Raw genomic sequence first — 44,964 nt, 5'->3', positions numbered from 1 at the left:
GTTGATAGGCCGGATCTGGAAGCACGGTAACGTGTGGAGGTGACCGGTACTAATAGGCCGAGGGCTTGTCCTCAGTTGCTCGCGTCCACTGTGTTGGTTCTGAAACCACGAACAGCCCCACGTTGTCACAGGCGTGGTGTGGCGTTCACAGTTTCATAGTGTTTCGGTGGTTATAGCGTGAGGGAAACGCCCGGTTACATTCCGAACCCGGAAGCTAAGCCTTACAGCGCCGATGGTACTGCAGGGGGGACCCTGTGGGAGAGTAGGACGCCGCCGAACTCCTTTTAGAGCTCTGGCTCTTGGGCATGCAGCCCAAGAGCCAGAGCTTTTTTGCGTTGAGGTAAGGTCAGGGGGCATCGTTGGCTCGTTTCCCACTGGAGGCCCCCGGGTGGAGGTTCAGGAGACCCGTGTTCAGACGGACCGGGTGCTCACCATCCCGAACATCCTCAGCATGGCGCGTCTCGTCGGCGTACCTTTGTTCCTGTGGTTGATCCTCAGGCCTGAGTTCGGAGGCCCGCAGAGTGACGGCTGGGCTCTCCTGGTGCTGGCCCTGAGCGGGATCAGCGACTACCTGGACGGCAAGCTCGCCCGGCGCTGGAACCAGATCAGCAGCCTCGGCCGGCTGCTCGACCCGGCTGCGGACCGGCTCTACATTCTCTCGACGCTGGTCGGGCTTACCTGGCGCGAGATTCTGCCTCTCTGGTTGACCGCTGCACTTCTCGCGCGGGAACTGGTCCTGCTGGTGATGGTGGGCATCCTCCGTCGGCACGGCTATCCGCCGCCCCAGGTGAACTTCCTCGGGAAGGCGGCCACGTTCAACCTTATGTACGCGTTCCCGCTTCTGCTGCTCAGTGACGGAACTGGATGGCTGGCGTCACTCGCTGCGATTTTCGGATGGGCGTTCGCGGGATGGGGTACAACGCTCTATTGGTGGGCAGGAGTCCTCTACGTGGTACAGGTCCGCCGTCTGGTTCGTGCGGACTCCATGGCCGACTGAGCTCGCCGATTGGGCATACAGCAGTGGCTCGATGGCCCGCTGCGGAAAAGTGCGGGACAATCGGGACGGGTGAAGTCGGCTAGACCGTCGTCTCTCAAGGAGGACGCTTCCGACATGAAGGCCGTCGTGATGGCCGGAGGCGAAGGCACACGCCTTCGTCCCATGACCTCGAGCATGCCCAAGCCGCTCCTGCCGGTGGCCAACCGGCCGATCATGGAGCACGTTCTGCGGCTGCTCAAAAGGCATGGGCTCACCGAGACCGTCGTCACCGTTCAGTTCCTGGCCTCATTGGTCAAGAACTACTTCGGTGACGGTGAAGAGCTCGGGATGGAGCTCAGCTATGCCAATGAGGAGAAGCCACTCGGTACCGCGGGAAGCGTCAAGAACGCAGAGGAGGCGTTGAAGGACGACGCCTTCGTCGTCATCTCCGGCGATGCCCTGACCGACTTCGACCTCACCGAGCTGATCAACTTCCACAAGGAAAAGGGCGCGCTGGTCACCGTGTGCCTGACGCGGGTGCCCAACCCGCTGGAATTCGGCATCACGATCGTCGACGAGGAGGGCAAGGTCGAGCGCTTCCTCGAGAAGCCGACCTGGGGCCAGGTCTTCTCGGACACCGTGAACACCGGCATCTACGTGATGGAGCCCGAGGTCTTCAACTACGTCGAGGCCGATGTGCCCGTCGACTGGTCCGGCGACGTCTTCCCGCAGCTGATGAAGGAAGGCAAGCCGATCTACGGCTATGTCGCCGAGGGCTACTGGGAGGACGTCGGCACGCACGAGAGCTACGTCAAGGCCCAGGCCGACGTCCTCGAAGGCAAGGTCGACGTCGAGCTCGACGGGTTCGAGATCTCCCCGGGCGTGTGGGTCGCCGAGGGCGCCGAGGTGCACCCCGACGCCGTCCTGCGCGGGCCCCTCTACATCGGGGACTACGCCAAGGTCGAGGCCGGCGCCGAGATCCGCGAGCACTCCGTCATCGGATCCAATGTCGTGGTGAAGAGCGGTGCCTTCCTGCACAAGGCCGTTGTGCACGACAACGTGTACGTCGGACAGCACAGCAATCTGCGCGGGTGCGTCGTAGGAAAGAACACCGACATCATGCGGGCTGCCCGGATCGAGGACGGGGCCGTCATCGGTGACGAATGCCTGATCGGTGAAGAATCGATCGTGCAGGGCAATGTGCGGGTCTACCCGTTCAAGACCATCGAAGCCGGCGCGTTCGTCAACACGTCGGTGATCTGGGAATCACGCGGGCAGGCCCATCTGTTCGGCGCCCGTGGCGTGTCCGGGATCCTCAACGTCGAGATCACGCCCGAGCTGGCCGTGCGTCTCGCCGGCGCCTACGCCACGACGCTCAAGAAGGGCTCCACCGTCACCACGGCCCGCGACCACTCCCGTGGTGCCCGCGCGCTGAAGCGGGCGGTCATCTCCGCACTGCAGGCCAGCGCCATCGACGTACGGGACCTGGAGAACGTGCCGCTGCCCGTGGCGCGGCAGCAGACCGCTCGGGGGAGTGCCGGCGGAATCATGATCAGAACGTCGCCTGGCGTGCCGGACTCCGTGGACATCATGTTCTTCGACGGGCAGGGCGCCGATCTGTCGCAGGGCAGTCAGCGCAAGCTCGACCGGGTGTTCGCGCGGCAGGAGTACCGGCGGGCGTTCCCGGGCGAGATCGGTGACCTGCATTTCCCGGCCAGCGTCTTCGACTCGTACACCGGGTCGCTGCTGCGGAACGTGGACACGACCGGGATCTCCGAGTCGGGCCTGAAGGTCGTCGTGGACGCCTCCAACGGCAGTGCCGGGCTCGTGCTGCCGAGCCTGCTCGGGAAGCTCGGGGTGGACTCGCTGACGATCAACCCCGGTCTGGACGAGTCCAGGCCGACGGAGACGGAAGACATGCGGCGCCGTGGGCTCGTGCGGCTCGGGGAGATAGTGGCGTCCTCGCGGGCCGCGTTCGGTGTGCGGTTCGACCCCGTCGGTGAGCGGCTGTCCTTGGTGGACGAGAAGGGCCGGATCATCGAGGACGACCGGGCGCTGCTCGTGATGCTCGACCTGGTGGCCGCGGAGCGGCGCAGCGGGCGGGTGGCTCTGCCGGTGACGACGACGCGGATCGCCGAGCAGGTGGCGGCGTATCACGGGACGCAGGTCGAGTGGACGACGACCTCGCCCGACGACCTCACCCGGGTCGGGCGCGACGAGTCGACCATTTTCGGCGGGGACGGCAAGGGCGGGTTCATCGTCCCGGAGTTCAGCAGCGTCTTCGACGGTACGGCGGCCTTCGTGCGGTTGATCGGGCTCGTGGCCCGGACGCAGCTCACGCTGAGCCAGATCGACGCGCGGATTCCGCGGGCGCACGTCCTGAAGCGGGATCTGGCGACCCCGTGGGCCGTGAAGGGGCTGGTGATGCGGCGGGTCGTCGAGGCGGCCGGAGACCGCTTCGTGGACACCACCGACGGTGTCCGGGTGGTGGAGACGGACGGGCGCTGGGTCATGGTCCTGCCCGACCCGGCGGAGGCCGTCACCCACCTGTGGGCCGAAGGCCCCGACGACGCCTCCGCGCAGGCCCTGCTGGACGAGTGGGCGTCGGTCGTGGACAGCGCCGGGCGCTGAAACACGTACCACACGCGCGTGCCGGACAAGTGTCCCCAAGGGGGCCTGTCCGGCACGCCGGTGGGGCCGTTCGGAGGTACTGGTCGCGACATGCGACGATGTGCGGCATGCCGCAGCAGCCCCCCGTTCGGAGCACACCCGCGCGTGCGACGCGCCCGGACGCGTCCATGTCGCTGCTCACCAACGTCATGGACCACAGTCTCGACGACGGGTACGCCGAAGCCGCTGCCCGCAAGCAGGTCGAGGGCGCCGGCGGCATGCCCAGAACGCTGCGGGCGAAGCTCGGCCTAGCCGCCGGTCTGGTGCTCGCGGCCCTCGTGGTCACCGTGGGCGCGGCGCAGGCGCGGATCGCCGCTCCGGTCGTCGCCAAGGAGCGCGAGGAGCTGATCGACCGCATCGACCGCGAGACCGAGGCGGCGGACGGGCTCGAGGGCACCGTCGACAAGCTGCGCGACGACGTGAGCGCCCGGCAGCGCGAGGCGCTCAGGGACAGCGGTGGCGGTGACCAAGGTGAGCTGGTGGGCATCCTGGCGGGCGCCGTCGAGGTGCACGGCCCCGGGATCAAGCTGGTCGTGGACGACGCCAAGGAAGCATCCACGGGCGGTGAGGGCGATGCCCGCGAGACGTCCGGGTTCTCCGACACGGGGCGGGTGCGGGACCGCGACATGCAACGCGTCGTGAACGGACTGTGGGCTTCCGGCGCCGAGGCCGTCTCGATCAACGGGCAGCGGCTGACGGCGCTGTCGGCGATCAGGGCCGCGGGCGACGCGATACTGGTCGACAACAAGCCGCTGGTGCCGCCGTACACGGTGCTCGCGGTGGGGGACGGGAAGAACCTCGGCACCCGGTTCCAGGACAGTGCCGACGGGCTGTATCTGCACGCCCTGCAGGAGAACTTCGGCATCCGGACCGCCCTCTCCGCGGAGGACGACGTCCGGCTGCCCGCCGCACCGAGTGTGATCGTACGTACAGCACAGCCGAGAACTGAGAAGGGCACATCGTGATCGCCGTACTGGGCCTCGTCGTGGGAGTCGTGGCCGGACTGTTGGTCCGGCCCGAGGTTCCGGCGGTCGTCGAGCCTTATCTGCCGATCGCCGTCGTGGCGGCGCTGGACGCCGTGTTCGGCGGGCTGCGGGCCATGCTCGACGGCATCTTCGACGACAAGGTCTTCGTGGTGTCGTTCCTGTCGAACGTGGTCGTGGCAGCCCTGATCGTGTTCCTGGGTGACAAGTTGGGCGTCGGCGCGCAGCTGTCCACCGGTGTCGTGGTCGTCCTCGGTATCCGCATCTTCTCCAACGCCGCGGCGATCCGCCGGCACGTGTTCCGGGCGTGAGACCGATGAGCGACAAGGACGAGACGCAGCGGGGCGAGACGACTCGGAGCGAGAGCCGTCAGAACGGCACGCAGTGGGACGATACGCCGACGACCAGGCTGCGCAACGAGTTGCCCGCGGAGATTCCCGCGGCGGCTCAGCGTGAGGAAGCGCCCGGTGAGGCGGCCGAGCCCGCGCTGACAGGTCGGCAGCGGCTGGTCAAGGGGCTGTGGCCGCCGCGTGTGACACGGGCCCAACTCATCGTCGCCGTGCTGCTGTTCGGCCTCGGCTTCGGCCTGGCGGTCCAGGTCGCCTCCAACAGCGACAGCGGTAACGCCCTGCGCGGCGCGCGCCAGGAGGATCTCGTACGCATCCTCGATGAACTCGACGACCGCAGTCAGCGTCTTGAGGACGAGAAGCAAGGGCTCGAGAAGCAGCGGCAGGAGCTGGAGAACAGCTCCGACCAGGCCGAGGAGGCCCGCAAGCAGACCGTCGAGAGGGAGAAGCAACTCGGCATTCTGGCGGGCACGGTGGCAGCTCAGGGGCCCGGCATCACGATGACGATCGAGGACACGAAGGGGACGGTCGAGGCGGACATGCTGCTCGACGCGATCCAGGAGCTGCGCGCGGCGGGGGCGGAGGCGATCCAGGTCAACGGTGTGCGGGTGGTCGCCGGGACGTATCTGACGGATTCCGGCAAGAGCGTGAGTGTCGACGGGAACAAGATCAACGCGCCCTATCGTTTCAAGGTCATCGGCAAGCCGCAGGACCTCGAACCGGCGCTCAACATCCCTGGAGGCGTGGTGCAGACTCTCGAGAAGGAGCAGGCCACCGTGACCGTGGAGCGATCGACCAAGATCGTCGTGGACGCCTTGCGAGCGGCGGAGCAGCCTGACTACGCTCGGTCGTCCTCCCAGTGAACCGGGGGTGCATGCAGGCCTTCCGGCAGGGGCATGAGGTTGCGGGGGGTCGACGCACCGATCGGGTGGTGCGTGGTGGAAACTGTCTGGTGGATACGGACGTTGTGAAGGTGTCCGGGTCGGCCGGTTTATTCAGTCAGGGTTCGTCCTGCCCCACGGGCGGGTCTGTTTCGGTCAAGGGGAATCGCCCGTGAAGTTGTTTGCGAAGTTGTTCGGCAAGAGCGCGCGAGAGGGCAGCGACAACGCCACTGCCCGTCATCGCGCACAGCCCGATGCGGAGGGCCAGCGGCCGCTGTTCCGGGACCAGGTGGCTGGTCCGGGTGGTGACATTTCCGGAGGTCAGGGCGGGGCGTCGGTTGACCCTGCCCAGTCCGGCGGCATAGGTTTCGGACAACCGTCAACCTCAAGTACGGGTGGAGGGTTTTCCCCTATGTCGGCCCTGGTGTGTACGAGGTGCGGTAACCGCAATGCGGAGAACAGCCGCTTCTGCTCCAACTGCGGCGCGCCGCTGAGGCCCGGCCTGACGCCCGAGCGCGCGTCGGAGACGACCTCCACCATCTCCATCTCCGGTCTGGAGGCCTACGACTCGGAGGCCACCGGGCAGACCCAGCTGCCGGCGCTCTCTCCCGAGGCGCAGGCCGCGGTGGAGGCGTTGCCGCTCGGCTCCGCGCTGCTGGTCGTGCGCCGAGGTCCCAACTCGGGCAGCCGCTTCCTGCTGGACGGTGACCTGACGACGGCCGGACGTCATCCGCAGAGCGACATCTTCCTGGACGACGTGACGGTCTCGCGCCGACACGTGGAGTTCCGGCGCCGCCCGGACGGTTCGTTCACGGTGGCCGACGTCGGCAGCCTGAACGGCACGTACGTCAACCGGGAGCGCATCGACGAGGTCGCGCTGTCCAACGGTGACGAGGTGCAGATCGGCAAGTACCGGCTGGTCTTCTACGCGAGCCAGCGAGGCTACTGACCTCCCCCGGACTCGTCCGGGGGTACCCCCAGGGAAGGTCCATGCTGCGAACACCGAGGGGCGGTGCCGGACACGGCACCGCCGCCGCGGACGGTGGTCCGATGAGCATCGGCACGGTGCTGAACGTGCTGCGCGACGAGTTCCCCGACGTCACGATCTCCAAGATCCGCTTCCTGGAGTCGGAGGGGCTGGTCGAGCCGCAGCGCACCCCGTCGGGGTACCGCAAGTTCAGCGCCGAGGACGTCGAGCGCCTCGCCCACGTCCTCAGGATGCAGCGGGACCACTATCTTCCGCTGAAGGTGATCCGGGAGCACCTGGACGCCATGGAGCGTGGCGAGGCCGTGCCGCTGCCGACGGTGGGCCGGCAGCGGGACGGGGAGACCGTCGCCGAGCCGTCCGACGCGCCCACGGTCGCCCGTATCGGGCGGGCCGAGCTGCTGGCGGCCGCGGAGATCGAGGAGCGGGAGCTCGAGGAGTGGGAGTCCTACGGGCTCGTCGTACCGCTGGAGGACGGGGTCTACGACGCCGAGGCGGCCACGGTGGCCTCGCTCATCGCCGAGCTGGGGCGCTTCGGTATCGAGCCCCGGCACCTGCGGGTGATGAAGGCCGCCGCCGACCGTGAGGCGGGGCTGGTGGACCAGGTGGTCGCCCCGCTCAAGCGGCACCGCAATCCCCAGACCAGGGCGCACGCCCAGGCCCGTACGAAGGAGCTGGCCGACCTCACGGTCCGGCTGCACGCGGCCCTCGTACAGACCGCGCTCGGGGTGCGGCTGCCCTGAGCGGGAGGCCGGATCGGTCACCCGTTCCCGGCCCGACTACCCAAACGTCCCGAGCACCGCCTAGGGTTGCTGTGTGAACGAGCTCGATGTCGTAGGTGTCCGGGTCGAGATGCCCTCCAACCAACCGATCGTGCTGCTGCGTGAAGTGGGAGGCGACCGCTACCTCCCCATCTGGATCGGACCGGGGGAGGCGACGGCCATCGCCTTCGCCCAGCAGGGCATGGCTCCCGCGCGGCCGCTGACCCACGACCTGTTCAAGGACGTGCTGGAGGCTGTCGGTCAGGAGCTCACGGAAGTGCGCATCACGGACCTGCGTGAGGGCGTCTTCTACGCCGAGCTGGTCTTCGCCAGTGGTGTCGAGGTGAGCGCCCGCCCGTCCGACGCCATAGCGCTGGCGCTGCGCACCGGGACGCCGATCTACGGCAGTGACACGGTGCTCGACGACGCGGGCATCGCCATCCCGGACGAGCAGGAGGACGAGGTGGAGAAGTTCCGCGAGTTCCTCGACCAGATCTCGCCGGAGGACTTCGGCACCAGCAACCAGTAGCCGGGACGAGGGCGGGAGGCGGGGTGGCCGTGTGGAAGGAGGCGCCCCGTCCCCGGCAATTGCCGACGGCCCGTGAGAGCGTCCTACGGCTTCCGCTGAGCGCATTCGGCTAGCCTTTCCCCGCGGTGGGGTGCGGGAAACCACTCTTAGGGTGATTATCACTCGGCGTGCCGAGTGTGGCGATCGTTGACGCACCCCTGGTGACTGCCTACCGTCGAGAAGGCAGGTCAAGGACGGAGGTCGGCGTGAGAAGCAGCGGCGACGGTACGGCTGGGGGTGCCCCCGGACTCGATGTCGGGGGGAGCGGTCCGTACCCGCTTCACAGCAGCGCGGCCGATCACGCTCCGCAGCGACCGACGGCCGTGCCGAGCAGCGGAGGGGCGACGTCCATGGCGTCCGAGCAGATCGGCTACCGCGGTCCGACGGCCTGTGCGGCCGCCGGCATCACCTACCGGCAACTGGACTACTGGGCGCGCACCGGGCTCGTCGAGCCGAGTGTGCGGCCCGCGTACGGCTCCGGCACGCAGCGCTTGTACAGCTTCCGGGACGTCGTTGTCCTGAAGATCGTCAAGAGGTTCCTCGACACCGGCGTGTCGTTGCAGAACATCCGTACCGCCGTGCATCACCTGCGGGAGCGTGGGTTTCGCGACCTGGAACGCATGACGCTGATGAGCGACGGTGCCACGGTCTACGAGTGCACGTCGCCGGACGAGGTGCACGCGCTGCTCCAGGGCGGCCAGGGGATCTTCGGGATCGCCGTGGGCGTGGTGTGGCGGGACGTCGAGAGCGCGCTGTCGCAGCTGCACGGCGAGCGGGTCGACACCGGTGAGACCCTCGTCGGGCACAACCCGGCGGACGAGCTGGCGCGACGGCGCAACCGGGCGGTCTAGGCCGGACGGGCTCGCGGCCCTCATCTCCGGCGCCGGGAGGGCTCCGGCGGCGCCATTGTCAGTGGTGTGGTGCAGCATCGGAGATGTGAGAAACGCGCCCACGATCCTGCATCTCGACATGGATGCCTTCTTCGCGCAGGCGGAGCAGGCGTCCAAGCCGAGTCTGCGCGGGAAGGCGGTCGTCGTGGGCGGCCTGGGGCCGCGCGGGGTGGTGGCGACGGCCTCGTACGAGGCACGGGTCTTCGGGGTGCATTCGGCGATGCCCATGGCCCAGGCGCGTCGGCTGGCGCCGAACGCCGCGTATCTCGTGCCGCGGGGCGGGTTCTACCGGTCGATCAGCGATCAGGTCATGGGGCTGCTGCGGGCGCTGTCCCCGCTGGTGGAGCCGCTGAGTCTGGACGAGGCGTTCGTGGACCTGGAGGCCGGGGGAGCGGCCTGGGACGGTGCGTCGGCGCGGCTGGCCGGGGAGCGGCTGAGGGCGGACATCCGGGCCGTCACGGGGCTCACGGGGTCGGTGGGGCTGGCCGCCTCCAAGATGCTGGCGAAGATCGCCTCGGAGCAGGCCAAGCCGGACGGCCTGGTGCTGATCGAGCCGGGCACCGAGCGGGCTCTGCTCGGGCCCATGTCGGTGCGGACGCTGCCGGGGGTGGGACCGGCGACCGGCGATCACCTGAGGCGGGCGGGGATCACCACGGTCGACGAGATCGTCGAGGCGGGTGAGGACGAGCTCGTACGGCTGCTGGGCAAGGCCCACGGGCACGGGTTGTACGCCATGGCGCTGGCGCGCGACGAGCGGCCCGTGGTGGCGGAGCGGGAGGCCAAGTCGGTGTCGGTGGAGGACACGTACGACGTGGACATCCACGACCGGATGAGGGTGGAGCTGGAGGTGCAGCGGTTGGCGGACCGGTGCGTGCGCAGGTTGCGGGGTGCCGGTCTGTCGGGGCGGACGATCGTGTTGAAGGTGCGGCGGTACGACTTCTCCACCCTGACCCGGTCCGAGACCCTGCGGGGGCCCACGGACGATCCGGCGGTGGTGCGGGAGGCGGCGGCGCGGCTGCTGGACGCGGTGGACACGACGGGCGGGGTGCGGCTGCTCGGCGTCGGCGTCAGCGGTCTGGCCGACTTCACGCAGGAGGACCTGTTCGCGCAGGCCGCGGAGGAGCAGGGGGAGGCGCCCGCGGAGGAGGTGCCGGACGAGCCCGCTCACGAGGAGACGGCGGTGCCGGTGGAGCACCGGTGGCGTCCCGGGCAGGATGTGCGGCACGCCGAGCTGGGACACGGGTGGGTGCAGGGCAGTGGCCTGGGGCGGGTCACCGTGCGGTTCGAGACGCCCTATTCGGGGGTGGGGCGGGTGCGGACGTTCCGGATCGACGACCCGGAGCTGGAGCCGGCGGATCCGCTGCCGCTGGTCCGGCGAAGACCGGAGGAGGCCGCGGCGGCGGACGCGGCGGACGCGGCGGCCCCCGCGGACGCGGCGGCTCCGATGGACCCGACCATGTCGGCGGGCACGGCGGGCTCGGCGGACACGAGGGCCCCGGTGGACCCGACCATGACGGCGGACTCGGCGGATGCGGTGGTGGGGCGACCGGGGAGTGGCCGGTGAAGGGGGTATCCCTGCCGGGGGTCCGCTGAGTGGCCGGGGGATCGGCGGGGAGCGGCGTCCGGGCGCGATCCGGGCGTGGTCCGGGCCGGGTCAGGTCTCGTCCAGGACGTCGGAGTCGGCCGGTTTCCCGAAGTCGTGGTCCGGCAGCGGGGCCGGGACGCCCACGTCGAGGCCGTAGTGGTGGTAGAGCTGGAGTTCCTGTTCGGGGGAGAGGTGGCGGCCCACGCCGAAGTCCGGGGCGTCCTTGATGAGGGCGCGGTCGAAGGGGACGCGCAGGGTGCCGTCGACGAGTTCGCTGGGCTCCAGGGGGACGAAGGCGTCCCGGGAGAACAGGCCCGTCCGTATGGCCGCCCATTCCGGCACGCCGGTCGCGTCGTCGAGGTAGACCTCGTCGATCGTGCCTATCTTGACGCCGTTGCGGTCGAACGCCTTGCGGCCGATCAGGTTGCGCGGATCGATATCGGTCTGCACGGGCCCTCCAACTGGTCGCAATCATCCGTAGGCACTACAAAAGAGCACATCGGGGAAGGCGGCCACTCGAAAGCAGGCGCCGTTGACCTCGCTGGTAGTCTGGCAATGGCTGCTGACCCCGTGCGGGAGAGTCCTCCGGAGACCACCGGAGGCGCCGAAGGAGCAAATCCTCCCCGGAATCTCTCAGGCCCACGTACCGCACGGACGAGGTCACTCTGGAAAGCAGGGCGGGTGTCGACGGCTTCCGCTCTCACCGACGGTGAAAGCCGGGCGCCCACGGGCGGCCGGTGAAGCTCTCAGGTTGAGATGACAGAGGGGGAGGCCGTCCGGGTACCCGTGCCGTGGTGCCCCTCGAAGGTCGCGTCAGACCAGGAGGCCTCCGCAATGACCGCCCATCGCATTCCGCTCTCCGATCTCGAACAGGGAATCCCCTTCGAGCAGCGCCACATCGGGCCCGACCAGGAGGCGCGGGCCAAGATGCTCGCGCACGTCGGGTACGGCTCGCTGGACGAGCTCACCGCCGCCGCCGTCCCCGATGTGATCAAGAACGCCGACGCGCTGGACCTGCCGCAGGCGCGGTCCGAGGCCGAGGTGCTGGCCGAGCTGCGGGCGCTGGCCGAGCGCAACCAGGTCCTCGACTCCATGATCGGGCTCGGTTACTACGGCACCTTCACGCCGCCCGTCATCCTGCGCAACGTGATGGAGAACCCGGCCTGGTACACGGCCTACACGCCGTACCAGCCGGAGATCTCGCAGGGGCGGCTCGAGGCACTGCTGAACTTCCAGACCATGGTCGCCGACCTCACGGGGCTGCCGACCTCGGGTGCCTCGCTGCTGGACGAGGGCACGGCCGCCGCCGAGGCGATGTCGCTTTCGCGGCGCATGGGCAAGAACAAGAAGGGCCTGTTCCTGGTCGACGCGGACGCGTTGCCGCAGACCATCGCGGTGATCGAGACCCGCGCCGAGCCGACCGGCGTCGAGGTCGTCGTCGCCGACCTCAGCGAGGGCATCCCGGCCGAGATCGCCGCGCGGGAGATCAACGGCGTACTGATCCAGTACCCGGGCGCCTCCGGGGCCGTACGCGACATCAAGCCGGTCATCGAGCAGGCCCACGAGCTGGGCGCGCTCGTCACCGTCGCCGCCGATCTGCTCGCGCTGACCCTGCTGACCTCGCCCGGTGAGCTCGGGGCGGACATCGCGGTGGGGACGACGCAGCGGCTCGGTGTACCGATGGGCTTCGGCGGGCCGCACGCCGGCTACATGGCCGTCCGCGAGAAGTTCGCGCGCAGCCTGCCCGGGCGGCTCGTGGGCGTGTCCGTCGACGCGGACGGGAACAAGGCGTACCGGCTGGCGCTGCAGACGCGTGAACAGCACATCCGCCGGGAGAAGGCCACCAGCAACATCTGTACCGCGCAGGTGCTGCTCGCCGTCATGGCCGGGATGTACGCCGTCTACCACGGCCCGGAGGGGCTGAAGGGGATCGCGCGGCGGACGCACCGCTACGCGTCGATCCTCGCCGCGGGGCTCGCGGCCGGTGATGTCGAGGTCGTGCACGGGTCCTACTTCGACACGCTGACCGTGCGGGTGCCCGGCAAGGCCGCCGAGGTCGCCGCCGCCGCGCGCCGGAACGGCGTCAACCTGCACCTCGTCGACGCCGACCAGCTGTCGGTCGCCTGCGACGAGACCACCGGGCGGGCCCAGGTGGAGGCCGTCTGGGCCGCCTTCGGGGTCGACGGGGACATCGAGGCGCTCGACGCGGTCACCGAGGACGCCCTGCCGGCCGGGCTGCTGCGCACCGACGCGATCCTGACCCACCCCGTCTTCCACCAGCACCGCTCCGAGACCGCGATGCTGCGCTACCTGCGCCGGCTCGCCGACCGGGACTACGCGCTCGACCGGGGCATGATCCCGCTGGGCTCCTGCACCATGAAGCTCAACGCCACCACCGAGATGGAGCCGGTCACCTGGCCCGAGTTCGGACAGCTGCACCCGTTCGCGCCCGCCGAGCAGGCGCAGGGCTACCTCACGCTCATCCATGAGCTGGAGGAACGTCTCGCCGAGGTCACCGGATACGACAAGGTGTCCCTCCAGCCCAACGCCGGGTCGCAGGGTGAGCTGGCCGGGCTGCTCGCCGTACGCGGGTACCACCGGGCCAACGGGGACGAGCAGCGGACCGTGTGCCTCATCCCGTCGTCCGCGCACGGCACGAACGCCGCCAGCGCCGTGATGGCCGGGATGAAGGTCGTCGTCGTGAACACCGCCGAGGACGGCGAGATCGACGTCGAGGACCTGCGGGCGAAGATCGAGAAGCACCGCGACGAGCTGGCGGTGCTGATGATCACCTATCCGTCGACGCACGGGGTGTTCGAGGAGCACGTCGCCGACATCTGCGCGCAGGTGCACGAGGCCGGCGGGCAGGTGTACGTGGACGGCGCCAACCTCAACGCGCTGGTCGGCCTCGCCAAGCCGGGTCACTTCGGCGGTGACGTCTCGCACCTGAACCTGCACAAGACGTTCTGCATCCCGCACGGCGGTGGCGGTCCCGGCGTCGGGCCGGTGGCCGTACGGTCGCACCTGGCGCCGTATCTGCCGAACCACCCCCTGCAGCCGGAGGCCGGGCCGGAGACGGGCGTGGGGCCGATCTCGGCGGCGCCGTGGGGGTCGGCGGGGATCCTGCCGATCTCGTGGGCGTACGTGCGGCTCATGGGCGGTGAGGGGCTGAAGCGGGCGACGCAGGTGGCGGTGCTGTCCGCCAACTACATCGCCAAGCGGCTCGAGCCGCACTACCCGGTGCTGTACACCGGCCCCGGCGGGCTGGTGGCGCACGAGTGCATCATCGATCTGCGGCCGCTGACCAAGGCGACCGGGGTGAGCGTCGACGATGTCGCCAAGCGGCTCATCGACTACGGGTTCCACGCGCCGACGATGTCGTTCCCGGTCGCCGGGACGCTGATGATCGAACCGACGGAGTCCGAGGACCTGACCGAGCTGGACCGGTTCTGCGAGGCGATGATCGCGATTCGCGCGGAGATCGAGAAGGTCGGTTCCGGCGAGTGGCCCGCCGACGACAGCCCGCTGCGCCACGCCCCGCACACCGCGGCCGCGCTCGGCGGGGAGTGGGAGCACGCGTACACCCGTGAGGAGGCCGTCTTCCCGGCCGGGGTGTCCGCCGCCGACAAGTACTGGCCGCCGGTGCGCCGGATCGACCAGGCCTTCGGGGACCGGAACCTGGTCTGCTCGTGCCCGCCGATGGACGCGTACGAGGACTGATCACCGAGGCCGAGGGCTCCCGTCCGGGTGAGGGCGGGAGCCCTTCGGCGTGTCAGGCCGTCGTGAGCGCGACCTCGGTCGACTTGATCAGGGCGACGACCGGGGAACCGGACGCCAGGCCGAGGTCGGTGGCCGCCTCCTTGGTGATCACGGCGGTGAGCTCGCCGTGGCCGACGGAGATCTTCACGGACGCCATGGCGCCGCCGGTCGTGACCTCGGTGACCGTTCCGGGAAGCCGGTTGCGGATCGACAGGTTTTCGACACCGGACGTGGCGAGGGAGACCTCGGTCGACTTCACCAGGGCGCGGACCGCGGATCCCGGAGCGAGACCGAGCTCGGTCACGGCTTCGTGAGTGATCGCCGCGGTGAGGTACTGGCCGTCGGTGAGGCGGATCCCGACGGTGGCCATCACTTCCCCGGGGTTGACGGTGGTGACGGTGCCGGGGAGCTGGTTGCGGATGCTCAGGGTCATGAACGACAACCGTAGGGCCGCCCTGGCCGAGATGCGGGGTATGTGGTGGTGTGTGCCGCTCAGTCGTCGCCCGGTGGCCGGTGTCGCGGCAGGGTGCGCCTGTGGGGTGGTACGGGAGGGGAGGTTCAGGTGCGGTCGATGTGTACGTTTGTCGACTTCACGCGGGCCGTGGCCTCCATGCCGACCTCCAGGCCCAGTTCCTCGACGGCCTCCCGGGTCAGCAGGGAGACGAGGCGGTGCGGGCCGGCCTGGATCTCCACCTGGGCGGCGACGTCGCCGAGCTTGATCGCGGTGACGATGCCGGGGAACGCGTTGCGGGCGGAGGTGTGGGAGGCGCCCTCCTCGGCGCTGCCGGAGCGCGCGAGCTCGACGCAGAAGGCGGCGAGGTCCTTGCCGTCGACGAGGCGTCGTCCGGTCTCGTCGCGGTGGGTCGCCACCCGGCCCGCGTCCGCCCAGCGGCGCGCGGTGTCGGGGCTCACGCCGAGCAGCCGCGCCGCCTGGCCGATCGTGTAGGACTGCATACGGGTCACGATAGGGCGGACGGGGGAGGCGGTGGACGTGGGGTCGGCCGGCGGGGTGTGACGCGCTGGGCGTGGGCGCACGTCGGGGGAGTGGGTCGGGCTCATGGTGCAGCTGTCCGGGACGGCGAACGGGGCGTGGCGCGCATTGCATGGCGCGTGCGTCGGCTGTGACGGGGGGCCGTCCCCGCCCGGCGGGCGGGGACGGCTGAGCCCGTGTGGGCGCGCGGGCGGCGGACGCGGTCGGGTTCCGCCTCGCGCAGGACCTCCCAGGTGACCGGGGCGACCTCGTCCCGGCCGAGGAGCAAGACGCGCGGGAAGTTGGCGAACGGGTTGCCCTCGGTCCACTCGAAGTAGATGTGCGGGGTGCAGCCGGTCGTGTCACGGACGGGCAGGAGCAGGGCCGCCAGGGCGTCGGAGATGGAGGAGGGCTCCAGGGTCAGCGCGCGGTAGCGGCTGTGCGGGACCGCGCCGCATACGGTCAGACGGCATCGAACTCGGAGGGGCCGCCGACCGTGACCGCGACGACGGCGAAGTCCTCGCCGGGGAGGTCGTTGTCCTCCCGGAGCCGCTCGATCTTTGCGGTACTCGGCTTCGTCCCGCCGGTCGGGCTCGTCGGCGATGAACCGTGTCTTCCGGTCGGCCAGGCCCGGAGGAACTGTTCCGCTTCGTCGTCCGGCGTCACGCTAGTGACGCGGAGCTCGAAGGGGCGGTGGTCATGGCTGTGCTCCCTCGTGTACCGCACAGCGTGCGGTTTCCGGCCATCACGCGTACGGCGACATCAGCGTCAACAGAGAGTGACGCGTGGGCCCTGGATGGAGGGCTCCGGGCGTCAGGCTTCCGTTGAGACTGGGCGTGCGGGCGTGCGGGCGTGCGGGCGTGCGGGCGTGCGGGCGTGCGTGCGGCGTGGGCCGGGGGACAGGAGTGGAGCGGAGTTGGCCGGGGCGCCAGGATCGCCTGAGTCGCCGAGTCCGCAGGTGTGGTCGACGACCTGAGGCCGTCCCTTGGCAAGGGTGCGGCGAGCAGGGGCGGCGTGGCCACGGCGCGTCATTGCGGGTAGGAAACCGTCGACGGTGCTGGGCCTCGGGGAGTTGGGTCCAGGGGTGAAGTCGCGGGCTCGTCCGGCTTCGGTGGCCTCTTGAAGCCGCTCCGTAATGTTCGCCGAACAGGCCGAATGTTTCGGCCGCTTCTGGTGGTGATGGAGGAGTGACGCCCCGGCACGTCCTCTCCGGTCGCCGTCGGCGCCACCCCGCTGCCCTGCACCCGGATCCGCCGGTGGCTTCAGCGGTCAAGTCGTCGGGAGAGGGGTCATCGAGGGCGCCGCGGCAGTCCCGCTGGGTCACCGTTGTCGGATTCCCTGCGTTCAAGGGGTTGCCACCCGTTGGAGCCTGTCTCTAGGGTGCGGCAGCAGCGAAGCTTTCTGGATCAAGTCCGAAACTTTCGAGAATCCGGTGGACGGCATGGGTGTGTGCCGTCCTCTACCCAAGGAGCGCATGATGGGCGACCCGGCACTGTCCCGCCGCGGCTTCCTGGCGGCCTCCGCCGCGGCCGGTCTGAGCATGACGGCACTGAGCGCCTGCGGCGGCGACTCGGACGGAGGGTCGTCGGGGACGACCACCATCGAGTGGTGGAACATCTCCACCACCCAGCCGACCAAGGATGTCTGGGCAGGCCTGGCCAAGCAGTTCGAGGCCCGGAACCCCAAGGTCAAGGTCAAGATCGTCCAGCTGGAGAACGATGCCTACAAGTCGAAGATGACGGCCCTGACCGCCTCCGGGAAGCTGCCCGACATCTTCCACACCTGGGGCGGTGGCGTGCTGCGGCAGCAGATCGACGCCGGACTCGTCGAGGACCTCACCGACCGCACCAAGGACTGGGCGGACGGCCTGCTGCCGGTCGCCAAGGAGCCGTACCTCTTCGACGACAAGGCCTACGGCATACCGTTCGACATCGGCATGATCGGCTTCTGGTACAACAAGGCCCTCTTCCGGCAGGCCGGCATCAGCGCGCCCCCCACCACCTGGACGGCTTTCCTCGACGCCGTGAGGAAGTTGAAGGCCGCCGGGATCACCCCGCTCGCCCTGGCCGGCAAGGAGAAGTGGCCCGGCATGTACTACTGGGCCTACCTCGCGATGCGCACCGCCGGGATCGACGCCCTCCAGAAGGCCAGCGACGACAAGGACTTCACCGGCTCGGGCTTCGTCCAGGCCGGGCAGCACCTGAAGGACCTCGTCGACCTCCAGCCGTTCCAGAAGGGCTTCCTCGGCGCCGCCTACTCCAGCCCCACCGGCCAGGCCGCCACCGTCGGCAACGGCAAGGCCGCGATGGAACTCATGGGCCAGTGGGCCCCCGTGGTGGAGGCCGACGCGGGCAAGGGACTCGGCGCGAACCTCGGGTTCTTCCCCTTCCCCGAGGTCGAGGGCGGCAAGGGCGCGCTCACCGAGGTGTTCGGCGGAGGCGGCGGTCACGCCCTGCGCGCCGGAGCTCCGCAGGCGGCCGTCGACTTCCTGAAGTTCTTCGCCTCCGCCACCACCGACACCGAACTGGTCAAGAAGACCGGCGTGCTGCCGGTGGTGCCGGCCGCCGAGAGCGCCCTGACCGACCCCAACCTCAAGGCCGTGCAGACGCAGTTGAAGGCGGCCACCGGCTTCCAGCTCTACCTCGACCAGGCGTACGCGCCCGCGGTGGGCCAGGAGATCAACGACAGCGTCGCCGCCCTCATCGCCGGCTCCAGGTCGCCCCGGCAGGTCACCGAGTCGATCACCAAGGTCGCGAAGGAAGAGCAGTAGCCCGCGATGACCTCGACCTACCTTCCGGACAAGCGGAGCGGCCCCGACGTCGACCTCCCGCCCCCGGCCGCCGGCGCGGCCCGGGGACGGAGGCGGCGGCGCGCGCTGCACTGGCTCACCGCCGTCGGCTTCCAGGTCCCCGCCCTGGTGCTGTTCGGCACGCTGGTGCTGCTGCCGATGCTGTTCGCTCTGTACGCCTCGTTCTTCCGCTGGGGCGGCTTCGGCATGCCCGAGGACTACATCGGTGGCGACAACTTCACACGGCTCCTCGACGACCCGGTGTTCCTCGGCGACCTGTGGCGCTGCCTGGTCCTGGTCGTGTTCTCGCTCGTCATCCAGCTGCCGTTCGCCCTCGCCCTGGCGGTCGCGCTCAACCAGCGGATCCGCGGCCGGGCCGTGTACCGGATGCTGTTCTTCGCCCCGTACATCCTCTCCGAGGCGATCACCGGCGTGCTGTTCGCCATGATCTTCGCGCCGGACGACGGCCTCGCCGACCACGTCCTCGGCGCGATCGGACTGGAGGGCGTGGGCGGCCAGTGGTTCGCCGACCCGTCCACCGTCATGGCCACCCTGTTCCTGGTCATGACGTGGAAGTACTTCGGCTTCCACATGATGCTCTACCTGGCCGGACTCCAGTCCATCCCGGCCGAGTTGACCGAGGCGGCCCTCATCGACGGGGCCGGCCCCTGGCAGCGCTTCCGGCACGTCACGCTGCCGCTGCTCGCGCCGACGCTGCGGATCAGCGTCTTCCTGTCCGTCATCGGTTCGATCCAGCTCTTCGACCTGGTCTGGGTCACCACCGCGGGCGGCCCCGACCACCACTCCGAGACGATGGCCGTGACCATGTTCCAGTACGGCTTCAAGCGCTACCAGGTCGGCTACGCCAGCGCGATCAGCGTGGCCATGTTCGCCATCAGCCTCGTCTTCGCCCTCGCCTACCAGCGGTTCGTGCTCCGCCGCGACCTGGAGGGGGCCACCACGACCCTGCGAGGAGGCGGCTCGTGAGCGCCCGTGAGACCGGCGGCGCGAGGAGCGTCCGCAAGACCGGTGGCCCGGTGGACGTCGGCAGGACCGATGGCCCGGTGAACGCCCGCAGGACCGGCCGTACCCTGCCGCTGCACGTCGTCCTCGTCGCCGTCGGCACGGTGATGGCGGTGCCCCTGGTCTACGCCGTCCTGTCCGGCTTCAAGTCCACCGACGAGCTCTCCCGCAACCCCGTCGGGTTGCCCGAGTCGTGGGTGACCTCCAACTACACCGACATCCTGGGCTCCGGCTCGTTCTGGCGGCTGGTGGGCAGCAGCACGCTGATCGCCGTCGGGACGACCGTCGTGGTGGTCGCGGTGTCCGCGCTCGCCGCGTTCTCCTTCGCCCGTTTCGCCTTCCGCGGCCGGGAGGCGCTGTTCACCGTGTTCACGATGGGGCTGATGTTTCCCTTCGCGGTGGCCGCCCTCCCTCTCTTCCTGCTGCTGCGCTCGCTGGACCTGCTGGACAACCCGCTCGGTGTGATCCTGCCGCAGGCCGCCTTCGGGCTGCCGATGACCATCGTCATCCTGCGCGGCTTCTTCCGGGAGATCCCGGCCGAACTGGAGGAGGCGGCCACCCTCGACGGTTGCGGCCCCCTCGGCTTCTTCTGGCGGATCCTGCTGCCCATGGCCCGCCCTGCCCTCGGCACGGTCTCCGTCCTCGCCGTGGTCGGCAGCTGGAACAACTTCTTCCTGCCGCTGCTGGTCTTCACCGACTCCACCTGGTGGACCATCCCGATCGGCGTCCAGCAGTTCCAGGGCCAGTACTCCGCGGAGTACGCCCGCGTCTTCGCCTACCTGGTCCTCGCCATGGTCCCCGCCCTGGCCTTCTACTCCGTCGCCGAGCGCCAGCTCGTCGGCGGCCTCACCGCCGGCGCCACGAAGGGATGACGCGCGCCCGCGGACGTACACCACCGTCGTACGGCTCACCCACACCAACGATCGCGAGGAGTCGCACCATGCCCGGCACCCTCCGCACCTCCCGCACCCGGCTCAGACTCGCCGGAGCCCTCGCCGCCGTCCTGGTCGCCGCAGGCGTCGCGAGCGGCCCCGCCGCCCAGGCGGGGGAGCAGCACCGTGAGAAGACCCTCGCCGACCTCGCCCAGCGCCACGGCCGCTACTTCGGCAGCGCCACCGACAACCCCGAACTCACCGACACCCCCTACACGAGGATCCTCGGCCACGAGTTCGACATGATCACGCCCGGCAACGGCATGAAGTGGTACGCCACCGAGCCCCAGCAAGGTGTCTTCGACTTCTCCCAGGGCGACGAGATCGTGAACCTCGCCCGCGCCAACCACCAGAAGGTCCGCGCCCACACCCTCGTCTGGCACAGCCAGCTGCCCGGCTGGCTCACCGGGAAGGAGTGGACGGCCGACGAACTGCGGGCCGTCCTGAAGAAGCACATCCAGACCGAGGTGCGCCACTACCGGGGCAAGGTGTACGCCTGGGACGTCGTCAACGAGGCCTTCAACGAGGACGGCACCTACCGCGAGACGATCTTCTACAAGACGCTCGGCCCCGGCTACATCGCCGACGCCCTGCGCTGGGCCCACCAGGCCGACCCCAAGGCCAAGCTCTACCTCAACGACTACAACGTCGAGGCCATCGGCCCCAAGAGCGACGCCTACTACGCGCTGGCCAAGGAGCTGAAGGCCCAGTCGGTCCCGCTCCACGGCTTCGGACTCCAGGCCCACCTCGCCCTCCAGTACGGCTATCCGGCGAGCCTGGAGGACAACCTCCGCCGCTTCGCCCGTCTCGGCCTGGACACCGCGCTCACCGAGGTCGACGTACGGATGCAGCTGCCCGCGACCGAGGAGAAGCTGGCCCAGCAGGCCGACTGGTACCGGGACATGACCGAGGCGTGCCTGGCGGTGCGCCGGTGTGTCGGCATCACCGTCTGGGACTACACGGACAAGTACTCGTGGATCCCGGCGTTCTTCCCCGGTGAGGGCGCGGCGCTGCCCTGGGACGAGCAGCTCGCGCCGAAGCCGGCGTACTACGCGATCCGGGACGCCTTGAGCTAGGGATGCCCTGAGCGGCTGTCAGCGCGGGGGAGCCGGTGGTGCGGTGCTCGACCGCACCACCAGCTCCGTGCCCAGCTCCACGCGCGGGGAGTCCGGGCGTTCGCCGCGGGCCAGGCCGAGGACCGTGCGGACGGCGTGCTTGCCCATGTCGGCGAGGGGCTGGCGGACGGTCGTCAACGGCGGCGCGGACCAACGGACTTCCGGGAGGTCGTCGAAGCCGACCACGCTCATGTCCTGCGGCACGCGCAGACCGCGCCGGCGCAGCGCCTCGATCGCGCCGAGCGCCATCTGGTCGCTGGCCGCGAAGAGGGCGGTCGGCGGCTCCGCCAGGTCGAGCAGGGCGGTGCAGCCGGTGAAGCCGGACTCGGGGTGGAAGTCGCCGGGCACGACGAGGGATTCGTCCACGGTGAGGCCGGCCGCCTCCAGGGCCGCCCGGTAGCCGTCGAAGCGGGCGCGGGAGCACAGCAGGCGCGGCGGGCCGGCGATCAGGCCGATCCTGCGGTGGCCGAGGGAGAGCAGGTGCTCGGTGGCGGCCAGGCCGCCCGCCCAGTTGGCGGCGCCGATGGTCGGCGTGTCGTGGGCGGGGGAGCCCATCGGGTCGACGACCACCAGCGGGACGCCCAGGATGCGCAACTGCTCGTGCAGGGTGGGTTCCAGGGCCGAGGTGACGAGGATGACGCCGTCGGAGGCGCGGGCCCGCAGGTTGCGCATCCACTCCCGGGCGTCACCGGAGCGGCCGTGGATCGCCGACACGACCGTGCCGACGCCGGCGGCGTGGGCGACCTCCTCGACTCCCCGGATGATCTCCACGGCCCAGGGGCTGTCGAGGTCGTTGAAGACCAGGTCGAGCAGGGCGGCGCGGGCGGGGACGGAGGAGGGACGTTTGCGGTAGCCGTGCAGGCGCAGCAGGTCCTCGACCCGGGCCCGGGTCTGGGGCGAGACGTCGGAGCGGCCGTTGACCACCCGGGACACGGTCGGCACGGAGACCCCGGCCTGCCGGGCGATCTCCGTGATGGTGACCCTGCCCCGGGACGCGGGTGCCGTCTTGTCCGTCGTCACTTCCCCCACCTCCGTCGCGTCGCCTCGGACGCTCCCGTCGAAACCCCCAGGAGTCTTCCGGAAAGTCGGCGGTCGTGGGAAGACGTACAGGAGGGGAACCGGGAGGTGACGGCCCGTGAGGGGCCGCGGACACGCGTCGGGGCCGGTGCGCAGCGGCGGCTGCGATCCGGCCCCTCGGATCACCGGGCGGCGTCGGTCGGCGCCCCCGGTCGGTTCAGGCCGCTGTGACGACCTTGCCGGTGCCCAGCGGGCGGTGCGGGGCGATGATCTGGCCGTCCGGCAGGAGCTCACCGGTGTCCTCGAAGAGCAGGACGCCGTTGCACAGCAGGCTCCAGCCCTGCTCCGGGTGGTGCGCCACGAGGCGGGCGGAGTCCCGGTCGGCGGAGTCGGCTGTCGGACACGGTGGCTGATGCTGGCACATGGATGCGATCTTTCGCTCTGTCGTGAGGTGTGGAAGGTGTGTGGTGTCTGTCCCGCGGCGTGAAACGTCGTTCATGGCCGCCCCCCGTTGTGATAAGTCGGTCGGAACCCAGTGTTGCCCCACGGGCGTCGATCCGCAGGGATTTCGCCGCACCGCTCCTCACAGGTTGAAGACGCATCACTCGCGCGGGCGGTTCATCTCAACTGCACGGTCCCTTCGGGTGGTTCCGGCTGGTCGGATAGGGCTAGTCCGCCCGGTCGGCCGGCGCGCGGCAGCACCGTACCCCGCCACCGGGGCCGCGGTGGCGGGGTACGGAGGACGAGGCTCGGCCCGGGGGCGTCAGGCCGGGGAGCCGAGGAGGGGGCCGGGGTCCGGGGGGACGCGGAGGGTCAGGACCGGCAGCAGTTCGGCGACCCGGTGCGGGCGGTGGGCGGCGATCCCGGGGGGTGCCGGGGCCAGCGGCACCAGCAGGTCGGTCGCGGCCGGATGGCCGGTGGTGCCGTCGGAGGAGCAGTCGCCGTGCAGCCACAGGGTGAGCATGTACAGGCTGGGAACGGACAGCAGGCGTGCCTGGTACGGCTGGGTGGACGACTCCGCCTGGCGCAGCGCGCGCTCGGTGGAGGCGATGTAGGGGCCCTCGAAGAAGTGCGAGAAGGCCCAGCCGTCCGGCGTCAGCCGGGTCTCGGCCGCGGCCACCGCACGGTCGCCGCAGCGGATCACAAAGCGCCAGCCGGCCAGCCGGGTCGCGGACACGCCCTCGGGGGTGATCCGGTCCAGGACGTGCACGGGCAGCGGGAGTTCGGGGGTGGTGGGCCCCTGGGCGGTACGCAGGGACGGGGTCCGCGCTTCACGGACCGCTGTGGGGGAACCGAGTGCCGTGAGGACGGAGCGCAGGGCGGGCGCGGGAGCCGGAGGGACATGCAGCGGCATGGTGGGTCGCCTCTCATTTGACAGGCACGGTGGCGCGAGGGCGGGGGGCGGACGACGCTGTCAGCTCACTGAGGAGGTCAGAGAGGCAGTGGCCGGGGTCTGGGAATCGGGGGTGCGCCAGCGGCCTGCCGTCCGTCATCTCGACGACGACAGGCTCCTTCGACCGTGGGCGCCCACCTTCTCTGCCTTGTTCGCGGAGTTTATACGACACGTGTTCAGACTGTGTTTCATCTAGCCGATTCCGGGACACTCGGCAAGAGTCCATTCGGTCGGCGATACGTGTGAATCATCCCGATTCAGAGCGGGTCACGCCGCGATGACCTCGGGATATGCGCGCGCAACGATCGGCCCATTCTCGTCGGCGTTTTTCACAGGCCCTCGTGTTTTGTGAAACAACGCTTCGCGCCTTGCCCGGTGAATGTGCCTCCGGACATCTCGGGTCAGGGTAGCGGGTCACACCGCCGACGGGGGACGTTATCGATCGACAAGGCTGGGCATCATCCCACCTGACCCCGGGACAGCCGGCGGCCGGATCGCCGGCCCGCCCATTGCGAGGAGGGATGCTTCGATGGGGGAGAAGGTCGTGGCAGGCGCGTTCGACCTGTCCGATCGGCAGCGCTACCGTGACAAGCTGCGACAGTGCCTGACGGGGCTGGAGCGGCTCCTGGCCCAGCAGCGCTTCGACCGCCCGAAGAACCTCATGGGGCTCGAGATCGAACTGAATCTCGCGGGTGCCGACGGACTGCCGAAAATGCTGAATGGACAAGTACTGGAGAGGATCGCGAGCCGAGACTTCCAAACAGAACTCGCCATGTTCAACCTGGAAGTGAACATCACCCCACACCGATTGGGGGGCCGGGTATTCGACCGGCTCGCGGAGGAACTCCGCACATCACTGGCATATGCCCACCGAAAGGCTGCAGAGGTCGACGCGGGAATCGTGATGATCGGTATTCTGCCGACTCTCGACCGTGACGACCTGGTCACCTCCAATCTTTCCGACGTCGACCGCTACACCCTCCTCAACGATCAGATCGTCGCCGCCCGTGGCGAGGAGTTCACTCTCGAGATCGACGGCGTGGAACACCTCGCCTGCACCTCGAAGTCGATCGTGCCCGAGGCCGCCTGCACCTCCGTGCAGCTGCACCTCCAGGTCACCCCTGCCCGCTTCGCCGACGTGTGGAACGCGGCGCAGGCAGTCGCCGCCGTGCAGGTCGCCGTCGGCGCCAACTCCCCGTTCCTCTTCGGCCGCGAGCTGTGGCGCGAGTCCCGGCCCCCGCTGTTCCAGCAGGCCACCGACACCCGGCCGCCGGAGCTGAAGGCCCAGGGCGTGCGGCCGCGCACCTGGTTCGGTGAGCGGTGGATCAGCTCGGCGTACGAGCTGTTCGAGGAGAACCTGCGCTACTTCCCCGCCCTGCTGCCGATCTGCGACGAGGAGGACCCGCTGGAGGTCCTGGCGGCGGGCGGCGTCCCCAAGCTCGCCGAGCTCGTGCTGCACAACGGCACCATCTACCGCTGGAACCGTCCCGTCTACGGCATCGCCGACGGCGTCCCGCACCTGCGCGTGGAGAACCGCGTCCTGCCCGCCGGCCCCACCGTCACCGACGTCGTAGCCAACGCCGCCTTCTACTACGGCGTCGTCCGTGCCCTCGCCGAGGACTCCCGGCCGGTGTGGACCCGGATGCCGTTCGAGACCGCCGCCGCCAACTTCGACGCCGCCTGCCGCTACGGCATCGACGCCCGCCTGCAGTGGCCGCGGCGCGGCCGGCTGGGCGGCACCACCGAGATCGACGCGGTGAGCCTCGTACGGGACGAGCTGCTGCCGCTGGCCGAGGCCGGGCTGGACGCCTGGGGAGTGGAGCCGGCCGACCGCGATCTCTACCTGGGTGTCATCGAGGAGCGGTGCCGGCGGCGGACGAACGGCGCGAGCTGGCAGGTGGCCACCTTCCACCGCGCCCTGGAGGCGGGCCTGCCCCGCGACGCCGCCCTGGCGGCGACCACCCGCCGCTACGCCGAGCTGATGCGCCAGGGGGAGCCGGCGCACACCTGGCCGGTGGGCCTGCCCGAGCCGGTCCCCACGGGATGACGGCAGGTCTCGGTCGTTCCCCGGCAGCCGTGGGCGGGGGCTGGTCGTGCAGTTCACCGTGCCGGCTGGTCCGAAGGGGGCCGGCCGCACAGCGCACCGCGTCCCCGGGACCGGTTGGTCCGGGCGGGGGCTGGTCGTGCAGCGCGCCGGGCCCCGGGGTCGGCGGCCGGCTGCTCTGAGCGTGGGCGAGGTCCTTCCGCGTGAACACGGGGGCCGCCGACACCCGCCTCCCGTCGATCGGGCAAGCTGTGACGTCCGATGACGGTGGTGCCCTCCCTGCCGGTCCGGTGCCGGACGTCCGGCCGGACGGCATGCGAAGGGGGCCGGTTCGCTCAACTGGAGGCAGTGTGCAGGCGGAGGAGGGGCCAGTGGCCGATTCCTTTCCGCAGGAGCGACTCTCGCGACGGATCCTCCGTGACGAGACGCTGCTCGTTCTCGGGCTCTCGCTCGGTGCGAGCGGTGTGTCCGCCCTGATCAGCTTTGTCGGATCGGTCACCGAACCGGGCGGCCTCAAGGACCAGGCCGCGACCCTCAACGCCTCGGCCGCGCCGGGCCGCCCCTGGCTCGATCTCGCCTGGCAGCTCTTCGGGATCACCACGGCCCTCGTCCCCGTCGCGCTCGTCGCGCACTTCCTGCTGCGCGAGGGGCAGGGTCTGCGCACCCTCGGCTTCGACCGCACCCGCCCCTGGCCCGACCTCGGCCGCGGCGCCGCGATCGCGGCGGTCATCGGCAGCTCCGGCATCGCCTTCTACCTGGCCGCCCGCGGCCTCGGCTTCAACCTCACGGTGGTGCCGGAGGCCCTGCCCGAGGTGTGGTGGAAGTACCCGGTGCTGATCCTGTCCGCGGTGCAGAACGCCGTCCTCGAAGAGGTCATCGTCGTCGGCTACCTGCTGCGCCGGCTGGGCCAGCTGGGCTGGACCCCGGTCGGCGCGCTGGTGGCCAGCTCCGTACTGCGCGGCTCCTACCACCTCTACCAGGGCATCGGCGGCTTCGTCGGCAACATGGTGATGGGCGTGGTGTTCGTGTATCTCTACCGGCGGTGGGGCCGGGTGGGCCCCCTGGTCGTGGCGCACTCCCTGCTCGACATCGGGGCGTTCGTGGGGTACGCGCTTCTCGCGGGCCAGGTGGGTTGGCTGCCGACGGCGTGAGCCGCCCCGGCCCGGCCCGGTCAGACGAGCAGGTCGCCCTCGATGACGGTGACCGCGCGTCCGCTCAGCAGGGTGCGCTCGCCCCGCAGCCCGGTACGCACCCGGCCCGAGCGGGGGGAGGCCTGGAGGCCGGTGAGGTCGGGGCGGCCCAGGCGCTCCGACCAGTAGGGGGCCAGGGCGGTGTGGGCGCTGCCGGTGACCGGGTCCTCGTCGATGCCGATGTTCGGGAAGAAGCAGCGGGAGACGTAGTCGTAGCCGCAGGCGGGGTTCTCGGCGCGGGCGGTGGCGATGATGCCGCGCGCGGAGTGGGCGCCCAGGGCCTTGTGGTCCGGCCGCAGGGCGTGCACGGTCTTCTCGTCGGCCAGTTCGACGAGCAGGTCGCCGACGTTCGGGCCGGTGTCGAAGGTCGCGAGCGGCTCCGCGCCGAGGGCCTCGGCGACACCCTCCGGGATGTCCACGCGGGTGAGCGGGGCGGTCGGGAAGTCCAGGGTGAGGGCGCCGTCCTCGGCGGGCGTCGCGACGAGAACGCCACTGCGGGTGGCGAACCGCACCGGCCCCTCGTGGGCACCGGTGGTGCGCAGGACGTGCGCGGTGGCGAGTGTGGCGTGACCGCACATCGCCACCTCGGCGACGGGCGTGAACCAGCGCAGCGCCCAGTCCGCCTCGCCACCCGCCGGGAGCGGGTGCGCGAACGCCGTCTCGGCGTGGTTGACCTCCATGGCCACGCTCTGGAGCCAGTCGTCGCCCGGGAAGGCGTCGAGCAGCAGGACCCCGGCCGGGTTCCCGGCGAAGGGGCGGTCGGTGAAGGCATCGACGATTCGAATCCGCATGTCGGAGACGGTAGGGGCTGGGTCGAGCCGGTGACCAAGGCCAATTCGGGGGCCATGGCCTGGTTTCGGCGCCGGGTCCGGCGTGCGGGGCGGCTTGACGTGCGGCAGCGGTGCGCGACCGGGCCGGGCCTCGCCTCCGGCGTCCCGGTCGGTGCCGCCCCAGCGGAACCGGTCGTGCCCGGCGGGACGTTGAGAAGGCGGCAGGCCCTGGACGGCAGGACGTCGAGTGGGAGGAAGCGGCCCTGAACGGCACGACGGCGAGGGACGACGACGGCACGGTCGTGCTGACCGGCGCGACCGGCTTCATCGGATCCCACGCGCTTGGCGCGCTGCTGGGAGCGGGAGCACGGATCCGGGCGTTGGTGCGCCGCGTCCCCGCGACCGAGGCCGCCGCACCGGTCGAGTGGGTGCGCGGTGACCTGACCGACCCGGTCGCGCTGCGCGGCCTGTGCGCGGGTGCCGGCGCGGTCGTCCACCTGGCGTCGTACATCGGCGGGGACGAGCGGCTGTGCGAGGCGGTCAACGTGCAGGGCACACGCGCGCTGATGGCCGAGGCCGCGCGCGCCGGCGTCCGGCGCGTGGTGCACCTGTCCACCGCCGCGGTGTACGGCGCCGGCCCGCACCGGGGCATCGCGGTCGACGAGGTCCCGGCCGAACCGACCTCCGCGGTGAGCAGGACCCGGCTGGCGGGGGAGGCGTACGCGCGGGAGGCGGGCGCCGTCGTCCTGCGGCCCGGGATCGTGCTCGGGGCCGGGGACCGCTGGGTCGTGCCCGGTCTGCGCGAACTCGTCGAGCGGGTGCCGGCGGAGTGGGACGGCGGCGGCGCGCTGCTGTCCGTGGTCGACGTCGGCGACCTCGCCCGTCTGATCACCGCCGCCGCCACGGGCCCCCGCCCGGTGCCGCCCGGGGTCTATCACGTCGCCCACCCCGAGCCCGTACGCGTCGGCGACCTGCTGGCGGAGCTGTCGGCGCTCGGTGTCCTGCCGCCCCGCCCGGCCGAGGACTGGCCGTGGCCCGTCTGCCTGGAGCGCCTGCGGGCGACCTCCGGACGCGCCTCGGAACGCCAGTTCGCCCTGGCCGCCCGCGACCACTGGTACCTCGCCGACGAGATATGGAAGCTGACGGACGAGCCCCCGGGCCCCGGCCCCATGAGCCGCCTCGCACGGGCGGCCGAGTGGTACCGCGACCACGCGCGGCGGATGGGCACCGCCTGACGCTCACCGCCACGGCCTTCGCGCTGCGCCCCGGAGCGTGACACGGCCGTCGCCGCGGACGGACCCCTGCCCGACGCCGGGGACGTCCTGTTCGGGCCGATCGCCTCCCTGTCGGCCTACGTCTTCATGACGGTGATCCCGGTCCTCAGGCCCTGGGGGCTGCCCCGGCGTGGTCGGCGGCAGCGCGCGGCGGTTCGCCCGCAGCGCACCCCCACGGCAACGCTGGGATGCTGAGAGGAGGCCTCGCGCCGCGAGAGACACCTGAGCCGAGGAAACCTGCCAGGAAGGCGGTGGACCATGTGCCGTTGGCTCGCCTACTCGGGCACCCCGGTCCTGCTCGACACGATCCTCTACCGGCCGACGCACTCGCTGATCGACCAGAGCCTGCACTCCCGGTTGGGGGTCGAGACGACCAACGGCGACGGGTTCGGCGTCGGCTGGTACGGGCGGCACGTGGACACGCCCGCGGTGGTCCGGGAGATCGGCCCGGCCTGGAGCAACCGCAACCTGCGGGAGATCGCGGGCCACGTCCGCTCACCCCTGTTCTTCGCCCACATCCGTGCCTCGACCGGCTCCGCGGTGCAGCAGACCAACTGCCATCCGTTCCGCCACGGCCGCTGGATGTGGATGCACAACGGCGCGATCGCCGAGTTCCACCGGATCCGGCGCGACCTCGCCCTGGCCGTCGATCCGCGGCTGTTCCTCGACATGGAGGGGTCGACGGACTCCGAGATGATGTTCTACCTGGCTCTCACCTTCGGCCTGGAGCAGGATCCGCCCGGCGCCGTCGCGCGGATGGCGGGCCTGGTGGAACGGACCGGTCACGAGCACGGCGTGGAGTTCCCGCTGCAGATGACGGTCGCCGTCACCGACGGGCGGCGGCTGTGGGGCTTCCGCTACTCCAGTCAGCAGGCCTCGCGCTCGCTCTTCTACAGCACCGACGTGGAGACGCTCCGCGGCCTCCATCCCGACCTGGCGTTCCTGCGGGAGGTCTCCGACGGCACCCGCCTCATCGTGTCCGAGCCCCTGGGCAACCTGCCGGGGGCCTGGAACGAGGTCCCGGAGAGCATTTACGGCGTGGTGCAGCCCGAAGGGGACGAGATGCACTCCTTCGTGCCGCAGGCGGCGTAGAGCCCACCGGTCCGCGACCGGTGCCGGAGGGCGGTCGGCAGGCACACGTGACGGAAGGCCGGCTCCACGCCGTGGCGTCGAGCCGGGCTTCCCGCCGGTGCGGTCGGTGCCGGTCAGTCCGTGCCGAACTCCATCGCGGCGCGGTCCAGCATCTCGTCGTCCTCGGAGACCTCGCCGCGGGAGGCGATGGCCTCGGCGCCGCCCTCCGGCATGGTGCCGATCAGCCCGGTCGCGGCCGCCTGGGCGGCGCCGATGGCGGGGCCGGCGGTGCCGATCAGGCCGAGCCCGGCGTACTGCTCGAGCTTGGCGCGCGAGTCGGCGATGTCGAGGTTGCGCATGGTGAGCTGGCCGATGCGGTCCGCCGGGCCGAACGCCGAGTCCTCGGTGCGCTCCATGGACAGCTTGTCCGGGTGGTAGCTGAACGCCGGGCCCGTGGTGTCGAGGATCGAGTAGTCCTCACCGCGCCGCAGCCGCAGCGTCACCTCGCCGGTGACGGCCGCGCCGACCCAGCGCTGCAGCGACTCGCGCACCATCAGCGCCTGCGGGTCCAGCCAGCGGCCCTCGTACATCAGCCGGCCGAGACGCCGTCCCTCGTTGTGGTACTGGGCGAGGGTGTCCTCGTTGTGGATCGCGTTCACCAGGCGCTCGTACGCCGCGTGCAGCAGGGCCATGCCGGGCGCCTCGTAGATGCCGCGGCTCTTGGCCTCGATGATGCGGTTCTCGATCTGGTCGGACATGCCCAGGCCGTGCCGGCCGCCGATGGCGTTGGCCTCCATCACCAGGTCGACGGGCGAGGGGAACTCCTTGCCGTTGATCGACACGGGGCGGCCCTGGTCGAAGCCGATCGTCACGTCCTCGGGGACGATCTCGACCTCGGGGTCCCAGAACCGGACGCCCATGATGGGCTCCACGGTCTCCACGCCGGTGTCCAGGTGCTCCAGGGTCTTGGCCTCGTGGGTGGCGCCCCAGATGTTGGCGTCGGTGGAGTACGCCTTCTCCGTGCTGTCGCGGTACGGCAGGTCGTGGGCGAGCAGCCACTCCGACATCTCCTTGCGGCCGCCGAGCTCGGTCACGAAGTCCGCGTCCAGCCAGGGCTTGTAGATCCGCAGGTGCGGGTTGGCGAGCAGGCCGTACCGGTAGAACCGCTCGATGTCGTTGCCCTTGAAGGTCGAGCCGTCGCCCCAGATCTGGACGTCGTCCTCGAGCATCGCCCGGACGAGGAGGGTGCCGGTGACGGCGCGGCCCAGCGGCGTGGTGTTGAAGTACGCCCGACCGCCCGAGCGGATGTGGAACGCACCGCAGGCGAGCGCGGCGAGGCCCTCCTCGACCAGTGCCGCACGGCAGTCGACCAGGCGCGCGACCTCGGCACCGTAGGTCTTCGCACGACCGGGCACCGAGGCGATGTCGGGCTCGTCGTACTGGCCGATGTCGGCGGTGTAGGTGCACGGGATGGCGCCCTTGTCGCGCATCCACGCGACCGCGACCGAGGTGTCGAGACCGCCGGAGAAGGCGATGCCGACGCGCTCGCCGGCGGGAAGGGAGGTGAGGACCTTTGACATAGGAAGAGTATGCGCAATAACGCATGATCATGCAAAGCCTGTCTTGGAATCGGGGGTGCCGTGACCCGGATGGGCGAGAGGGGTTGGGGGGTGTCGCGAGCGAGGGGCTTGTCATGCGATCGGTTCCGATATATCGTTGACGCATCGCGACAGATCAACGATGGAATGAATGGAGTGATGGCGATGCGTTCCCACGGATTCGAGCGTGGACATCGACAGGGCGGACCCTTCCGGGGCGACCGGGGCGGTTTCGACGGACGGCGGGAGGCCTTCGGGCCGTTCGGGCCGGGTGGCCGGGGGTTCGGTCCCGGCGGTCCCGGTGGCTTCGGGCCGGGCTTCGGTCCCGGGCCCTGGGGCGGACGAGGGCGCGGCGGGCCGAGGGGAAGGGCGCGGCGCGGTGACGTGCGGGCCTCGATCCTGGCCCTGCTCCAGGAGCGGCCCATGCACGGCTACGAGATGATCCAGGAGATCGCCGAGCGCAGCGGCGGCGCGTGGAAGCCGAGCCCCGGCTCGGTCTACCCCACCCTCCAGCTGCTGGAGGACGAGGGCCTGATCAGCAGTGAGTCCGAGGGCGGCAAGAAGCTGTTCTCGCTCACCGACCCGGGCCGCGTGGCGGCCGAGGAGGGGCCGGACGCCCCCTGGGAGGAGGCCTCCCGCGGCGTCGACTGGGAAGCCCTCGGCGAGATCCGCCAGGCCGGATTCGGTCTGATGGAGGCCTTCGGACAGGTCTGGAAGACCGGCAGCAAGGAACAGCGGGAGAAGGCCCTCACGGTCATCAACGACGCCCGCAAGAAGCTGTACCTGATCCTCGCCGACGAGGACTGACGGCCTCCCCGCCGTGAGACGGGCGCCCCGTGGAGTCATCCGCGGGGCGCCTTCGCGTGCGCGGCGGCGCTCAGGCCACCAGCCCGCCCAGCCTGCGCAGGGACTCGTTCAGCGCCGCGGTCGCCGAGTCCTTCAGCCTGCCCGCCATCAACGAGACGGCCGCGCCGGTGAACTCACCGTCGATACGGACAGCCGTCGCCTCGGTGCCGGTGCCGGTGCCGGTGCCGGCGCAGGGGGTGAGGGTGTAGCGCGTGGCGACGGTCACCGCCATCGGGCCCTTGCCGCGGATCGCCAGCACCCGGGCCGGGTCCAGCTCCTCCACGGTCCACTCGACCTCGGCCGGGAAGCCCATCAGCTTCATGTCCTCCTGGAAGGTCGCGCCCACCTCGAGGGTCTCCGGGCCGCCTCGGGGAAAGCTGGTGTGGGTCGCGTTCCACTCCCCGTACGCCGACCAGTCCGTGAGGGTGGCCCACACCTTCTCGGCCGGTACCTGGATGCGCGCCTCCGCGCTGACTTCGGCCATGCGACCACCTCTTCGTGTCGGGCGACTGGGGCTACGGTGTCGCGGAACGTAGCCCCAGGGCCGCCAACATTCAATACTGACGAACCGTCAGCATGCGTGGCCCTCGGCTCGGCGGTGCCCCTCGGCGCGGGGCGGGAACGCGAGGCGCGTGACGCGAGGCGCGGGGTGTGTGAGGCCGTAGTGCGGTGCATTGTGTACGGAAAACGGCCAGATCTCCTCCTTGAGGAGGAGATTCCGTGCCGTGATGTCCGCTCCGCGTGGGACGCGAAGATGCTCCCCTCCGTGGATGACGCGCCCGGCCGGGACTGATGGGGTGGGGGATGTGCACCCCCGTACCCCCCGGCAGTCGGCCCGCGACGAGGCGGTCCACGCCATGGACGACGACGCCGGGCTCAGCGCCGAGCTGGCGGCGGCGCTCGCCGGTGCGCGACGCCGGGCCGTCCGCGACGGCGACCGGCAGATCGACACCGCCCATCTGCTGCACTCCCTGCTGGAGTACGACCCCGAGGTGCGCGCCGCCTTCGACGGCGGCCCCCGACTCGCCCGGCTCCTCGGTTACCTCGTCCAGCGCAGCATCGGCTACGGCTTGCGCTGGCAGAGCTCGGTCGAGGACTCCGGCGCCCTGCCGGCCGTCACCGTCGGGGAGGGCTACTCGCCGCTCGCCGCCGCCGCGATGGCGAACGCGCGGGTCCGGGCCGCCGCTCGCCGCGCCCACGCGGACTTCGGGGGCGGTGACCGGGCCCGTGGCGTTGATCTGCTGGTCGCGATCGTCGACGACCCCGGGGCGCGGGCCGTCGAGGTCCTCACCCGCGCCGGTGTCGACGCCGGCGAGCTGCGCGCCCGGGCCGAAGCCGCTCTGCGGTGCGGTCGGGACGACGGCGTGGAGGAGTACGTCCGGGGCGGCGAGGCGGCTCGCTGACCGCCCTTCTCGCGGTCCCCCGGCCGCGTCCCGTCACGGCTCCTCACCGGCCGCCCCAGTCGCCGCCCCCGAAACACCCGTGACAGCTCACCGGCACCGCCTCTTTCACCGCCCTAGCGGCCGCCCGCCACCGCCCCCTCCGTGTCCCGTGACCGACCCTCGCTGTCCAGGCGTTGAGACAGGTGTCAACGGGGGTGACGCTCATGTCGTGGCCTGTCATCATGTGCCGGTGCATACGTCTGTGAGCAGTCAGGGCAACCGCGGAAAGGGCCTCGGGCTCTCTCTGGCGATCGGGTCGGCGATCGCCTTCGGCGGTTCCGGGGTGGCGGCCAAACCGCTGATCGAGGCGGGGCTCGACCCGCTGCACGTGGTGTGGCTGAGGGTGACGGGCGCGGCCCTGGTGATGCTGCCGCTCGCCGTCCGCCACCGTGCGCTGCTGCGCCACCGTCCCGCGCTGCTCGCCGGGTTCGGCCTGCTCGGCGTGGCCGGCGTCCAGGCCTTCTACTTCGCCTCGATCTCCCGTATCCCGGTCGGGGTCGCGCTGCTCGTGGAGTACCTCGCGCCCGCCCTGGTCCTGGGCTGGGTGCGGTTCGTGCAGCGGCGACCGGTGACGCGCGCCGCCGCGCTCGGCGTCGTGCTCGCGGTGGGCGGGCTCGCCTGTGTCGTCGAGGTCTGGTCGGGGCTCGGCTTCGACGCCCTCGGGCTGCTCCTCGCGCTCGCCGCGGCCTGCTGCCAGGTCGGCTACTTCGTCCTGTCCGACCAGGGCAGCGACGCGGGCGAGGGCGCCCCCGACCCGCTCGGCGTCATCGCCTACGGCCTCCTCACCGGCGCGGCCGTACTGACCGTCGTCGCCCGCCCCTGGGGCATGGACTGGTCGGTGCTGGCGCACTCCGCCCGCATGGACGGCACCGAGGTCCCGGCGTGGCTGCTGCTCTCCTGGATCGTGCTGATCGCCACGGTCGTCGCCTACGTCACCGGGGTGGTCTCCGTGCGCCGGCTCTCCCCGCAGGTCGCGGGCGTGGTGGCGTGTCTGGAGGCGGTCATCGCGACCGTCCTGGCCTGGTTCCTGCTCGGCGAGCACCTCTCGGCCCCGCAGATCGCGGGCGGCGCGGTGGTGCTGCTCGGCGCGTTCATCGCCCAGTCGGCCACCCCCTCCAAGGGCTCGGCGCAGCCGGTGGCCGGGGGCAGCCCAGAAAGGGAGTTGTCCGCCCGCGGAACGACCACCTAGGGTCCGGATCATGTATGAGCACGCGCTCGTTCTTCCGCCTCCGGCCGCCTGAGGCGGGCCCTCCGGTGAAGCACGCCCGGCACCCGGTGCCGGGCGCCACCGCGCTGCCCGCAGAAGGAGTCCACGGCCCGCCGTTCGACCGGCGGACCTTCCTCGCACTTCTGCACCTCTGCGGAGAGAACGCGTGTCTGTCACTGCTTGCGTTTCCACGGCCTCCCGCCTGCCCGTCGGGCGGGGCCTGATCTACCTGATCGTCGCCGGCGCCGCCTGGGGCACGGCCGGCGCGGCCGCCTCCCTCGTCTACCGGACCAGCGATCTCGGTGCCGTCGCCCTGTCCTTCTGGCGCTGCGCGGCCGGGCTCGTGCTGCTGCTCGCCGCCCGCCGCCTGCGCCCGCGCGCCCGCACCGCCGGCGAGGCCGCCACCGCCAGGAAAGACGCCGCCACCGCCGTCGCCGGTGAGGACGCCACCGAGGCCGTGACCGCGCGGAGGCCGCTCCGTCGCACAGCCGTGCGCACCGCGGTCACCGGTGTCGGTCTCGCGGTCTTCCAGACGGCGTACTTCGCGGCCGTCTCCGCCACCGGCCTGGCCGTCGCCACGGTCGTGACGCTCGGCGCGGGACCCGTCCTCATCGCGCTCGGCGCCCGGCTGACCCTGGGGGAGCGGCTCGGCCGGGGCGGAGCGCTCGCCGTCACCGGAGCGCTCGCCGGGCTCGGCGCGCTCCTCCTCGGCGACGAGTCGGCGGCCGTACGCCCCACGGGCGTGCTGCTCGCCCTGCTGTCCGCCGCAGGGTACAGCGCGATGACCCTGCTCACCCGCCGCTGGGGCCGCGACGGCGGCACGGACGCCTCCGCCACCACGGTCGGCGCGTTCGCGGTCACCGCCGTGTGCCTGCTGCCGTTCGCCCTGGCGGAGGGGCTGGTGCCGCACAGCGCCGAACCGGCGCTCGTCCTGGCGCTGCTGGCCTACATCGCCGCGGTGCCGACGGCCCTCGCCTACGCCCTGTACTTCGCGGGCGCGGCCGTCGTGCGGTCCGCCACCGTGTCCGTGATCATGCTGCTGGAGCCGGTGAGCGCGGCCGTCCTGGCCGTGGCCCTCCTGGGCGAGCGCCTCACGGCACCGGTCCTCGTCGGAACCCTGCTGATGCTGGGCTCGGTGACGGGGCTGGCGGTCGCGGAGGCCCGCAGCGGGGCACGGACCGCCTGAGGGGACGGGAGCGGGCTCCGGCGGGTGCCCGCCCCGCGCCCCGGGGGCGGCCTCGGGTCACAGCACCGCCAGGTAGTCCGGGAGTTCGGTGCCGGGAGCCAGGTCGCCCTGCGGGAGCGGGGCGTCGTATCCCTTGCGGAGGGGGAGCAGGCCCGCCCAGTGGGGGAGGGCGAGGTCCTCGGGTTCGTCGTTCACCCCGCCGGTGCGGGTCTTGGCCGAGACCTCGTTCAGGTCGAGGCGGATCACCGCCGTGGCGGCCAGTTCCTTCTTGTTGGCGGGGCGGGAGTCGGCGGCCCGGCCGGGGACGACGTGGTCGACCAGCGCGTCGAGCGCCGTCCGCTTCTCCTCGGGGTCCGTGACGTCGTACGCGAGGCCGTGCACCACGACCGAGCGGTAGTTGATCGAGTGGTGGAAGGCGGAGCGGGCCAGGACCAGAGCGTCGACGTGCGTCACCGTCAGGCACACCGGCAGCCCCGGGTCGGCCTGCCCCGCCATCCGCAGCGGGCGCGAGCCCGTCGAACCGTGGACGTAGAGCGTCTCGCCGACCCGGCCGTACAGCGTCGGCAGGACGACCGGCGCCCCGTCGCGGACGAAGCCGAGGTGGCAGACGTATCCCTCGTCGAGTATCGAGTGCACCAGATCCCTGTCGTAGGAGGCCCTCTGCGGGGCGCGGGTGGGGACCGTGCGGTCGGTCGCGGTGTAGGCGGCGGGCGTCGTCGGCTGCGAGGTCCCCTGCATGGCGCTCTCCATTGCATTAGTGCATAATTGGCTTTGTGCTAGGAGAGTATCGGATCGAAGGTCGGCGCGCAGCGGACATTTCCGCGAGCATCGAGCGCGCGGTGGGTGCCGGCGAGCTGGAACCGGGTCAACTGCTGCCTCCTATGAGGGAGTTGGCGGAACGGCTCGGGGTCAACCCGAACACCGTCGCTGCCGCGTACCGCACGCTGCGCGAACGCGGGGTGATCGAGACCGACGGGCGCCGGGGCAGCCGGGTGCGGTCGAAGCCGGCCACGACCGGCCGTGAGTTCATCCGGGTGGAGGTTCCGGACGGCGTGCGGGACGCGGCCGCCGGCAACCCGGACACGGCGCTGCTGCCGCCCCTCGCGCCCGCGTTCGCCTGGGCGGCCGCGCAGGGCGACGACGAGCCGGTCCTGTACGGCCACGAGCCCGTGGAACCCGAACTGCGGCGGCTGGCCCGGGCGGATCTCGACGCGGACGGGGTGCCTGCCGGGCCCGTGGCCGTCACCTCAGGTTCGCTGGACGCCATCGAGCGCGTCCTCGCCGCGCACCTGAAGCCAGGGGACACCGTGGCCGTCGAGGATCCCGGCTGGGGCTCGCTGCTCGACCTCGTACCGGCGCTCGGGCTGCGCGCGGCCCCGGTCGGCCTCGACGACGACGGGCCGCTGCCCGAGGACGTGGGCCGTGTCCTGGAGGCGGGGGCCCGCGCGCTGATCGTCACCGACCGGGCGCAGAACCCGACCGGTGCCGCCGTGAGCGCCACGCGCGCGCGTGCCCTGCGCGGCGTGCTGCGCGCGCACCCGCGGACGCTGCTCGTGGAGGACGACCACGGACACCGGATCGTCGACCTGCCCCTGCACCCCCTCGCGGGCGCCACCCCGCACTGGGCGTTCGTGCGCTCGGCCGCCAAGGCGTACGGCCCCGACCTGCGGCTCGCCGTTCTCACCGGGGACGAGGTCACCCTCGACCGGGTCCGCGGCCGGCAGCGGCTCGGCCCCGGCTGGGTCAGCCGGATCACCCAGCGGGCCCTGGCCCGCCTGTGGGCCGAGGGCGCAGTGGACGCGCGCGCCGTCGCGGAGGCGTACGGCGGCCGCCGGGACGCGCTGATCGCCGCGCTGGCGGAGCGGGGCGTGGCCGCACACGGGCGGAGCGGGATGAACGTGTGGATTCCCGTTCCCGACGAGACCGGGGCCGTGGCGCGGTTGCTGCAGGCGGGGTGGGCCGTCGCGCCGGGCGCGCGGTTCAGGATCGGCTCCCCGCCGGGTATCCGGATCACCGTTTCGACGCTGACCGAGGGGGAGGTCGACGGGGTGGCGGACGCGGTGGCCGCCGCGGTGCGGACGGTGCCGGGGCGCGGCTACGTCTAGGCCTGGCCATGTCCAGGAGGCGTGGGCATGTCCTGGGGGCGTAGCCGTGTCCAGACCGGCGGCGGGGCGCGGAGCGCCGGGGGAGTGCGGTGCGGTGACGGGTTCCTGATCGCCGTGGCCGGCCGAGCGGTTCCCCGCGCCTCACGACGGACCGGGCGCCGTTCCCGTGCCCGATCCGGCCGGATCGCGCGCCCGGCACCGCCCCGCGCCCCCGCGGTGCCGTCTACGACCTGCCCCGCACCTGCGTCAGCGCCGCCCCGGCCAGCACGATCACCGCCCCCACGGGCGTCGACCAGCTCAGCGGTTCGCCCAGGAGGGCGACGCCCGCTGCCGTGGCGATGACCGGGATGAAGTAGGTGACCATCTGGGCGGTGGTCGGTCCGACCTCGGTGACCAGGCCGTACTGGATCAGCAGGGCGAGGCCGGTGCCGAGGGCGCCCAGCGCGGCGATCGCGAGCAGCGGCAGGACCGGGAAGCTGCTCGGGAGGCTGGTGAACAGCGGGGTGACGACAGCGAGCTGGACGGTCGCCAGGAGCAGCTGCGCGCCGGTCGTCGACAGGGCGGAGGAGCCGGTGCCGGCCAGGGTGCGACGGAGGTAGATCCATCCGACCGGGTAGCTGAGGGAGGCGAGCAGGGCCAGCGCGGTGCCCCGGCCGTCCAGGCCGTCGAAACCCTGCCAGGCGCCCAGGACCGTCAGGACGCCCAGAAAGCCGAGGCCGAGACCCGCGACCCGGACCCGGGTCGGGCGGTCCTCGGAGAGGGCGACCAGGGACAGGGCCATGCCCCACAGCGGCGAGGTCGCGTTGCAGATGCCCGCCAGCGTGGACGGGATCGTCAGCTCCGCGTAGGCGAACAGCGAGAACGGCAGGGCGTTCAGGAGGAAGGCGGCGACCGTCAGATGCCCCCAGGTGCGCGCTCCGCGCGGCAGTCGCTCGCGCTTCACCGCCATCGCGACCGCCAGCACCGCCGTCCCGAACGCCAGTCGACCGAGCGTCACCTGGAAAGGCGCGTAGCTCTCCGTGCCCACCTTGATCAGCAGGAAGCTGAAGCCCCAGATCAGCGACAGGACGGCGAAGCGCAGGCGCCAGTCGGGAGTGCGGCGGGGGCGGACCCCGGTGGGGGAGGCGGAGGGGGCGGACGGCGAGGTGGCGGTGGGGGCGCAGGCCGAGGGAGCGGTGGTCATGGTCATTACGGTGCTGGAAACAACCTCGTAGCACAATCGAGATTTCGAACGTGGTATCTCGTAGTATCCCTTACATGTTGAACCTGGAGCGCCTGCGCACCCTCGACGCCCTCGCCCGGCACGGCTCGGTCAGCGGTGCCGCCGCGGGGCTGCACATCACGACCTCGGCCGTCTCGCAGCAGATGGCCAAGCTGGAGCGGGAGGTCGGGCAGCAGCTCCTCGCCAAGCACGGGCGGGGAGTGCGGCTGACGGACGCGGGCCGGCTGCTCGCCGAGCACGCGGCCCGGATCCTGTCGCAGGTGGAGCTCGCCCAGTCCGACCTGGAGGCGCAACGTGGGCAGGTGGCGGGGGAGCTGCGGCTGTCGGCCTTCCCGACCGCGGCGCGCGGACTGTTCCCCGTGGCGCTCGCCGAGCTGCGCAAGGACCACCCCCGACTGCGGGTGCGCTCCTGCGAGCTGGAGCCGGAGAACGGCATCGCCGGCGTGGTGCGCGGCGACCTCGACCTCGCGGTCGTCCTCGACTGGTACAACAAGCCGATGCCGATTCCGGACGGCCTGGTCAAGGCGCCGATCCTCGACGATCCGGCCGAGGTGGCGATGCCGGCCGGGCATCCCCTCGCCGGGCGGGAGGAGGTGGACCTCGGGGAGTTCGCCGAGGACGAGTGGATCACCTGGGGCGAGGGCGAGTTCTGCCACGAGTGGCTGATGTTCACGCTCCGCTCACGCGGCATCGAGCCGATCGTCGGTCATCGCGCGGCCGAGACGCACACCCAACTGGGACTGGTGGCCGCCGGGTTGGGGGTGTGCATCGCGCCGCTGCTCGGCCGGCACCCGGTGCCCGAGGGAGTCGTCATGGTCCCGCTCCGGCAGCGGGTGCGCCGGCACGTGTACGTCGTGTGGCGGGCGGACGCCGACCGCCGCCCGTCGATCCGGGCGGCGGTCGGGGCGCTGAAGTCCGCGGCGGAGAACGTCGGCTGACCTGTCCACCGGCCGGCTCCTCCGCCGGTTGCCCCACGGCCGGTCGGCGCGTCCCGCGGCCGGTTCCACCGTCGGCCGGCCTGTCCCGCCGGGCGGCACCAGCGCCGGCCGGCTCGTACCGCCCGCCGGCACCTCCGCCCGCCGGCACCTCCGCCGGCCGGTCCGCCGGTGACCTATCGGTCGCCGAGCTTGCGGAAGTCCCAGGAGACGATCTTCTCCGGCCGCAGCCGCAGCCACGCGTGCCGTCCGTCGTGCGGCATCGAGTCCAGCCCGAAGTTCTTGCGGGCGAACAGTGTCTCCACGGCGTCGAGTTCGGCGCACAGTTCCCCGGTGCGCGGGATCTCGCCCACGAAGTCGACGGTGCCGGACAGTTCGACGCCCCGCAGGGACTCGTACTCCTCACCCGTGTCGATCACGATCGCGACCCGCGGATCGCGGCGCAGATCCGCCCACCGTTTGCTGCGCACCACCGAGTACAGCCACAGTGCTGAGCCGTCCCACAGGAACCACAGGGCGCTGACGTGCGGGGCACCGTCGGTGGAGACGGTGGCGACCCGGCAGGTGCGCTGGGTGGTGAGAAACGCGTCCAGCTCGCCCGGCGTCATCATGATCTTCCGGCCCCGGCGCTGGGTGACGGTCATCGGCCCTCTTCTCTGTTCTCTTCTCTCACGTCGTGCCAGAGACGCTTCTCTGACATCACGTCAAAAAAGAATGGTCCGCAAAGCATGGGTCTTCTTCCCACCGCACGCAACGGTGGCTACTCTCACCCGGCCTCACCCGCTCGACCGCCCGCGCCGACGTCCAGGAGGAGCCATGCCGTCGCACGATCGACTCGGCGCGCTCCTCGACCCCACGAGCACCGTCCTGCTGACCGTGGAGTGCCAGAGGGGCGTCGTCGGACCGGACGCCGCGCTGCCCGAACTCGCCCGCGAGGCGCGGGCGTCGGGCGTCCTCACCCGTATCGCCCGCCTGGTGGCCGGCGCGCACCAAAGCGGCGTCCAGGTGATCCACGCCATCGCCGAACGCCGCCCCGACGGCCGGGGCGCGAGCCGCAACGCCCGCCTGTTCCGCGCCGCCGAACGCCTCCCCGTCCAGCAGTTCTCCGGCACCGCCGCCGTCCGCGTCGCACCCCCGATCGAGGTGACGGAGGAGGATCTCGTCGTACGACGGCTGCACGGCCTGTCGCCGATCCAGGGCACCGACGTCGACGCCCTGCTGCGCAACCTCGGTTGCCGCACCCTGGTCGTCACCGGTGTCTCGGCCAACGTGGCGGTCCCCAACGCCGTCTTCGACGCGGTGAACCGCGGCTACGCGGTCGTCGTGCCCGCCGACGCCATCGCGGGGGTGCCGTCGGAGTACACCCCCGCGATGGTCCGCCACACCCTCGCGTTGGTCGCCACGGTCGCGACCACGGACGAGGTGCTGGCGTGCTTCGAGCGGCCGGGCACGAGCGTCAGGCGAGGGTGATCGAGTCCCCGCTCACCGTGATCTGCACCTCGGGCAGCGGCTTCGTCGCCGGACCGCTCTTCACACTGCCGTCCGTGATCGAGAAGTTGCTGTTGTGGCAGGGGCAGTTGATGACCCCGTCGGCGATGCTCTTCACCGCGCAGCCCTGGTGCGTGCACACGGCGGAGAAGGCCTTGAACTCGCCCGCCGCCGGCTGGGTGACGACCACCTTCTCGGCGTCGAAGACCTTCCCGCCGCCCTCGGGGATGTCGGCGGTCGTGGTGAGCGCGCCGCCGGCCGCCGCGCCTCCGGTGCCCGCCGACCCGGAGCCGCCGGTGGAACCCGTGGAATCCGTGGAGCCCGAGCCACCGGACGAGGCCGACGAGCTCGAGGCGTCGTCGTCGGAGCCCCCGCACGCGGTCAGCGCGACGGCGAGCCCCGCCGCTCCGGCGGCCGCCACGACGGTACGGCGGGCAGGTCCCGAAACGGGTGTGTGCGATGCGCTCGTCATGCTGAGTTCCCTTCGGGGAGGTTCGATGATCTGCCGGAAGGTACGGGTCCCGGACGCCGCGTGTTCAGCGCTCCGACCCCCGGTCCGGACCGTGTCGGCATACTGGCCCGTTCGAGGTCGGACGGACGTAAGCCACGGCTGTCGTGGAGCTGTCGGCCGGGCACGGCAGGCCGCGCGCTCCCCAGTAGCCTGGGGCGATGCTCAAGGAAGTCGTCGCGACCCGTTACATCACGCCCCTGCGTGAGGGCGGCTCGCTGCCGGGGCTCGTCGAGGCCGACGACCTCGGGACCTACGTCCTGAAGTTCACCGGCGCCGGTCAGGGCCGCAAGACGCTCGTCGCGGAGGTGGTCTGCGGCGAACTCGCCCGCCGGCTCGGCCTCAGGGTGCCCCGCCTGGTGACCGTCGCCCTCGACCCGGTGCTGGGGCTCGGCGAACCCGACGAGCGGGTGCAGGGACTGCTGCGCTCCAGCGGCGGCACCAACCTCGGCATGGACTTCCTCTCCGGAGCCCTCGGCTTCGATCCGCTCGCCTTCCCGGTGAGTCCCGAGGAGGCCGGCCGCATCGTCTGGTTCGACGCGCTGGTGAACAACGTCGACCGCTCCTGGCGCAACCCCAACCTGCTCGTGCGCCGCGGGGACCTGTGGCTCATCGACCACGGCGCCACCATGATCTGGCACCACAACTGGCCCTCCGCCGAGACCTCCGCCGCCCGCCCCTACGACGCCACCGACCACGCCCTCGCCCGCTTCCGGCCGGACACCGCCGCCGCGGCCGCCGAGCTGGCCCCCCTGGTCACCGCCGACCTCCTCGCCGAGGTCACCGCCGAGATCCCGGACGCCTGGCTGACCGACGAGCCCGGTTTCGACACCCCGGACGCGCTGCGGCGTGCCTACGCGGCACCCCTCCTCGCGCGCGCCGCCGTCATCCACGAACGCATCAAGGGGGCCGAGTGAACGACCGCCACATCATCAGGGCCAGCGAGGCGAACGAACGCGACGTCTACGAGTACGCCCTGCTGCGCGTCGTCCCCCGCGTCGAGCGCGGCGAGTGCATCAATGCCGGTGTGCTCGTCTACTGCCGCGCCCAGGCCTACGTCGGCGCCCGCACCCACCTCGACGAGGCCCGGCTGCTGGCCCTCGACCCGGACGCGGACGTGGCCGGGGTGCGCGCCGCGCTGCGCGCCGTCGAGGGAGTCTGCGCGGGTGGCGACGCGGCCGGTCAGGCGGCCGGCGACGACGCCGGGCGGCGGTTCCGCTGGCTGATCGCGCCCCGCTCCGCCATCGTCCAGCCGGGGCCGGTCCACACCGGGCTCACCACCGATCCGGCCGCCGAGGCGGACCGGCTGCTCGAGCTGCTGGTGAGGTAATGGATCACACGCGCGCCGCGCGCCGTTGACACCGGGTGCCAGGGCTTCTAGCGTCACGTCTGCTGAAGGTACTAAGCGGTCGCTCACCGATGAGCCGGTCGCAATGCCGCATCCCAAGGGCGAGGAGAAGCAGCAATGTCCACCACTGAGCAGCGGGTCGCAGTAGTCACCGGCGCGGCACGCGGCATCGGCGCCGCCACCGCCGTACGGCTGGCCGCCGAGGGCCGCGCGGTCGCGGTGATCGACCTCGACGAGGCCGCCTGCAAGGACACCGTCGAGAAGATCACCGCGGCGGGTGGCCGGGCGATCGCCGTCGGCGCCGACGTCTCCGACGAGGCCCAGGTCGAGGCGGCCGTCGCCCGCGTCGTCGAGGAGCTCGGCGCTCCGACGATCCTGGTCAACAACGCGGGGGTGCTCCGCGACAACCTGCTGTTCAAGATGAGCGTCTCCGACTGGGACACGGTCCTGGGCGTGCACCTGCGCGGTTCGTTCCTGATGACCAAGGCCGTCCAGAAGCACATGGTCGACGCCGGCTTCGGCCGGATCGTCAACCTCTCCTCGTCCTCCGCGCTCGGCAACCGCGGCCAGGCCAACTACTCCGCCGCCAAGGCCGGTCTCCAGGGCTTCACCAAGACCCTCGCCATCGAGCTCGGCAAGTTCGGCATCACCGCCAACGCCGTCGCCCCCGGCTTCATCGCCACCGACATGACGGCGGCCACCGCCGCCCGGGTCGGCATGGGCTTCGAGGAGTTCAAGGCCGCCGCGGCCACCCAGATCCCGGTGCAGCGCGTCGGCGAGCCCGACGACATCGCCAACGCGATCGCCTTCTTCACCAACGAGGCCGCCGGCTTCGTCTCCGGCCAGGTGCTGTACGTGGCCGGCGGACCGCTCGACTAGGGATCGCGGGGAACACCGACATGACTGAACTGCCCGCACTCTCCGGCAAGGTGGCCCTCGTCACGGGCGCCAGCCGCGGCATCGGCTACGGCGTCGCGGAGGCGCTCGTCGCCCGCGGCGACCGGGTCTGCATCACCGGCCGAGGCGAGGACGCCCTCAAGGAGGCCGTCGAGAAGCTCGGCGCCGACCGGGTCATCGGCGTCGCCGG

The 44,964-nt window shown here is 71.4% G+C and carries 43 protein-coding genes, 2 rRNA genes, 2 pseudogenes and 1 riboswitch (1 of these 48 running past the window's edge); of the genes and pseudogenes, 33 read left to right on the top strand and 14 right to left on the bottom strand.

The features are described from left to right. The 12 genes from ACIBBD_RS06315 to ACIBBD_RS06260 form a co-directional block, all read left to right on the top strand. Nucleotides 1–73: ribosomal RNA gene (locus ACIBBD_RS06315) — 23S ribosomal RNA — on the top strand; the annotation flags it as partial. Between the two features lie 89 nt (nt 74–162). Next, nucleotides 163–279 (top strand): 5S ribosomal RNA (gene rrf / locus ACIBBD_RS06310). A 109-nt stretch (nt 280–388) separates the two neighbouring features. Further along, a complete protein-coding gene (locus tag ACIBBD_RS06305) occupies nt 389–997 on the top strand; it encodes a CDP-alcohol phosphatidyltransferase family protein (RefSeq protein ID WP_399418116.1) in 609 nt (202 codons plus the stop codon). 114 nt (nt 998–1,111) lie between these two features. Further along, complete coding sequence (locus tag ACIBBD_RS06300; RefSeq protein WP_399418115.1) at nt 1,112–3,607, top strand: sugar phosphate nucleotidyltransferase; 2,496 nt, start codon at nt 1,112–1,114, stop codon at nt 3,605–3,607. A gap of 98 nt (nt 3,608–3,705) precedes the next feature. After that, complete coding sequence (locus tag ACIBBD_RS06295) at nt 3,706–4,611, top strand: DUF881 domain-containing protein (protein WP_399418114.1); 906 nt, start codon at nt 3,706–3,708, stop codon at nt 4,609–4,611. Next, complete coding sequence (locus tag ACIBBD_RS06290; RefSeq protein WP_003988855.1) at nt 4,608–4,940, top strand: small basic family protein; 333 nt, start codon at nt 4,608–4,610, stop codon at nt 4,938–4,940. Before ACIBBD_RS06295 ends, ACIBBD_RS06290 begins: the two co-directional genes overlap by 4 nt. Nucleotides 4,941–4,945: 5 nt before the next feature. Then, complete coding sequence (locus ACIBBD_RS06285; RefSeq protein WP_399418113.1) at nt 4,946–5,839, top strand: DUF881 domain-containing protein; 894 nt, start codon at nt 4,946–4,948, stop codon at nt 5,837–5,839. 82 nt (nt 5,840–5,921) lie between these two features. Next, nucleotides 5,922–6,806: an FHA domain-containing protein gene (locus tag ACIBBD_RS06280; protein ID WP_399418152.1), complete on the top strand. Its 885-nt coding sequence runs from the start codon at nt 5,922–5,924 to the stop codon at nt 6,804–6,806. Between the two features lie 41 nt (nt 6,807–6,847). Further along, complete coding sequence (locus ACIBBD_RS06275) at nt 6,848–7,585, top strand: MerR family transcriptional regulator (RefSeq protein ID WP_399418112.1); 738 nt, start codon at nt 6,848–6,850, stop codon at nt 7,583–7,585. A gap of 73 nt (nt 7,586–7,658) precedes the next feature. Then, nucleotides 7,659–8,132 (top strand): bifunctional nuclease family protein, encoded by a 474-nt coding sequence (locus ACIBBD_RS06270; protein ID WP_004934251.1) that lies wholly within the window; start codon nt 7,659–7,661, stop codon nt 8,130–8,132. A 245-nt stretch (nt 8,133–8,377) separates the two neighbouring features. Continuing rightward, a complete protein-coding gene (locus ACIBBD_RS06265; protein ID WP_399418111.1) occupies nt 8,378–9,022 on the top strand; it encodes a MerR family transcriptional regulator in 645 nt (214 codons plus the stop codon). An 85-nt stretch (nt 9,023–9,107) separates the two neighbouring features. Then, nucleotides 9,108–10,625 (top strand): DNA polymerase IV, encoded by a 1,518-nt coding sequence (locus ACIBBD_RS06260; RefSeq protein WP_399418110.1) that lies wholly within the window; start codon nt 9,108–9,110, stop codon nt 10,623–10,625. A gap of 90 nt (nt 10,626–10,715) precedes the next feature. On the opposite strand, the gene ACIBBD_RS06255 is transcribed toward ACIBBD_RS06260, so the two are convergent. Next, the gene (locus tag ACIBBD_RS06255; protein ID WP_399418109.1) at nt 10,716–11,096 is read right to left on the bottom strand and encodes a PRC-barrel domain-containing protein; all 381 of its coding nucleotides are present in this window, start codon (nt 11,094–11,096) and stop codon (nt 10,716–10,718) included. A gap of 113 nt (nt 11,097–11,209) precedes the next feature. After that, nucleotides 11,210–11,305, top strand: a riboswitch (glycine riboswitch). A gap of 175 nt (nt 11,306–11,480) precedes the next feature. Here ACIBBD_RS06255 and gcvP point away from each other — a divergent pair. Next, nucleotides 11,481–14,366: an aminomethyl-transferring glycine dehydrogenase gene (gcvP, locus tag ACIBBD_RS06250; protein ID WP_399418108.1), complete on the top strand. Its 2,886-nt coding sequence runs from the start codon at nt 11,481–11,483 to the stop codon at nt 14,364–14,366. 52 nt (nt 14,367–14,418) lie between these two features. Here the strand turns inward: gcvP and ACIBBD_RS06245 are convergent, their stop codons facing one another. The 3 genes and pseudogenes from ACIBBD_RS06245 to ACIBBD_RS06235 form a co-directional block, all read right to left on the bottom strand. Continuing rightward, nucleotides 14,419–14,838 carry a molybdopterin-binding protein gene (locus tag ACIBBD_RS06245; protein ID WP_399418107.1) on the bottom strand — a complete coding sequence of 140 codons (420 nt, stop codon included), beginning with the start codon at nt 14,836–14,838 and terminating at the stop codon, nt 14,419–14,421. Nucleotides 14,839–14,963: 125 nt separating this feature from the next. Beyond that, a complete protein-coding gene (locus tag ACIBBD_RS06240) occupies nt 14,964–15,359 on the bottom strand; it encodes a molybdopterin-binding protein (protein ID WP_399418105.1) in 396 nt (131 codons plus the stop codon). A 209-nt stretch (nt 15,360–15,568) separates the two neighbouring features. Then, nucleotides 15,569–16,068: pseudogene (locus ACIBBD_RS06235) on the bottom strand (amino acid transporter); the annotation flags it as partial. A 784-nt stretch (nt 16,069–16,852) separates the two neighbouring features. Between ACIBBD_RS06235 and ACIBBD_RS06230 the strand changes: the two are divergent. From ACIBBD_RS06230 to ACIBBD_RS06215, 4 genes are all read left to right on the top strand, one after another. Continuing rightward, the gene (locus tag ACIBBD_RS06230; RefSeq protein WP_399418104.1) at nt 16,853–18,145 is read left to right on the top strand and encodes an extracellular solute-binding protein; all 1,293 of its coding nucleotides are present in this window, start codon (nt 16,853–16,855) and stop codon (nt 18,143–18,145) included. A 6-nt stretch (nt 18,146–18,151) separates the two neighbouring features. Beyond that, entirely contained in the window at nt 18,152–19,150 is a 999-nt protein-coding gene (locus ACIBBD_RS06225) for a carbohydrate ABC transporter permease (protein ID WP_399418103.1), read from the top strand. 143 nt (nt 19,151–19,293) lie between these two features. After that, entirely contained in the window at nt 19,294–20,058 is a 765-nt protein-coding gene (locus ACIBBD_RS06220; protein WP_399418151.1) for a carbohydrate ABC transporter permease, read from the top strand. Nucleotides 20,059–20,126: 68 nt separating this feature from the next. Continuing rightward, nucleotides 20,127–21,194 (top strand): endo-1,4-beta-xylanase, encoded by a 1,068-nt coding sequence (locus tag ACIBBD_RS06215; protein ID WP_399418102.1) that lies wholly within the window; start codon nt 20,127–20,129, stop codon nt 21,192–21,194. Between the two features lie 18 nt (nt 21,195–21,212). On the opposite strand, the gene ACIBBD_RS06210 is transcribed toward ACIBBD_RS06215, so the two are convergent. The 3 genes from ACIBBD_RS06210 to ACIBBD_RS06200 form a co-directional block, all read right to left on the bottom strand. Beyond that, entirely contained in the window at nt 21,213–22,253 is a 1,041-nt protein-coding gene (locus ACIBBD_RS06210; RefSeq protein WP_399418101.1) for a LacI family DNA-binding transcriptional regulator, read from the bottom strand. A gap of 214 nt (nt 22,254–22,467) precedes the next feature. Beyond that, nucleotides 22,468–22,674, bottom strand: a complete 207-nt coding sequence (locus ACIBBD_RS06205; protein ID WP_399418100.1) for a DUF5999 family protein — start codon at nt 22,672–22,674, stop codon at nt 22,468–22,470. Between the two features lie 339 nt (nt 22,675–23,013). Beyond that, nucleotides 23,014–23,604, bottom strand: a complete 591-nt coding sequence (locus ACIBBD_RS06200; RefSeq protein ID WP_399418099.1) for a hypothetical protein — start codon at nt 23,602–23,604, stop codon at nt 23,014–23,016. Nucleotides 23,605–24,172: 568 nt separating this feature from the next. Between ACIBBD_RS06200 and ACIBBD_RS06195 the strand changes: the two genes are divergently transcribed. Both ACIBBD_RS06195 and ACIBBD_RS06190 read left to right on the top strand, forming a co-directional pair. Then, nucleotides 24,173–25,690, top strand: a complete 1,518-nt coding sequence (locus ACIBBD_RS06195) for a glutamate-cysteine ligase family protein (protein ID WP_399418098.1) — start codon at nt 24,173–24,175, stop codon at nt 25,688–25,690. A gap of 347 nt (nt 25,691–26,037) precedes the next feature. Further along, nucleotides 26,038–26,838, top strand: a complete 801-nt coding sequence (locus ACIBBD_RS06190; protein WP_399418097.1) for a CPBP family intramembrane glutamic endopeptidase — start codon at nt 26,038–26,040, stop codon at nt 26,836–26,838. A gap of 20 nt (nt 26,839–26,858) precedes the next feature. Here the strand turns inward: ACIBBD_RS06190 and ACIBBD_RS06185 are convergent, their stop codons facing one another. Further along, nucleotides 26,859–27,668 (bottom strand): PhzF family phenazine biosynthesis protein, encoded by an 810-nt coding sequence (locus ACIBBD_RS06185; RefSeq protein WP_399418096.1) that lies wholly within the window; start codon nt 27,666–27,668, stop codon nt 26,859–26,861. Nucleotides 27,669–27,949: 281 nt separating this feature from the next. Here ACIBBD_RS06185 and ACIBBD_RS06180 point away from each other — a divergent pair, with 281 nt between their 5' ends. The 3 genes and pseudogenes from ACIBBD_RS06180 to ACIBBD_RS06170 all read left to right on the top strand — a co-directional run bounded on the left by ACIBBD_RS06180 (nt 27,950) and on the right by ACIBBD_RS06170 (nt 30,013). After that, on the top strand, nt 27,950–28,882 hold the full coding sequence (locus ACIBBD_RS06180) for an NAD-dependent epimerase/dehydratase family protein (RefSeq protein ID WP_399418095.1): 933 nt from the start codon (nt 27,950–27,952) through the stop codon (nt 28,880–28,882). After that, nucleotides 28,882–29,116 (top strand): annotated as a pseudogene (locus ACIBBD_RS06175) (DUF2269 domain-containing protein); the annotation flags it as partial. The gene ACIBBD_RS06180 and the pseudogene ACIBBD_RS06175, both read left to right, overlap by 1 nt. A gap of 63 nt (nt 29,117–29,179) precedes the next feature. Beyond that, nucleotides 29,180–30,013 carry a class II glutamine amidotransferase gene (locus ACIBBD_RS06170; RefSeq protein ID WP_399418094.1) on the top strand — a complete coding sequence of 278 codons (834 nt, stop codon included), beginning with the start codon at nt 29,180–29,182 and terminating at the stop codon, nt 30,011–30,013. Between the two features lie 113 nt (nt 30,014–30,126). Here ACIBBD_RS06170 and argG read toward each other — a convergent pair whose 3' ends face one another. Then, on the bottom strand, nt 30,127–31,572 hold the full coding sequence (gene argG, locus ACIBBD_RS06165; RefSeq protein ID WP_399418093.1) for an argininosuccinate synthase: 1,446 nt from the start codon (nt 31,570–31,572) through the stop codon (nt 30,127–30,129). Between the two features lie 183 nt (nt 31,573–31,755). Here argG and ACIBBD_RS06160 point away from each other — a divergent pair, with 183 nt between their 5' ends. Continuing rightward, nucleotides 31,756–32,397: a PadR family transcriptional regulator gene (locus ACIBBD_RS06160; protein ID WP_399418092.1), complete on the top strand. Its 642-nt coding sequence runs from the start codon at nt 31,756–31,758 to the stop codon at nt 32,395–32,397. A gap of 70 nt (nt 32,398–32,467) precedes the next feature. Here the strand turns inward: ACIBBD_RS06160 and ACIBBD_RS06155 are convergent, their stop codons facing one another. Then, on the bottom strand, nt 32,468–32,920 hold the full coding sequence (locus tag ACIBBD_RS06155) for an SRPBCC family protein (protein WP_399418091.1): 453 nt from the start codon (nt 32,918–32,920) through the stop codon (nt 32,468–32,470). A gap of 322 nt (nt 32,921–33,242) precedes the next feature. On the opposite strand from ACIBBD_RS06155, the gene ACIBBD_RS06150 reads away from it, so the two are divergent. The 3 genes from ACIBBD_RS06150 to ACIBBD_RS06140 all read left to right on the top strand — a co-directional run bounded on the left by ACIBBD_RS06150 (nt 33,243) and on the right by ACIBBD_RS06140 (nt 36,271). Further along, entirely contained in the window at nt 33,243–33,839 is a 597-nt protein-coding gene (locus ACIBBD_RS06150; RefSeq protein ID WP_399418090.1) for a Clp protease N-terminal domain-containing protein, read from the top strand. Nucleotides 33,840–34,062: 223 nt separating this feature from the next. Further along, on the top strand, nt 34,063–35,067 hold the full coding sequence (locus tag ACIBBD_RS06145) for an EamA family transporter (RefSeq protein ID WP_399418150.1): 1,005 nt from the start codon (nt 34,063–34,065) through the stop codon (nt 35,065–35,067). 184 nt (nt 35,068–35,251) lie between these two features. Further along, nucleotides 35,252–36,271, top strand: coding sequence for a DMT family transporter (locus ACIBBD_RS06140; protein WP_399418089.1), 1,020 nt, complete (start codon nt 35,252–35,254; stop codon nt 36,269–36,271). A 57-nt stretch (nt 36,272–36,328) separates the two neighbouring features. Here ACIBBD_RS06140 and ACIBBD_RS06135 read toward each other — a convergent pair whose 3' ends face one another. Next, nucleotides 36,329–37,009 (bottom strand): pyridoxamine 5'-phosphate oxidase family protein, encoded by a 681-nt coding sequence (locus ACIBBD_RS06135; RefSeq protein WP_399418088.1) that lies wholly within the window; start codon nt 37,007–37,009, stop codon nt 36,329–36,331. Between the two features lie 35 nt (nt 37,010–37,044). Here ACIBBD_RS06135 and ACIBBD_RS06130 point away from each other — a divergent pair, with 35 nt between their 5' ends. Then, complete coding sequence (locus ACIBBD_RS06130) at nt 37,045–38,376, top strand: aminotransferase class I/II-fold pyridoxal phosphate-dependent enzyme (protein ID WP_399418087.1); 1,332 nt, start codon at nt 37,045–37,047, stop codon at nt 38,374–38,376. 223 nt (nt 38,377–38,599) lie between these two features. On the opposite strand, the gene ACIBBD_RS06125 is transcribed toward ACIBBD_RS06130, so the two are convergent. After that, complete coding sequence (locus ACIBBD_RS06125) at nt 38,600–39,559, bottom strand: DMT family transporter (RefSeq protein ID WP_399418086.1); 960 nt, start codon at nt 39,557–39,559, stop codon at nt 38,600–38,602. 74 nt (nt 39,560–39,633) lie between these two features. On the opposite strand from ACIBBD_RS06125, the gene ACIBBD_RS06120 reads away from it, so the two are divergent. Then, nucleotides 39,634–40,536 (top strand): LysR family transcriptional regulator, encoded by a 903-nt coding sequence (locus ACIBBD_RS06120; RefSeq protein ID WP_399418085.1) that lies wholly within the window; start codon nt 39,634–39,636, stop codon nt 40,534–40,536. Nucleotides 40,537–40,709: 173 nt separating this feature from the next. Here ACIBBD_RS06120 and ACIBBD_RS06115 read toward each other — a convergent pair whose 3' ends face one another. Beyond that, nucleotides 40,710–41,177, bottom strand: coding sequence for a pyridoxamine 5'-phosphate oxidase family protein (locus ACIBBD_RS06115; protein ID WP_399418084.1), 468 nt, complete (start codon nt 41,175–41,177; stop codon nt 40,710–40,712). A gap of 172 nt (nt 41,178–41,349) precedes the next feature. Here ACIBBD_RS06115 and ACIBBD_RS06110 point away from each other — a divergent pair, with 172 nt between their 5' ends. Next, nucleotides 41,350–42,003 carry a cysteine hydrolase gene (locus ACIBBD_RS06110; RefSeq protein ID WP_399418083.1) on the top strand — a complete coding sequence of 218 codons (654 nt, stop codon included), beginning with the start codon at nt 41,350–41,352 and terminating at the stop codon, nt 42,001–42,003. Here the strand turns inward: ACIBBD_RS06110 and ACIBBD_RS06105 are convergent. After that, a complete protein-coding gene (locus ACIBBD_RS06105) occupies nt 41,990–42,493 on the bottom strand; it encodes a Rieske (2Fe-2S) protein (RefSeq protein ID WP_399418082.1) in 504 nt (167 codons plus the stop codon). The two genes, ACIBBD_RS06110 and ACIBBD_RS06105, sit on opposite strands and share 14 nt — an antisense overlap. Before the next feature lie 197 nt (nt 42,494–42,690). Here ACIBBD_RS06105 and ACIBBD_RS06100 point away from each other — a divergent pair, with 197 nt between their 5' ends. From ACIBBD_RS06100 to ACIBBD_RS06085, 4 genes are all read left to right on the top strand, one after another. Next, a complete protein-coding gene (locus ACIBBD_RS06100; protein WP_399418081.1) occupies nt 42,691–43,446 on the top strand; it encodes a HipA family kinase in 756 nt (251 codons plus the stop codon). Then, nucleotides 43,443–43,859 (top strand): DUF3037 domain-containing protein, encoded by a 417-nt coding sequence (locus ACIBBD_RS06095; RefSeq protein WP_399418080.1) that lies wholly within the window; start codon nt 43,443–43,445, stop codon nt 43,857–43,859. Before ACIBBD_RS06100 ends, ACIBBD_RS06095 begins: the two co-directional genes overlap by 4 nt. Nucleotides 43,860–43,994: 135 nt before the next feature. Further along, nucleotides 43,995–44,756, top strand: coding sequence for a 3-oxoacyl-ACP reductase FabG (gene fabG / locus ACIBBD_RS06090; protein ID WP_399418079.1), 762 nt, complete (start codon nt 43,995–43,997; stop codon nt 44,754–44,756). Between the two features lie 20 nt (nt 44,757–44,776). Continuing rightward, nucleotides 44,777–44,964: the beginning of an SDR family oxidoreductase gene (locus ACIBBD_RS06085; RefSeq protein ID WP_399418078.1), read on the top strand. Its footprint extends 574 nt past the window's final position; the window shows 188 of its 762 coding nt (coding positions 1–188); it begins with the start codon at nt 44,777–44,779; its stop codon lies off the right edge, out of view.

It is taken from the genome of Streptomyces sp. NPDC051315, assembly GCF_044455165.1.
In the GTDB taxonomy this organism is placed as follows: Bacteria; Actinomycetota; Actinomycetes; order Streptomycetales; family Streptomycetaceae; genus Streptomyces.
This window is presented reverse-complemented; position numbering and strand designations above follow the sequence as displayed.

What these genes read in the sequence shown, in the direction of transcription:
- ACIBBD_RS06300 (WP_399418115.1), top strand. Translation starts at nt 1,112, where the DNA reads ATGAAGGCCGTCGTGATGGCCGGAGGCGAAGGCACACGCCTTCGTCCC.
- ACIBBD_RS06295 (WP_399418114.1), top strand. Translation starts at nt 3,706, where the DNA reads ATGTGCGGCATGCCGCAGCAGCCCCCCGTTCGGAGCACACCCGCGCGT.
- ACIBBD_RS06285 (WP_399418113.1), top strand. Translation starts at nt 4,946, where the DNA reads ATGAGCGACAAGGACGAGACGCAGCGGGGCGAGACGACTCGGAGCGAG.
- ACIBBD_RS06275 (WP_399418112.1), top strand. Translation starts at nt 6,848, where the DNA reads ATGCTGCGAACACCGAGGGGCGGTGCCGGACACGGCACCGCCGCCGCG.
- gcvP (WP_399418108.1), top strand. Translation starts at nt 11,481, where the DNA reads ATGACCGCCCATCGCATTCCGCTCTCCGATCTCGAACAGGGAATCCCC.
- ACIBBD_RS06245 (WP_399418107.1), bottom strand. Translation starts at nt 14,838, where the DNA reads ATGACCCTGAGCATCCGCAACCAGCTCCCCGGCACCGTCACCACCGTC.
- ACIBBD_RS06240 (WP_399418105.1), bottom strand. Translation starts at nt 15,359, where the DNA reads ATGCAGTCCTACACGATCGGCCAGGCGGCGCGGCTGCTCGGCGTGAGC.
- ACIBBD_RS06230 (WP_399418104.1), top strand. Translation starts at nt 16,853, where the DNA reads ATGGGCGACCCGGCACTGTCCCGCCGCGGCTTCCTGGCGGCCTCCGCC.
- ACIBBD_RS06225 (WP_399418103.1), top strand. Translation starts at nt 18,152, where the DNA reads ATGACCTCGACCTACCTTCCGGACAAGCGGAGCGGCCCCGACGTCGAC.
- ACIBBD_RS06220 (WP_399418151.1), top strand. Translation starts at nt 19,294, where the DNA reads ATGGCGGTGCCCCTGGTCTACGCCGTCCTGTCCGGCTTCAAGTCCACC.
- ACIBBD_RS06215 (WP_399418102.1), top strand. Translation starts at nt 20,127, where the DNA reads ATGCCCGGCACCCTCCGCACCTCCCGCACCCGGCTCAGACTCGCCGGA.
- ACIBBD_RS06205 (WP_399418100.1), bottom strand. Translation starts at nt 22,674, where the DNA reads ATGTGCCAGCATCAGCCACCGTGTCCGACAGCCGACTCCGCCGACCGG.
- ACIBBD_RS06200 (WP_399418099.1), bottom strand. Translation starts at nt 23,604, where the DNA reads ATGCCGCTGCATGTCCCTCCGGCTCCCGCGCCCGCCCTGCGCTCCGTC.
- ACIBBD_RS06195 (WP_399418098.1), top strand. Translation starts at nt 24,173, where the DNA reads ATGGGGGAGAAGGTCGTGGCAGGCGCGTTCGACCTGTCCGATCGGCAG.
- ACIBBD_RS06185 (WP_399418096.1), bottom strand. Translation starts at nt 27,668, where the DNA reads ATGCGGATTCGAATCGTCGATGCCTTCACCGACCGCCCCTTCGCCGGG.
- ACIBBD_RS06170 (WP_399418094.1), top strand. Translation starts at nt 29,180, where the DNA reads ATGTGCCGTTGGCTCGCCTACTCGGGCACCCCGGTCCTGCTCGACACG.
- argG (WP_399418093.1), bottom strand. Translation starts at nt 31,572, where the DNA reads ATGTCAAAGGTCCTCACCTCCCTTCCCGCCGGCGAGCGCGTCGGCATC.
- ACIBBD_RS06160 (WP_399418092.1), top strand. Translation starts at nt 31,756, where the DNA reads ATGCGTTCCCACGGATTCGAGCGTGGACATCGACAGGGCGGACCCTTC.
- ACIBBD_RS06155 (WP_399418091.1), bottom strand. Translation starts at nt 32,920, where the DNA reads ATGGCCGAAGTCAGCGCGGAGGCGCGCATCCAGGTACCGGCCGAGAAG.
- ACIBBD_RS06135 (WP_399418088.1), bottom strand. Translation starts at nt 37,009, where the DNA reads ATGCAGGGGACCTCGCAGCCGACGACGCCCGCCGCCTACACCGCGACC.
- ACIBBD_RS06125 (WP_399418086.1), bottom strand. Translation starts at nt 39,559, where the DNA reads ATGACCACCGCTCCCTCGGCCTGCGCCCCCACCGCCACCTCGCCGTCC.
- ACIBBD_RS06120 (WP_399418085.1), top strand. Translation starts at nt 39,634, where the DNA reads ATGTTGAACCTGGAGCGCCTGCGCACCCTCGACGCCCTCGCCCGGCAC.
- ACIBBD_RS06115 (WP_399418084.1), bottom strand. Translation starts at nt 41,177, where the DNA reads ATGACCGTCACCCAGCGCCGGGGCCGGAAGATCATGATGACGCCGGGC.
- ACIBBD_RS06110 (WP_399418083.1), top strand. Translation starts at nt 41,350, where the DNA reads ATGCCGTCGCACGATCGACTCGGCGCGCTCCTCGACCCCACGAGCACC.
- ACIBBD_RS06105 (WP_399418082.1), bottom strand. Translation starts at nt 42,493, where the DNA reads ATGACGAGCGCATCGCACACACCCGTTTCGGGACCTGCCCGCCGTACC.
- ACIBBD_RS06100 (WP_399418081.1), top strand. Translation starts at nt 42,691, where the DNA reads ATGCTCAAGGAAGTCGTCGCGACCCGTTACATCACGCCCCTGCGTGAG.
- fabG (WP_399418079.1), top strand. Translation starts at nt 43,995, where the DNA reads ATGTCCACCACTGAGCAGCGGGTCGCAGTAGTCACCGGCGCGGCACGC.